Annotated in this window: 51 protein-coding genes, 3 tRNA genes and 1 riboswitch (2 of these 55 running past the window's edge); of the genes, 14 read left to right on the top strand and 40 right to left on the bottom strand. The window is 53.8% G+C overall.

Annotated elements, in window-relative coordinates:
• Positions 1-714 carry the 5' portion of an extracellular solute-binding protein gene (locus DY252_RS12130; protein WP_008891010.1) on the bottom strand. The gene continues 585 nt to the left of window position 1, outside the view, so the window shows 714 of its 1299 coding nt (coding positions 1-714); the start codon lies at positions 712-714; its stop codon lies beyond the left edge, outside the window.
• Positions 715-1288: 574 nt separating this feature from the next.
• Here DY252_RS12130 and nagA point away from each other — a divergent pair.
• The 3 genes from nagA to uvrA all read left to right on the top strand — a co-directional run bounded on the left by nagA (position 1289) and on the right by uvrA (position 6711).
• Positions 1289-2437: an N-acetylglucosamine-6-phosphate deacetylase gene (gene nagA / locus DY252_RS12125; protein WP_064789243.1), complete on the top strand. Its 1149-nt coding sequence runs from the start codon at positions 1289-1291 to the stop codon at positions 2435-2437.
• 156 nt (positions 2438-2593) lie between these two features.
• Positions 2594-3673 (top strand): class II fructose-bisphosphate aldolase, encoded by a 1080-nt coding sequence (gene fbaA / locus DY252_RS12120; protein WP_064789244.1) that lies wholly within the window; start codon positions 2594-2596, stop codon positions 3671-3673.
• A gap of 209 nt (positions 3674-3882) precedes the next feature.
• Positions 3883-6711, top strand: coding sequence for an excinuclease ABC subunit UvrA (gene uvrA, locus DY252_RS12115; RefSeq protein ID WP_064789245.1), 2829 nt, complete (start codon positions 3883-3885; stop codon positions 6709-6711).
• Between the two features lie 40 nt (positions 6712-6751).
• Here the strand turns inward: uvrA and DY252_RS12110 are convergent, their stop codons facing one another.
• Positions 6752-7732 (bottom strand): hypothetical protein, encoded by a 981-nt coding sequence (locus tag DY252_RS12110; protein ID WP_064789246.1) that lies wholly within the window; start codon positions 7730-7732, stop codon positions 6752-6754.
• Between the two features lie 205 nt (positions 7733-7937).
• On the opposite strand from DY252_RS12110, the gene trmFO reads away from it, so the two are divergent.
• Positions 7938-9284: a methylenetetrahydrofolate--tRNA-(uracil(54)-C(5))-methyltransferase (FADH(2)-oxidizing) TrmFO gene (gene trmFO / locus DY252_RS12105; protein ID WP_064789247.1), complete on the top strand. Its 1347-nt coding sequence runs from the start codon at positions 7938-7940 to the stop codon at positions 9282-9284.
• A 60-nt stretch (positions 9285-9344) separates the two neighbouring features.
• On the opposite strand, the gene DY252_RS12100 is transcribed toward trmFO, so the two are convergent.
• The 3 genes from DY252_RS12100 to DY252_RS12090 form a co-directional block, all read right to left on the bottom strand.
• Positions 9345-9914 (bottom strand): hypothetical protein, encoded by a 570-nt coding sequence (locus DY252_RS12100; protein WP_064789288.1) that lies wholly within the window; start codon positions 9912-9914, stop codon positions 9345-9347.
• A 158-nt stretch (positions 9915-10072) separates the two neighbouring features.
• Complete coding sequence (locus DY252_RS12095) at positions 10073-10918, bottom strand: phytoene/squalene synthase family protein (RefSeq protein ID WP_064789248.1); 846 nt, start codon at positions 10916-10918, stop codon at positions 10073-10075.
• Between the two features lie 5 nt (positions 10919-10923).
• The gene (locus tag DY252_RS12090) at positions 10924-12096 is read right to left on the bottom strand and encodes a mechanosensitive ion channel family protein (protein WP_064789249.1); all 1173 of its coding nucleotides are present in this window, start codon (positions 12094-12096) and stop codon (positions 10924-10926) included.
• A 108-nt stretch (positions 12097-12204) separates the two neighbouring features.
• On the opposite strand from DY252_RS12090, the gene DY252_RS12085 reads away from it, so the two are divergent.
• Positions 12205-13554, top strand: a complete 1350-nt coding sequence (locus tag DY252_RS12085) for an NAD(P)-binding protein (protein ID WP_064789250.1) — start codon at positions 12205-12207, stop codon at positions 13552-13554.
• Positions 13555-13557: 3 nt separating this feature from the next.
• Here DY252_RS12085 and DY252_RS12080 read toward each other — a convergent pair whose 3' ends face one another.
• The 5 genes from DY252_RS12080 to yajC form a co-directional block, all read right to left on the bottom strand.
• Positions 13558-13938: an Mth938-like domain-containing protein gene (locus tag DY252_RS12080; RefSeq protein WP_064789251.1), complete on the bottom strand. Its 381-nt coding sequence runs from the start codon at positions 13936-13938 to the stop codon at positions 13558-13560.
• Between the two features lie 53 nt (positions 13939-13991).
• Positions 13992-14903: a DMT family transporter gene (locus tag DY252_RS12075; protein WP_064789252.1), complete on the bottom strand. Its 912-nt coding sequence runs from the start codon at positions 14901-14903 to the stop codon at positions 13992-13994.
• A 152-nt stretch (positions 14904-15055) separates the two neighbouring features.
• Positions 15056-15985 carry a protein translocase subunit SecF gene (gene secF, locus DY252_RS22165; RefSeq protein WP_008890998.1) on the bottom strand — a complete coding sequence of 310 codons (930 nt, stop codon included), beginning with the start codon at positions 15983-15985 and terminating at the stop codon, positions 15056-15058.
• Between the two features lie 19 nt (positions 15986-16004).
• Positions 16005-17570 carry a protein translocase subunit SecD gene (gene secD, locus DY252_RS22160; RefSeq protein ID WP_064789253.1) on the bottom strand — a complete coding sequence of 522 codons (1566 nt, stop codon included), beginning with the start codon at positions 17568-17570 and terminating at the stop codon, positions 16005-16007.
• Between the two features lie 142 nt (positions 17571-17712).
• The gene (yajC, locus tag DY252_RS12065; RefSeq protein WP_064789254.1) at positions 17713-18090 is read right to left on the bottom strand and encodes a preprotein translocase subunit YajC; all 378 of its coding nucleotides are present in this window, start codon (positions 18088-18090) and stop codon (positions 17713-17715) included.
• A 235-nt stretch (positions 18091-18325) separates the two neighbouring features.
• Here yajC and DY252_RS12060 point away from each other — a divergent pair, with 235 nt between their 5' ends.
• Positions 18326-19189 carry an ATP-binding protein gene (locus DY252_RS12060; RefSeq protein WP_063089630.1) on the top strand — a complete coding sequence of 288 codons (864 nt, stop codon included), beginning with the start codon at positions 18326-18328 and terminating at the stop codon, positions 19187-19189.
• A gap of 59 nt (positions 19190-19248) precedes the next feature.
• On the opposite strand, the gene DY252_RS12055 is transcribed toward DY252_RS12060, so the two are convergent.
• The 14 genes from DY252_RS12055 to argS form a co-directional block, all read right to left on the bottom strand.
• Positions 19249-20304: a peptidoglycan DD-metalloendopeptidase family protein gene (locus tag DY252_RS12055; protein WP_231959731.1), complete on the bottom strand. Its 1056-nt coding sequence runs from the start codon at positions 20302-20304 to the stop codon at positions 19249-19251.
• Positions 20305-20385: 81 nt separating this feature from the next.
• A complete protein-coding gene (locus DY252_RS12050; protein ID WP_064789256.1) occupies positions 20386-21039 on the bottom strand; it encodes a protein-L-isoaspartate(D-aspartate) O-methyltransferase in 654 nt (217 codons plus the stop codon).
• Positions 21036-21803: a 5'/3'-nucleotidase SurE gene (gene surE / locus DY252_RS12045; RefSeq protein WP_063089633.1), complete on the bottom strand. Its 768-nt coding sequence runs from the start codon at positions 21801-21803 to the stop codon at positions 21036-21038. The genes DY252_RS12050 and surE overlap by 4 nt, the downstream gene beginning before the upstream one ends.
• Positions 21804-21815: 12 nt before the next feature.
• Entirely contained in the window at positions 21816-23090 is a 1275-nt protein-coding gene (gene serS / locus DY252_RS12040) for a serine--tRNA ligase (protein WP_064789257.1), read from the bottom strand.
• A gap of 100 nt (positions 23091-23190) precedes the next feature.
• A complete protein-coding gene (tatC, locus tag DY252_RS12035; RefSeq protein ID WP_318532869.1) occupies positions 23191-24186 on the bottom strand; it encodes a twin-arginine translocase subunit TatC in 996 nt (331 codons plus the stop codon).
• A 2-nt stretch (positions 24187-24188) separates the two neighbouring features.
• Positions 24189-24587 carry a Sec-independent protein translocase protein TatB gene (tatB, locus tag DY252_RS12030; protein WP_063089637.1) on the bottom strand — a complete coding sequence of 133 codons (399 nt, stop codon included), beginning with the start codon at positions 24585-24587 and terminating at the stop codon, positions 24189-24191.
• Between the two features lie 35 nt (positions 24588-24622).
• Positions 24623-24859, bottom strand: coding sequence for a twin-arginine translocase TatA/TatE family subunit (gene tatA / locus DY252_RS12025; protein WP_044829067.1), 237 nt, complete (start codon positions 24857-24859; stop codon positions 24623-24625).
• A 174-nt stretch (positions 24860-25033) separates the two neighbouring features.
• On the bottom strand, positions 25034-26077 hold the full coding sequence (locus DY252_RS12020; protein WP_064789259.1) for an ABC transporter ATP-binding protein: 1044 nt from the start codon (positions 26075-26077) through the stop codon (positions 25034-25036).
• A 104-nt stretch (positions 26078-26181) separates the two neighbouring features.
• Positions 26182-27018, bottom strand: a complete 837-nt coding sequence (gene scpB / locus DY252_RS12015) for an SMC-Scp complex subunit ScpB (RefSeq protein WP_064789260.1) — start codon at positions 27016-27018, stop codon at positions 26182-26184.
• 18 nt (positions 27019-27036) lie between these two features.
• Complete coding sequence (locus DY252_RS12010) at positions 27037-27906, bottom strand: segregation and condensation protein A (RefSeq protein WP_064789261.1); 870 nt, start codon at positions 27904-27906, stop codon at positions 27037-27039.
• A gap of 33 nt (positions 27907-27939) precedes the next feature.
• Positions 27940-28623, bottom strand: a complete 684-nt coding sequence (locus DY252_RS12005) for a site-2 protease family protein (protein WP_008890984.1) — start codon at positions 28621-28623, stop codon at positions 27940-27942.
• Positions 28620-29705 carry a beta-N-acetylhexosaminidase gene (gene nagZ / locus DY252_RS12000; protein WP_064789262.1) on the bottom strand — a complete coding sequence of 362 codons (1086 nt, stop codon included), beginning with the start codon at positions 29703-29705 and terminating at the stop codon, positions 28620-28622. The genes DY252_RS12005 and nagZ overlap by 4 nt, the downstream gene beginning before the upstream one ends.
• The gene (locus tag DY252_RS11995; protein ID WP_064789263.1) at positions 29677-30561 is read right to left on the bottom strand and encodes an SPOR domain-containing protein; all 885 of its coding nucleotides are present in this window, start codon (positions 30559-30561) and stop codon (positions 29677-29679) included. The genes nagZ and DY252_RS11995 overlap by 29 nt, the downstream gene beginning before the upstream one ends.
• A gap of 3 nt (positions 30562-30564) precedes the next feature.
• Positions 30565-32316: an arginine--tRNA ligase gene (gene argS / locus DY252_RS11990; RefSeq protein ID WP_064789264.1), complete on the bottom strand. Its 1752-nt coding sequence runs from the start codon at positions 32314-32316 to the stop codon at positions 30565-30567.
• Between the two features lie 233 nt (positions 32317-32549).
• Here argS and erpA point away from each other — a divergent pair, with 233 nt between their 5' ends.
• Complete coding sequence (gene erpA / locus DY252_RS11985) at positions 32550-32891, top strand: iron-sulfur cluster insertion protein ErpA (protein ID WP_008890980.1); 342 nt, start codon at positions 32550-32552, stop codon at positions 32889-32891.
• Positions 32892-32980: 89 nt separating this feature from the next.
• Positions 32981-33760 (top strand): exodeoxyribonuclease III, encoded by a 780-nt coding sequence (gene xth / locus DY252_RS11980; RefSeq protein ID WP_064789265.1) that lies wholly within the window; start codon positions 32981-32983, stop codon positions 33758-33760.
• An 83-nt stretch (positions 33761-33843) separates the two neighbouring features.
• Here the strand turns inward: xth and ribB are convergent, their stop codons facing one another.
• The 10 genes from ribB to DY252_RS11930 all read right to left on the bottom strand — a co-directional run bounded on the left by ribB (position 33844) and on the right by DY252_RS11930 (position 45268).
• Entirely contained in the window at positions 33844-34512 is a 669-nt protein-coding gene (gene ribB / locus DY252_RS11975) for a 3,4-dihydroxy-2-butanone-4-phosphate synthase (RefSeq protein ID WP_064789266.1), read from the bottom strand.
• 132 nt (positions 34513-34644) lie between these two features.
• A riboswitch (FMN riboswitch) is annotated at positions 34645-34795 on the bottom strand.
• 104 nt (positions 34796-34899) lie between these two features.
• Positions 34900-36177: an EAL domain-containing protein gene (locus DY252_RS11970; RefSeq protein ID WP_064789289.1), complete on the bottom strand. Its 1278-nt coding sequence runs from the start codon at positions 36175-36177 to the stop codon at positions 34900-34902.
• Between the two features lie 56 nt (positions 36178-36233).
• On the bottom strand, positions 36234-37091 hold the full coding sequence (locus tag DY252_RS11965; protein WP_064789267.1) for an aminotransferase class IV: 858 nt from the start codon (positions 37089-37091) through the stop codon (positions 36234-36236).
• A 13-nt stretch (positions 37092-37104) separates the two neighbouring features.
• A complete protein-coding gene (locus tag DY252_RS11960) occupies positions 37105-37692 on the bottom strand; it encodes an anthranilate synthase component II (protein ID WP_064789268.1) in 588 nt (195 codons plus the stop codon).
• Positions 37689-39086 carry an aminodeoxychorismate synthase component I gene (pabB, locus tag DY252_RS11955; RefSeq protein WP_064789269.1) on the bottom strand — a complete coding sequence of 466 codons (1398 nt, stop codon included), beginning with the start codon at positions 39084-39086 and terminating at the stop codon, positions 37689-37691. The genes DY252_RS11960 and pabB overlap by 4 nt, the downstream gene beginning before the upstream one ends.
• 206 nt (positions 39087-39292) lie before the next feature.
• Positions 39293-41959 carry a valine--tRNA ligase gene (locus tag DY252_RS11950; RefSeq protein WP_064789290.1) on the bottom strand — a complete coding sequence of 889 codons (2667 nt, stop codon included), beginning with the start codon at positions 41957-41959 and terminating at the stop codon, positions 39293-39295.
• Between the two features lie 90 nt (positions 41960-42049).
• Positions 42050-42664 (bottom strand): DUF2497 domain-containing protein, encoded by a 615-nt coding sequence (locus DY252_RS11945; RefSeq protein WP_064789270.1) that lies wholly within the window; start codon positions 42662-42664, stop codon positions 42050-42052.
• Between the two features lie 119 nt (positions 42665-42783).
• Entirely contained in the window at positions 42784-44136 is a 1353-nt protein-coding gene (locus tag DY252_RS11940) for a TolC family outer membrane protein (RefSeq protein WP_008890971.1), read from the bottom strand.
• Between the two features lie 144 nt (positions 44137-44280).
• Positions 44281-44601 carry a rhodanese-like domain-containing protein gene (locus tag DY252_RS11935; protein WP_231959732.1) on the bottom strand — a complete coding sequence of 107 codons (321 nt, stop codon included), beginning with the start codon at positions 44599-44601 and terminating at the stop codon, positions 44281-44283.
• A gap of 13 nt (positions 44602-44614) precedes the next feature.
• Entirely contained in the window at positions 44615-45268 is a 654-nt protein-coding gene (locus tag DY252_RS11930; protein WP_008890969.1) for a protein-L-isoaspartate O-methyltransferase family protein, read from the bottom strand.
• A gap of 397 nt (positions 45269-45665) precedes the next feature.
• Between DY252_RS11930 and DY252_RS11925 the strand changes: the two genes are divergently transcribed.
• The 6 genes from DY252_RS11925 to DY252_RS11900 all read left to right on the top strand — a co-directional run bounded on the left by DY252_RS11925 (position 45666) and on the right by DY252_RS11900 (position 52116).
• Positions 45666-48107, top strand: a complete 2442-nt coding sequence (locus DY252_RS11925) for a methyl-accepting chemotaxis protein (protein ID WP_064789271.1) — start codon at positions 45666-45668, stop codon at positions 48105-48107.
• Between the two features lie 176 nt (positions 48108-48283).
• A tRNA-Cys gene (locus DY252_RS11920) sits at positions 48284-48357 on the top strand.
• Positions 48358-48361: 4 nt separating this feature from the next.
• Positions 48362-48437 (top strand) — tRNA-Asn (locus DY252_RS11915).
• 292 nt (positions 48438-48729) lie between these two features.
• Positions 48730-48805, top strand: a tRNA-Asn gene (locus tag DY252_RS11910).
• A 70-nt stretch (positions 48806-48875) separates the two neighbouring features.
• Positions 48876-49190: a hypothetical protein gene (locus DY252_RS11905; RefSeq protein ID WP_064789681.1), complete on the top strand. Its 315-nt coding sequence runs from the start codon at positions 48876-48878 to the stop codon at positions 49188-49190.
• 235 nt (positions 49191-49425) lie between these two features.
• The gene (locus DY252_RS11900; protein WP_064789680.1) at positions 49426-52116 is read left to right on the top strand and encodes a bifunctional acetate--CoA ligase family protein/GNAT family N-acetyltransferase; all 2691 of its coding nucleotides are present in this window, start codon (positions 49426-49428) and stop codon (positions 52114-52116) included.
• Between the two features lie 78 nt (positions 52117-52194).
• Here the strand turns inward: DY252_RS11900 and DY252_RS11895 are convergent, their stop codons facing one another.
• The 6 genes from DY252_RS11895 to DY252_RS11870 form a co-directional block, all read right to left on the bottom strand.
• Positions 52195-52632 (bottom strand): MerR family transcriptional regulator, encoded by a 438-nt coding sequence (locus DY252_RS11895; protein WP_064789679.1) that lies wholly within the window; start codon positions 52630-52632, stop codon positions 52195-52197.
• 120 nt (positions 52633-52752) lie between these two features.
• Complete coding sequence (locus DY252_RS11890; RefSeq protein ID WP_064789678.1) at positions 52753-54246, bottom strand: right-handed parallel beta-helix repeat-containing protein; 1494 nt, start codon at positions 54244-54246, stop codon at positions 52753-52755.
• A gap of 184 nt (positions 54247-54430) precedes the next feature.
• Positions 54431-55846 (bottom strand): MFS transporter, encoded by a 1416-nt coding sequence (locus DY252_RS11885; RefSeq protein ID WP_064789677.1) that lies wholly within the window; start codon positions 55844-55846, stop codon positions 54431-54433.
• A gap of 36 nt (positions 55847-55882) precedes the next feature.
• Entirely contained in the window at positions 55883-56590 is a 708-nt protein-coding gene (locus DY252_RS11880) for an energy-coupling factor ABC transporter ATP-binding protein (protein WP_064789676.1), read from the bottom strand.
• Entirely contained in the window at positions 56574-57371 is a 798-nt protein-coding gene (cbiQ, locus tag DY252_RS11875) for a cobalt ECF transporter T component CbiQ (protein WP_064789675.1), read from the bottom strand. Before cbiQ ends, DY252_RS11880 begins: the two co-directional genes overlap by 17 nt.
• Positions 57368-57671, bottom strand: partial view of a hypothetical protein gene (locus DY252_RS11870; protein ID WP_064789674.1) — the 3' portion only. Its footprint extends 293 nt past the window's final position; 304 of the gene's 597 nt are visible here — the last part of the coding sequence; the start codon falls outside the window, past its right edge; the stop codon is at positions 57368-57370. Before DY252_RS11870 ends, cbiQ begins: the two co-directional genes overlap by 4 nt.

Genomic DNA, 57671 nt, shown 5'->3' with positions numbered 1-57671 from the left:
ACCTGCGTCTTTCCAATCCTTGACGTGCTGCCAGTGATCTTTCAGCGCGTCGTTGTTATAGAGGATTTCAACGTCGGTGCTGTCATAACCGTTATTGGCAGTTGCCATCTGCAGGTTATGACGCGACATGAAGTTTTCGAAGAAGATCCACGGGCTGTGCGATTGCGCAAGCGCGGTGTACCCAGCTTCTTTGAGCTTCGGCGCAGCAGCTTCGAATTCCTGCCAGGTTTTCGGAACGTCAACACCGGCTTTGTCCAATGCTTCTTTGTTGTAATACAGAAGCGGGGTCGAGCTGTTGAACGGCATGCCGATCATCTTGCCGTCTGAATCGGCATAGAAGTAACGAACACCCGGGATGTAGTCATTGATGTCGAAATTGACGTTGTTTGCTTCAAGCAAATCCTGAACCGGCTTAACAGCGCCTTTGGCGTTAATGATGGTTGCAGCACCTGCGTCGAAGATCTGGATGATGTTCGGCTGGTTCTTCGCGCGGAACGCTGCGATGCCGGCCGTCATGGTGTCTTCGTAGCCGCCCTTGTTGATGGATACGAGTTTGTATTCATCCTGGCTTGCGTTGAAGTCTTCGGTGATCTGGTTGACAACGTCGCCAAGTGCGCCGTCCATTGCATGCCACCAGGTGATCTCGGTTGCAGCCTGTGCGGTGTTGCCAATGGCAAACACGGCAGCAGCAGCCATCAGTGTTTTGCGGAACATGGTCAAGTAACTCCCTATTGAAAACTTGGCACGGAACGCCGCCCGTAATTCGGCGACCGGCTAGGCGTTCGTTTTGTTCTTGAGGGGCATTTCGCTCAAGTGACAGTTTTCAGAAAATTACTTTTGATGTGCGAATAGGCGACGAAATGACACAAAACTCGCCAATAAATGATCAAGTGAACATCCTATATGTTCACTATGAAGCTCCTCGCAGACGCAGTTTTGAAAGGATCAAAGATCCAGTGTTTGCCTCGTGTTCCGGCAATCAGGCAGCAGAAGGTCCGTGAAATGGAGAGATGCAGCTGACACCAATTGTTGCAAGCAAGTGAAAGTTTTGCGACCAAACCGTGAAGATCGTCCTGCGGCGTCCATGGTTAACCTTGTTGTATGGAATGTTCGTGTTCGAATATTTCAGCTGTGCGATGAATTGGTCGGCGCAGACGTCTTCTTTACAATTGTTCGTTAAGGTCGTTGCCGCCATCAAATCATCCAATTACGATGCCAAACCGTTCATAATCGCAGGTTTGATCCTGCGACCACCGTACTTGGATACGCAGCAATCGGAGACCCAGGCGTGAGTGACTTTGCCATATCAAATGCCCGACTCTTTGACGGGACACGCTTCCTGTCCGGGCATTCTGTTCTGGTCACGGATGGCAAGATCGACGCCATTGTTGCGGATAACGATCTACCAACTGGTATCAAAACAATAGATGGCAGCGGTCAAAGCCTCGCCCCCGGTCTGATTGATGTGCAGGTAAATGGTGGCGGCGGTGTCTTGCTGAATGATGAGCCTGATATTGAGACCATTAAAACCATGGTCGCTGCGCATCGCCGGTTTGGCACGACATCCATGCTGCCAACCCTGATTACCGATTCTCGTGACAAGATGGAGGCCGCGATTGCTGCCGTTCAGGACGCACTGGATAACGGCGTTGCCGGTGTCGTCGGCATTCACCTTGAGGGACCGTATCTCAATCTCAAGCGCCGTGGCGTACATTCGGCTGACCAGATCAGGCCGATGGAAACTGATGCAATAGAACTCGTCTCCCGGCTTCGCAACGGCTGCACTTTATTAACCCTTGCGCCGGAACTGCTTGATAAAGGCGTAATTGCAAAGCTCGTTGCCCGCGATGTTCGTGTTTGCGCCGGACATACAGCGGGCACCTACGACGATATCATGTCGGCAATCGATGAAGGCATGCAGGGCTTCACGCATCTGTTTAATGCCATGAGCCCCCTGACCCATCGGGAGCCGGGCGTTGTTGGTGCAGCCCTTTCTGATGATCGTACGTGGTGTGGCCTGATTGCGGATGGGTTTCACGTCCATCCTGCCGTGATAAAAACGGCCGTAAGTGCCAAAGCCAAGGGCAAGATGATGTTGGTCACCGACGCCATGCCAACGGTTGGTGCCGCCGATAAACGGTTCAAGCTGGGTGATGAGGAAATCATCGCAATTGATGGGCGGTGCGCGCTTGCGGATGGGACGTTGGCGGGTTCGGACCTTGATATGATTTCAGCTGTGCGCAATTGCATGGAAATGGCCGAAATCGGACTTGATGAAGCGCTTCGCATGGCGTCGCTTTATCCAGCGGAGTTCCTGGGACTTGGTCATGTTCTGGGGCGCTTGGCACCGGGATATCAGGCCGATATGATTTTGTTTGATGATCAGTTCAATGTGACGCGAAGCTGGATCAAGGGCGTGCAAGAGATTTACGCCTGAGCAAACGTAATATTTTCCGAAAGTCTATGACGGAAAGCCTTGACCTGAGACAGCATTTCGAAGATGCATTGGGCTCTGTAACAGTTTGTATGCAGGGTCTTCAGGTGATTTTGCTGCTGATCTGTTTTTACTCTGACCCCCAGGAGGAGTACCCACATGCCTTCCGTTAAACCCGGTGTTGTTACCGGTGCTGCCTATCGCGAACTCGTTTCTGCCTGCAAGCAGGACGGTTACGCCCTTCCCGCCGTCAACATTACGTCTTCAAGCACGATGAACGCTGCCCTTGAGGCTGCTGCAAATGCCGGTTCTGACATTATCATTCAGCTTTCGAATGGTGGTGCACAGTTCTTCGCCGGCAAGGGCATCAAGGACGCTGCTGCGGCCCGTGTTCTCGGCGCTGTATCTGCTGCGCGTCATGCACAGCTTTTGGCCGAACATTATGGTGTTGCTGTTGTCATGCATACCGACCACGCAAACCGCAAGTTTGTGCCATGGGTCGATGAAATGCTGAAATGGAGCGAAAAGGCCTATGCCGAAACCGGCAAGGCGCTTTACAGCTCTCATATGCTGGATCTGTCCGAAGAATCCGTTGAAGACAACCTCGCGACCTGCGAGACCTTCCTGAAACGGATGTCCGCCATCGAGATGAGCCTTGAGATCGAACTGGGCGTCACCGGTGGTGAAGAAGACGGTATCGGGCATGAGCTTGATACCTCGGTTGAGGAAATCGATCCGCGTCTTTACACCCGCCCGGAAGAAGTCGAAGAAGCTTATCGCCGTCTCTCGCCGCTTGGCCACTTCTCGGTCGCGGCCGCATTCGGCAACGTGCACGGCGTTTACAAGCCCGGCAACGTAAAGCTCCGTCCGGAGATCCTTCTGGAAAGTCAGAAATACGTGGCTGAGAAGCACGGTCTGGGTGATCGCCCGCTCGACTTCGTGTTCCACGGCGGTTCCGGTTCGGAAAAAGAGAAAATCGAAGAAGCTGTCAGCTATGGCTGCTTCAAGATGAATATCGATACCGATACCCAGTTCGCCTATGCCCGCCCGGTTGGCGAGTATGTCGAAGCCAACGCACGTGCGTTCAAGTATCAGGTCGACCCGGAAACCGATCAGCCATACAAAAAGCAGTATGACCCGCGCGTCTGGATCCGCGAAGCTGAACTTTCGATGGCCGCACGCCTTGAAGAAGCTTTCAAGGACCTTGGCGCAACCGGCCGTACGGTTACCAAAGCCTAAGCCTGATCAAAAATCTGACCGTTCCGGTCACAGGATTTATGAAGCCCGCCGGTCTTGTTCGGCGGGCTTTTTCGTGGCTCTGTCATGCATCGGGTTGTTAATTGCGGATCTCCTGACAAATACTGACAGGAACTGTCAGGGGTGCGCTTGCGTATAGCTTACGGCTCCTCTATACACTTTCCGAACAATTCAGGAACAAAAGGCCCGACATGCTGACGAAAATCTCGGTTCGCGGTGCGAAAGAACACAACCTTCAGAACATTGATGTTGAACTGCCGCGCGATTCCCTTGTGGTGATTACTGGTCTGTCGGGATCAGGCAAAAGTTCTCTGGCCTTTGATACGATCTATGCCGAAGGTCAGCGCCGCTATGTCGAAAGCCTGTCGGCCTACGCGCGTCAGTTCCTTGAACTGATGCAAAAGCCTGATGTCGAGTATATCGATGGCCTGTCGCCAGCCATTTCCATTGAACAGAAAACAACTTCGAAAAACCCGCGTTCGACAGTCGGCACCGTGACCGAGATTTATGACTATATGCGTCTTCTCTGGGCACGTGTTGGCATCCCCTATTCTCCTGCCACGGGTCTTCCGATTGTCAGCCAGACTGTGTCTCAGATGGTTGACCGCGTGATGGAGATGGAAGAAGGTACGCGTCTTTACCTTCTGGCGCCGATCGTGCGTGGGCGCAAAGGCGAATACAAAAAAGAATTGCGAGAACTTCGGGCCCGTGGTTTCCAGCGTGTGAAAATCGATGGCGAAATGTATGACATCGATGAGGCACCGGAACTGAACAAAAAGCTCAAACACGATATCTCGGTCGTGGTTGACCGTCTGATCGTCAAGGAAGGTATTTCCACCCGTCTGGCGGACAGTTTTGAAACGGCTCTCGAGCTTACCGATGGGATTGTCCTGACCGAAGATGCCAAAACCGGCGACACCACGGTATTTTCAGCAAAGTTCGCCTGCCCGGTTTCCGGGTTCACCATCGAAGAAATCGAACCGCGTCTGTTTTCATTCAACAACCCGTTTGGCGCCTGCCCGGCCTGTGATGGATTGGGCACCCAAATGGAATTCGACCCTATGCTGGTCGTGCCCGATGAAAGCAAGACACTCGAAGGTGGTGCCGTCGCCCCATGGGCCAGCACGACATCGAAATACTATCTCCAGACTCTGAAATCGGTTGCCAAGCATTTTGACTTCAAAACCAATGTGCCGTGGGAAAAACTGCCTAAGAAAGCGCAGGACATTATCCTGTATGGTTCGGGCGATGAAGAAGTCACTGTCACGTACGATGACGGGTCGCGCAGCTACAAGGTCTCACGACCGTTTGAAGGCGTCATTCCCAACATGTCGCGCCGCTGGCGTGAAACCGACAGTCAGTGGGCACGTGACGAGCTGTCGAAATACCAGATGGTGTCAAATTGCCCGACCTGCGCGGGTAAGCGCCTGAAGCCAGAAGCGCTGGCCGTTAAGGTTGATGGCTGCGACATTTCTCAGGTGACGGAACTTTCGATTGCCAAGGCTGGTGACTGGTTCCTTGCCCTTGAAGAAAAACTGAACGCAAAAGAAACCGAGATCGCGCGCCGTATCCTGCGTGAAATCAATGATCGCCTGCGCTTTCTGCGTGATGTCGGTCTTGATTATCTTTCAATGTCGCGGACATCAGGCACCCTTTCCGGGGGTGAAAGCCAGCGTATCCGACTGGCATCGCAAATTGGCTCCGGCCTGACAGGTGTCCTGTATGTGCTTGATGAGCCATCCATTGGCCTGCATCAACGCGACAATGATCGCCTGCTTGAGACACTCAAACGCCTGCGCGATCTTGGCAACACGGTTCTTGTCGTTGAACATGACGAGGATGCCATTCGTGCGGCCGACTATGTCGTCGACATGGGCCCAGGTGCTGGCATTCATGGTGGTCGGATTGTTGCCGAAGGGACCCCCGAACAGATTCAGCAAAACCCGGACAGCCTGACGGGCAAATACCTTGTCGGGGTTGAACAGATTGCAGTGCCAAAGGAACGCCGTAAGGGCAATGGCAAGGCGATCACGATAAAGGGTGCCACGGCCAATAACCTGCAGGGCATTGATGTTGATTTCCCGCTGGGCAAGTTCATCTGTGTGACCGGTGTCTCTGGCGGCGGCAAATCAAGCCTTGTCATCGAAACGCTGTATAAGGCGCTGGCGAAACGGATGCACAATGCCCGCCATCATCCAGGTGCCCATGACGAGATCAAGGGCGTCGAGCTGATAGACAAGATCATTGATATCGACCAGAGCCCGATTGGCAGAACCCCGCGTTCAAACCCGGTCACATATACCGGCGCTTTCACGCCAATCCGTGAATGGTTCGCCCAACTGCCAGAGGCAAAAACACGCGGCTACAAGCCTGGTCGCTTCTCGTTTAACGTTAAAGGCGGACGTTGCGAGGCATGCCAAGGCGATGGTGTAATCAAGATTGAAATGCACTTCCTGCCCGACGTCTATGTCGAATGTGACCAGTGCAAAGGTCATCGCTACAACCGTGAGACATTGGAAATATCGTTTAAAGGCAAATCGATATCCGATGTCCTTGACATGACAGTCGAAGAAGGTGCTGACTTCTTCAAGGCTGTTCCGTCGATCCGCGACAAGATGGAAACCCTGAAACAGGTGGGACTTTCCTATATCCACCTTGGTCAACAGGCGACGACCCTGTCTGGTGGTGAAGCCCAACGTGTGAAGCTTGCCAAGGAATTGTCCAAGCGGGCAACGGGTCGGACAATCTATATCCTTGATGAGCCGACCACGGGTCTGCATTTCCACGATATCCGCAAACTTCTGGAAGTGCTGCACACCCTGGTTGATCAGGGCAATACGGTTGTCGTGATTGAACATAACCTTGATGTCATCAAGACCTCCGACTGGATCATCGATATCGGCCCCGAAGGTGGTGATGGCGGCGGCCAGTTGGTTGGTGCAGGAACACCCGAAGACGTCATGGGCAATGAACGCAGTTACACGGGGCGCTATCTGAAACGCCACCTTGGACTGGAGTAGAGCTAAAGGGCAGCATTACGCTGCCCTTTTTCATTTTGGCTCAGCCCGAATTCGTGACCCTGTCCTCGACCCGCTTGACCAGTGCCGTGCTCAGCCGTTCACTAAACCCGGACAGGAAGGCGAAGACGAGCACGATGGAAATCTGTTGGCCAGCGGACGCTGATTGGCTGATCTGGTCGAGGTCATCAATCTTGTGAAGTTCATCCAGCGGGATCGGCAACATGCCAGCCCGTAGTGCCAAAAGCACAAGGATCGCAAAGCAGAACCCCATGCAGGGCCGAAACAGGAAATTGAAGAAGACCGAGGCCGGTTCCATTTCATCCCACGGCACATCCTTGCCAAGCCGCATCATCATACTGGTGAGCGCCCCGATGGCACCGAAACTGCCGACAACGAATAACAGGTCATAGCTGAAACCAAATAACTTGCCGTTACCGGTGCTGATAAGATTGTCGACCTGAACAAACAGCAGGACAGCAAAAACAAGGACAATAGGCGAAAGCGCCAGGGCAAGGGCTGCAATGCGCAGGCTTTTGTTAAAGGCCGCTTCAACGGGATTTTCCATCGGAACCAGTTTGGGCCGATCAAGCTGGTCATGTCTGAGATCATTTAGGTATCCCTGAACGAAACCGTCCCGACCCTGGTTAAGCGCCAGAAGCATGATGATGGCATCGGAGTGCTTGCGCTCCTGGGCTTGCCTGCTGTCAGCCTCCTCATTGTCGCGCCACCAACGCAGAAACGCCCGGATCACCATCGAAGACCGCCACCCCTGCCGGGTCGCGACCACATATTCGATCATGCCTTCGATATCGGCCGGGCCAAACGTCCCCTCGCCCATGCAGCCGAACGGAAAACCAAGACGCCGTTCCTTGGGTTCGGTCTGTGCCTCCTCCTCCGCATCATCTGGTTTATCCCCTAAATCAATACACTCCACGTCAATGACATGCCGCCGACGTGGCACAAGGCCAATGACCGGACAATGGGTGGGTTCGTAACCATAGGGATGATGCGGGTAGCTCATGGGATGCCATCTTCACGTTATCGGGACAGAACGGCTCTGGCCTTTAAGACGGGCTGGATGTGGTGTTGTGAAAATTTCCGTCCTGATTAGCGTGATGTGATTCCGATTGCTCATCTTCGCGTGCAATTGACTTGAAATTATCCCCATTGCACCGCTATGTGTGTGCCACGTTATCAAAACCCACTCTGGCAAGGAGTTCGCACGCGTGAATACGGTCAAGCCTGTTCATATTATTGGCGCCGGTCTGGCAGGCAGTGAAGCTGCCTGGCAGTTGGCAGAAGCCGGTGTGCCCGTCATCCTGCATGAAATGCGTCCAACGCGCCCGACCGACGCACACCATACCGACAAATGTGCTGAGCTGGTCTGTTCGAATTCATTCCGGTCCGATGACAAGGAATACAATGCTGTCGGCCTGATCCATGATGAAATGCGCCGTGCCGGTTCGATCATCATGCGGTGCGCTGATCAGCACAAGGTACCTGCCGGTGGCGCTTTGGCCGTTGACCGCGAAGGTTTTTCCGAGGCCGTCACAAACGCGCTTCAAAACCATCCTTTGATCACGATGGAGCGCGGTGAAATTGATGGACTGCCGCCGGAAGAATGGGAACATACCATCATCGCGACCGGACCACTGACATCCGGTGCTCTTGCCGATGCCATTCGCAAGGCAACTGGCGAGGAAAGCCTTGCCTTCTTCGATGCGATCGCACCGATTGTCTATAAGGACAGCATTGATTTCGACAAGGCATGGTTCCAGTCGCGTTACGACAAGGGCGATGGCAAGGATTACATCAACTGCCCGATGTATGAAGATGAATATAACCGCTTCATCGATGCCCTGATCGAAGGCGAAAAAACCGAATTCAAGGACTGGGAAAAAGACACCCCCTATTTCGACGGATGCCTTCCGATCGAAGTCATGGCGGAACGTGGGCGCGAAACACTGCGTCACGGCCCGATGAAACCGGTTGGCCTGACCAACCCGCATAATCCGAAAGAAAAGCCGCGCGCGATTGTTCAGCTGCGTCAGGACAACGCGCTTGGCACGCTTTACAATATGGTCGGTTTCCAGACCAAATTGAAATACGGCGCGCAGGTCGAAGTCTTCCGCACCATTCCGGGGCTCGAAAATGCCGAATTCGCCCGTCTTGGCGGCATTCACCGCAACACCTTCCTGAACTCACCACGACTTTTGGATGGGAATCTGCGCCTTAAGTCACGTCCTGATCTGCGCTTTGCCGGTCAGATTACAGGCTGTGAAGGATATGTTGAAAGTGCAGCCGTCGGTCTGATGGTTGGCCGGTTTACCGCAGCCGAAAAAGCAGGAAAAACCATTCCGACCCCGCCGCTTGCAACCGCCATGGGAGCCCTATTGAACCACATTACCGGCGGTGCCGATGAAAGCACTTTCCAGCCGATGAATGTGAATTTCGGTCTATTTCCGGATCTTGATCTCAAGAAACGGGTCAAGGGCCGTGATCGTAAAAAGCTTTATAGCGATCGTGCCATTCCGCTGTTTGATGAGTGGCTCAGCACCGTGAACGCAGCCTGAAAAATCAAAAGCCGCATCGAGAGTGATGCGGCTTTTTTTTCTTCGACCCGACAGGTGCGATCAATAGCGATCAGATTGGCGTGTCAGCTTGCCCGTAACATCGCGAATTTGCTCCCCGTCGCGGAACCGGCGAAAGATCAGATCAAGATTGCCGTCGTCGTCGAGCGTGCGCTTGTAGACCTGCATCTCGTACCCGCCTTCATCATTGATATAAAGCGCGTGAATAGTCAGGGTCTTGTCCACAATCCGTGCCCAGAAAAATGGTTCGCCTTTCAGCGGGTCATTGGGAATACGCTTCCCGAAAAGCCCAGAACGCATGGCGCTGCCATAGATGTCCGCACGCTCTGTTGCGTAAAATTCGACATCCAGAGAAACGGTTTTTTCACGTCCGTCTGGTTTGTGTATCACCGTTGACCAATCGACGATAAAGCCGCGTTCGGTCTCCTTGATGACCACATCAAGGTCACGTGCTTGCAGCTCGTTTTCGGCATGCTCGATGGTCGTGCCATGATAGGAACCGACGAACGGTTCAATGCTTGCGGCACGGGCCTGCGCAACAATCATGACAGACAGGCACAGCATCCCGACAAACATCAGGCCGCTAAACCACCGTTTCCGGGTCTTTTTCATCAAATGTGCCATCTTGGTCCTCATGTCGGGCATGCCCGCATCTTGCGCCAGATATCAAAGGGTTACCAACGCTACCACGTACAGTTCAGTGCTGTCCTGACCTTTGTTGTCACTCTAAGAGATATTTATACAATGGTCATGTGACAAGCGATATCGGATCAATATCTCTTGAACATCCCGTTAAGGGTCAACCGCAGACTGGCGGGGCGTGCCAAACCGAATTCGGCGGAAAACGGATCATATCCGGCCTTGGCAAGCTTGCGCAGATACCCGTCGGCTAGAACAACCGGCAATGCGGCGGAGTGGGCCTGTTTTGGCAACGCGCTGCGATGTTTGCGGGCCTCGGTAATGCGGGCGCGCGCCAATTCAGCCAGTTCGCGTATGAATTCGCGGATTTCCTGTTTTTTACGGAACTCGAAAACGTCGCCTTGCGCGACCTCGTGATGTTCCATCCTGTCCTTGGGGAGATAAAGGCGTTTTGATCGGCCATGGAACACTATGGCCCGCATGATGCCGACTAGGCCATACGCATTGCCGGCAAGCCGTGCGGCATGGTCTGCATCGTCGCCACCTGCCCCAAGCAGCCTTGACGCCAGAACACTGATCTGCCCGGACGTTTGATCAATATAGCGATCAAGTTCCTGCTGGGTGGCAGGTTGGCGGTCTTCAAGATCAAACTCGCGCGCGGCAACAATCGCCTCAAGGTCGGCAATCGCAAGATGCCCGTCCCTCACCAGATTAGCCAGTGGCTCAACAACTTCGTGCTTGCGCACCTGCCCCGCGCCCAGTTCGGTCAGGGTGTCACGCCACCATTGCAAGCGGATATGGCCCAGCATGACTTCACTGACCATCTCGCGCGTTTTGGAGACTTCCAGATTAAAAGCGTACAGGGTGAACAGAGATTCACGTTTTTCCGGTGCCGCAAACAGCGCACACAGGAAACGGTCCCGGTCATGGCGCCTGACATAGTCGGCACAGTGGGAAAGCTTTGGCGTATCGGGCATTTATCCTATCCGATCTTACGTTCTGAACGTTGATCGTCTTTTTGGCTGTTGATGATTTCCGGCATGCTTTCGACATATAGCGATTGCGACGGGAATGCGAAAGCAGCGTCCTCTTCCTCGACAATACGCTTGAAAGCGATGATGTGACGGTTGCGGATATCTCGCCACGTCACCCAGTCAGTGGTTTTGGTGAAGTAATAAAGATCAATATTGATCGAACTGGCACCAAAATCTGACAAATGTACCATTTGGGCGACATCGGTCTGGGCGACATCGTCATCGTTCTTCAAAAAATCGCGCAGCTTGTCGACGATCGCTTCCATTTGTTTGGCGGTCGTTCGGTATTCCAGACCAATCACCATCTTGATCCGACGATGTGTCATGCGCGACCAGTTGATCACAGGCGAATCAACGATCTGGGCATTTGGCATCGTAACCAGCGCCTTGGCAAAGGTCCGTACCTTGGTCGCCCGCAGGCCCACAACCTCGACCGTTCCTTCGAAGTGCGGTGTTTCGATCCAGTCGCCGCGCTTATACAGGTTGTCGGCGAAAATGGTCAGGCCACCAAAGATATTGGCAACAGAATCCTTTGCCGCCAACGCAACCGCCATCCCGGCAAGACCAAGACCACCCAGGAACGCTGAAACATCAATGCCCCAGTTTTCCAGAATGATAACGCCGCCAATAACGACGATCAGGGTCTTTACCCCGCGAATGAAGAATTGCCGCAGATCATCGCCAAGCCCGGCACCAAACCGGCCGACCAGCCGATTTAATGATACCCCCAACGGCTCCACGGCCCGAAACAGCGCCCAAAAGACACAAAAACCAGCCGCGATTGAAATAGCCTCAACGGCAAAGGCATCAATTTCTTCGGGGAGTGTTAGCACCTCGGTCGCGAAATAAACGCCAAGCAGCATGAACAAAGCCTGCAAAGGCAAGGCAAAGGCATCAAGCACATTACCCATCATGCTTTCTGAGCGCTGCTGTGCAATCCGACGCAAGATAGCAAGCGCACCACGCACCAGAACGCGCTTGAAGATGAAGAAAACAAGCAGCACCAAAGCAGCACTGACAAGCCTTCCGATCTCTCCGCCGCCAAGCATATCGACCCACGAATTCATGTGGCCGATCACCTCTTCGTTCAGGTTGTCCAGTTCGGTGGTGATTTCATCCATGGCTTGTAAGCTGTTCTGATGTTAAGGTTATTACGACTTCTGACTTGGTACGACTATGTAGCACATCGTTCTCTGGCCTCTGTATAACAACTAAATTGGCTCAGGCATATGGCATCATTTGCGTCCGGAAGCTTACACATTATCGGCGGTGGTCTGGCCGGTTCGGCACTTGCCACCTGCATGGCCGAGGACGGCTTTGACGTAACGCTGTATGACGAAGCCGAGCCATTTGAAAGCCGCTGGACGCGCGGCATGCACACAGCACCTGAAAGCCACAAAACAGCAGAGCCAGAGATATTTTATGATCCGTCGGGGCTGGTTGCCGACTTCTTTGCGGGCTACCCGGAAATCCCCGCGAAACTGATCAGACCGGCCCATTGTGTGATGGGATTGAAACGCGGGCGTCGCAAACCCGCTATTGTATCGATTGATCAGGGTATATCGCGGGCACTGATTTCTAGGCGGATAAGTATTGCTGCGCGTGCGTATACCGCACTGACACTTTGGCAACAACGATCTGCCAGTGAAGAAAACCGGCTCGACAGCACGTTCTCATCGGGAGCATTTGACTCTGACGACAAAGCCCATCAGCCCGGCACCTATCATCGTGATGCGCTTACCGTTCTGGCTGAAGTTCTGTTTTCCATGCCTGCCCATCGATGTTCAAAGTCCCTGTTGGCACGGGTTCTGGTGCCAAGGTTACGCGGGATGCTGGCGCGCCATCATGAACCGGTGTTTGCGGCGATTGATCCGATTATCCTCAACGATATTGCCCTGCCTGCCCTGCGTGAACGGTTCCTTGCTGCGGGTGGGACCATCAAAAGTCGAACAAAACTCGGCGATATCGACAGCACTTCGGACTACGCGACCGATTTGCTGTTCGAAGATGACAGTCAGATTGTTCTGAACCCTGATGATGCCGTTGTTCTGGCCCTGCACCCCAAGCCATTATGCGATGCGGTACCCGATATCGGGATTTCACCCGCACCCGCACATCGGCGCTGCATGACGTTTGAAATGCGCAAACCATTTGCGGAGCCGCAAGCCCTGCTGGTCAGTGATGATATCGTGCGTGCGATCTACTGTAATCGTCGTCATCTTCAGGTAAGCCTGAACAGCAGCTTGCACTTGCAAGATACCCAGAACGCCGATCAATTTGCACAGCTTGTCTGGCAACGTTGTGTTTGGCTCTGCGACCAGTACCTTAATCTTGATTTGCAAACGCGATCGGATAACGCGGACAATGCACTGCATCCCAACCACTTGTTCATCAACGCAGAAGCTCCGTTTCCTGAAATGACGCCGGGAATGGCTGCCAGCCGACAGCAACTGCACGCGCCGTGGAAAAACGTATTTCTGTGTGGGGATGTCTTCCCGATTGATCAGGCCCCGGGACCGGCGGCACTTTTTTCAAGCGTGCTTGATATCCGCCATGAACTGCAGAAGTTCTTTGCGTAAGCGTCAGACAGCAATCATGGCCGCTGCAACGCGGCGTGCTTCAGACACCAGAACATTGTAGGTCCGGCAAGCAGCGCCGGTATCCATTGGCTCGATGACAATGCCGTGCGGCTTAAGCGCCTGGCGCCACTCAATCGGGACAGGTGTTAGACGTGTCCCCATGCCAAGCAACAGGATCTCGATTTCATCGGCCTTTTCGATCACCCGGGAAAAAGAGTCCGGCGTGATGTCGTCTTTTGTCGTGACATTCCATGAATAGACGGCTTCAGGAAACAGCAGGATCGATCCCGTAACCGTTTCTTCGCCAAATCGAAAAATGCCGTCGCCATAGCTGGTGACCATTTTACTGCCTTCGGCGACCAAGGTACTTACTTCAAGAGACATGCTGGGCCCATTTGCGGTTGTTCGATTAATCTGAATTGGACTTAGTCTGGATTTCACAGAGTGTCGAGGTGCTCTTCGGTAATTTTTCTGCGCCAAAGAATGAACAACCCGGATAAAACGACGATACCGCAACCGATCATCATCAGCATGTCCGGTTCCTCGCCAAACAGGATCATGCCCAATGCAATACCAAACAACAAGCGGGTGTACCTAAATGGCGTAACTGCGGAAACATCGCCACTGCGCATCGCTTTCATTAAGGCGGCGTAGGCAAACGCGCCCATCAGGATTGCGCCAACGAAATACAAAGCACTTTGCGTATTCATCCATGTGAACGCTTTTCCATCCCACAATGAAAACACGATACCCGCCACGATAATGGCCACAAAGCCGTAGAAACCCAGGATCGACGTGCTTAGCGACACAGGCGCGGCGCGGCTGGCAAGATCACGCCCGGCAAAGCCAATCGTGCCAATCACGGCAAGCAGGGATAACGCAGAAAAGCTGTCAGCTGTCGGACGCAAAATAATCAAAACGCCAATCAATCCAACGATGATTGCCGTCCATCTTCTCCAACCCACCTTTTCGCCAAACAGGAGTGCTGCTCCAAGAACGACAATAATCGGCGTTGCCTGAAGAATTGCGGTCGTCGATGAAAGCGGAGTTAATGCCAATGCGAGGACATAAAACAACCGGCCAACAACTTCAAAAATGATCCGTATGCCCATCGCACGCGACAGTACATCAGGATTAAGCAAGCGCTGTTTGTTGGTCCGCGCGACAACTGCAAACAGCAGCGCTCCACCGACGCCAAACACAACCAGGACCTGACCTACGGCATGGGTTTCCGAGACAGCCTTAACAAACGCATCCTCAAAAGAAAACGCCACCATCGCAGCCATCATCCAGATGCTGCCGATCAGATTTGCGCGATGTTCGGGGTTCGATGCGATATGGGGTGTCATCGGTTGCAGCCAGTTTTTAATGGACTTTTTATCGGCTCTCTAGGCACGGAAACCAAAGACCGCAAACGATCAAATCCCGCAAAGAAATGGCCGGGTCTGTTTTCTCACAAACCCGGCCATAGTGTAAATGTCTATAAATCCAACCCGGTGGATCAGGCGCCAGCTTCCTGGCCTTCCTCTGCCTCGGGAATTTTACGTTTGAGGCGAAGGACAATCAGTAGCGGTGACGCGACACAGATCGATGAATAGGTCCCGATCACGATGCCAAATATCAACGCCATGGTGAAACCACGGATCGCTTCGCCGCCAAACACGAACAAGGCAATGAGTGCCAACAACGTCGTAAACGACGTCATGGTCGTGCGTGAAAGCGTCGAGTTGATCGACAGGTCCAGCAAATCCGGGATTTCCATCTTGCGGAACTTGCGCAGATATTCGCGGATACGGTCAAACACAACAACCGTATCGTTGATCGAATAACCGGCCACCGTCAGAACCGCTGCCAAGGTCGCCAGATCGAACTGAACTCCGGTAATCACAAAGAAACCGATGGTGATCAGGACGTCATGCAGCAAGGCTGCAACCGATGCGACAGCGAACTGCCATTCGAACCGAACCCAGATATAGACCATGATCAGGAACAAAGAGATCACGACGGAATAGAATCCGGCTTCCTTAAGCTCGCCACCGACCTTCGGACCGACAAGTTCGCTTCGGCGAATGGTGACGTCATCGCCAAGTGCGTTGGTGACAGCCGCAAGGGCCGCCATCTGGGCTTCTTCATCACCATCCTGGCGCTGCAACTGGATCAGGACATCATCCGGCTCGCCGAATTCCTGAATGGAAACATCGCCAAGGCCGAGGCTGCCAAGATTGTCACGCAGCGCATTGATATCAGCCGGACCATTGGTCTTGATTTCAACCAGAATGCCACCCCGGAAATCGATCCCGAAGTTAAGGCCCTTGGTGAAGAACAAACCGACCGAGGCCAGAACCATCAGCAAAGACGCGATATAGAATATCTTCCGGAATTTAAGGAACGGGATATTCACGTCATCCGGGATAAGATGTAAAGGTTTCATATCTTCCCTGTTCCCTTCCTTAAATGACCAACTCGGTCGGGCGGCTGCGTTTTACCCATGCTGCGATGAGCAGTCGGGTCAGCCAGATCGCCGAGAACATTGAGGTGATAATGCCGATGGCCAGTGTCACGGCAAAGCCCTTGATCGGACCAGACCCGAAGCTAAACAGCACAAGGGCTGCAATCAGGGTCGTGATGTTGGCATCAAGAATGGTCGACATGGCACTGCGATAACCGGCATCAATCGCATTGATGATTGTACGGCCGTTGCGGCGTTCCTCGCGGATGCGTTCAAAGATCAGCACGTTGGCATCAACCGCCATACCGACAGTCAGAACGATACCCGCAATCCCCGGCAGGGTCAGGGTCGCCTGAAGAACAGACATCACCGCCAGAACAAGGATCAGGTTCATCATAAGCGCGATGTCGGCATAGACGCCAAACCGGCCATAGCTGATCACCATGAAGGCAATGACAAACACCAGACCAAGCACGGCAGCAAATTCGCCGGCCTCGACCGAATCCTGACCAAGGCCCGGACCAACAGAACGTTCTTCAAGGATCTGCATCGGTGCAGGCAACGCACCGGCACGCAGAAGCAGGGAAAGGTCGTTGGCTTCCTGAACGCTGAACTGGCCGGTAATGATACCATTGCCGCCAAGGATCGGTTCGTTGATGCGCGGTGCGGAAATCACTTCACCATCAAGAACGATGGCAAGACCGCGACCGGCATTTTTGCTGGTGATATCGCCAAATCTTGCACCGCCTGCCGCATCAAAGCGGAAGGAAACAACCGGACGACCGTCACTGAAGGTCGGCTGAGAGTCGACAAGGTTGTCACCTGAGACAACGATACGACGATCAATCAGGTATTCACGGATACCATCGCCTTCATCTGCTGAGGGCAGAATCATGGTTCCCGGCGGGAGGCCGGTCGCACGTGCGTCGGCTGCCGTTTTTTCGTTATTCACAAGATGGAAGTTCATCTTTGCCGTACGGCCCAGGATGTCACGCAGACGCGACGGATCATCAAGACCTGGCACCTGAACAACGATGCGGTTTTCGCCCTGGCGCTGGATGGATGGTTCGGTGGTGCCCAGTTCGTCAACACGACGACGGACAACTTCCAGCGACTGTGCAATCGCACGGTCAATCAGTTCGCGATAAGCGACTTCGTTATAGGTAACAACGATGTTGTTCCCCTCGCCGCTTAGTTCGGTATTCGGTTCCGCGGTGCGCGCGATTTCTCGCGCCTTTTCAATGTCATCAGCCCGCAGAATGGTAATCTCGGCACCGTTGGCCGTGGCTTCACGCGGACGGTTACGGATTTGTTCTTGACGCAGTTCAGTGCGGATCGCATCGGCAAGCGCGTCATAACGTTCGCGCAGCACACTGTCGGTGTCGACTTCAAGCAGCATGTGCGAGCCGCCACGAAGATCGAGGCCGAGATTGATCTGTTTGCCCGGCAGGTAACTGGACTCAGTCGCCAGAGTGCCCGCCGGCAGGAAGTTTGGCGCAGCGTAGATTACGCCCAAAGCACACACCAGAAGGACCAGTGCTGCTTTCCATTTGGTAAAATAAAGCATGTGTTTGTGACCGGATCTGTCAGGGTCAACCTTGGTCTGGTTCCAAGGTTCTTGGAACAACGGGTATTTGGTACCGCTTCAGGCCACCGGCAAAATGCAAGAAGGCGGAGCCAACTGCCCCGCCTCACTTGATACGAAGAGATTAGTCTTTCTTGTTCTCTTCTGCTTTTTCTTCTTTTTCGTCTTTGGCATCGCCTTTGGCCGGTTCGGTTTTTGAAAGAACCGTTGAAACCATGCCACGTGCGACTTTGACTTTCACACCTTCGGCGATCTCGACCGACAGTTCATCGTCGCCAACAACCTTTGCAACGGTACCAATCAGGCCACCGGCGGTGACGATCTTGTCGCCACGACGGATCGCCTCAAGCATTGCCTTATGCTCTTTCTGCTTTTTCTGCTGAGGACGAATAAGCAGGAAATAGAAAACAACAAAAATCAGGATCAGCGGCGCAAACTGCATCAGTGCACCAGCACCATCTGCACCACCAGCGGCCTGAGCGTAAGCCGTCGAAATAAACATTAGGAACTCCTAATTCCTCAGAACAAAAAATATCAACTGCCGGAATATAACGGGGTGTTACGCCAAAGCAAGGGAGAACCGGTTTCAAAGCGGTAAAATCGGCACTTGTGTGCTTTTGTTCACCTTGTGTTGCACGAAGGCCCTTAGAACAAACACTTCCATTGGCATCCTAATGTGCTAGCTTTCCGGCCAACAAAAAACGTCACCGGAAAAAAGAAACACCCAAGAGGCCCCGATGAGTAGCGATTTCGATAAACTTTTGCCCACACTCGAACGAATTGCCACAGCGCTTGAACGCATGGCACCGCCTGCGCGCGCCAAAAACGATCTGAGCGCTGCCGACGCCTTTGTCTGGCAGGCGCGAACAAGCTACTTGCAACCGGTTCGGAACGTGAACCGGGTCGACATAGGGCTTCTTCAGGGTATCGGGCAGCAAAAGGAAATCCTGTATAACAACACCAAGCGCTTTGCCGATGGCCTGCCGGCTAACAACGCATTGCTTTGGGGTGCGCGTGGAACCGGTAAAAGCTCCATCGTCAAGGCGATGCATGCCAAGATCAATGCTGAAAGCCCGGCATCACTGGCACTGGTCGAAATTCATCGTGAAGATATTCCGACCCTGCCAGACCTTTTGCACATCTTACAAGAAGGCGGGCGCCGCACTATTTTGTTCTGCGATGATTTGTCCTTTGACATGCATGATGAAAGCTACAAGTCGCTGAAGGCGGTCCTTGACGGCGGCATTGAAGGCCGTCCAAAGAATGTCATTTTCTATGCGACGTCTAATCGCCGCCACCTGATGGCGCGTGACATGATTGAAAATGAACGCTCCACAGCGATCAACCCGTCCGAGGCGGTTGAGGAAAAAGTATCCCTATCGGACAGGTTCGGTCTTTGGCTTGGCTTCCACAATATCTCGCAAGACGTCTATTTCGAGATTATCGAAGGCTATGCCAAGGAATTCGGGATCGATATCCCGACCGAAGAGCTGCATGCTCGTGCCAAGGAGTGGACCGTTACACGCGGCAGCCGTTCGGGCCGTGTTGCCTGGCAATTTATTCAGGAAGTCGCGGGCGAACTTGGCAAATCGATCGATTAGCCAACACTGAAACAGCGCAAAAACGGAAAACACCCGGGCAAATTGTCCGGGTGTTTTTGTTAGCGAGATACCATCACGCTTGGCAGGAACTTGATCGGGTCGGATGATTTGCGACCCTGGCGGACTTCGAAGTGAAGCTGCGGGAAGGTCACGGCCCCTGTCGTGCCAACCGTCGAGATCTTTTGACCACGCGTCACAACATCACCGCGGGCCACCAGCGGGCTTTCGGTGTGTGCATAGGCGGTCACAAAGTTATCTGCATGCTTGATCAGGATCAGGTTGCCAAAACCGCGCAACTCGTTGCCGACATAGGTCACAACACCGTTGTCGGCGGCAAGAATGGGCGTGCCGCGATTGGCCTGAATATTGATACCATCATTAAACAGCCCACCGGTACCAGCACCGTATTTCAGGACAACTTTGCCTTGAACTGGCCAGATGAACCCTTTACGGGCAGACGGATCGGCCAAGGTGACATTCTGACGCACAGAGCTGCCCTGCCCGGCAATTGGCGTCGATTTGCTGTCAGTCTGCCAACTGCGGGCGGAGGCCATCTGACGTTCGGCGGCAGCGGCATAGTCCTGCGGTTTCAGTCCTGGTGTCGGAATGCTTCCGCCATTGCGTGGTGAAACGCGTGCTACGGTGGCCGTCGGGGGCGCGGTCTGGACTGGTGCACTGGTTGCTTTGGCCGGAACGCTTACGACCTGACGTTTGCCGCCAATCGTGACAGTCTTGGTCGGTGTGCTCGATCTGGACGCAACCGCTGTGTCTGGTGGTAGGCTGTCGTAATTGGGTGTCCACGGCGGCAAAACAAGGCGCTGCCCCGGATAGATCACATACGGTTCGCGAAGGTCATTGCGGCGGGTGAACTGCATAAAGTCCATGTGATAGCGCACGGCAAGCTGCGAAACTGTGTCGCCCGGCTCGACCGTGATCACCCGTTCCCCGTTCTTGAGCTTTGGCATGCTATAGGGGCTGTAGCTCGCCCCATCGCCATAAACCACCGGTACCGGCACGGAATTGAGCAAACAGCCGCCAAGCGCCGCACTTGCTGCACAGACAAGCAACAGGCGTTTTCCGTGATATACAGCGCTTTTGACACAATTTTCCATCATGTTTCTGATTGTCTCCGATCAGCGGTTAACAATCAGTAAGCATCAGGGCGCTCAGGATGGATTTAAATGGCCTGACAGGTGTCAGAATTCCTCGGTGCCCGGAAGCATGGGAACGAACCGGACAGGCATCAGTTCGGTAACATCGACACCACTGGGCGTCCGCAAGACGCGCAGTAAAAGCTGTTTGTGGGATACTTCCCCCACCGGCACGACCATGATGCCACCAACTGCAAGCTGATCGACAAGCACCGGCGGAACGTCCTGTGCTGCAGCCGTGACAATAATCCGATCAAACGGTGCCTGTGCTTTCCACCCAAGTCCACCATCGGCATGCAATGTCGAAATGGTGTGCAGGCCCAACTCGCGAAACTTGTCCTCTGCCTCGCGCAAGAGTGGCTTGTGACGCTCAAGGGTATAAACACGCCGGGCGAGCTTGGCCAGGATCGCTGCCTGATAACCAGAACCAGTGCCGACTTCCAGCACCTTCATACGGTCATTAAGCTCAAGCGCCTGTGTCATCAGGGCCACGATATAAGGCTGTGAAATCGTTTGGCCCTTGCTGATCGGCAATGCGACGTTTTCCCAGGCCCTGCTGACGAAAGGATCGGCGACAAAAATCTCACGCGGAATGTCAGACAGTGCAGACAACACGGCTTCATCGTGAATGCCATCATCACGAAGGATCTGCAACAGATTGGCTATGGCGGTTTCGCGCGTAATCACCGGCTCGTTCACGGAAAGGCCTTCGTCAGTTTTTCAAACGTATCGTAATGGGTGAAATCAAGGCTGATCGGAGTGACAGAAACATTGCCCTGCTCGATCACGCGCAGATCAGACTTTTTGTCTTCTGGCAGTTCAGACTGAATAGCCCCGATCCAGTAATAGGGCTCTCCGCGCGGATCAAGGCGTTCGGCAATGTGATCACCGATCTTGCGCTGCCCTTGCCTTGAGATCTTTATCTCTGCACCGCCATTGGCTTCGTGATCCGGGAAATTGACGTTGATCAGAACGCCTTTGGGCCAAGTTGTCGTGACCAAAGTTGCCAGAACATCCTTTAGGTATTTCTCGGCAATCGTCCAGTCGATCATGTCACCAGAAAAATACTGTGAAAACGCGACCGCGGGCACATTAAGCAATGTTGCCTCCATGGCGGCGGCAACCGTCCCCGAGTAAGTCACGTCTTCACCAAGGTTGCCACCCCGGTTGATCCCTGAAAGCACGATATCTGGCGGGTTGTCGCGCATGACCTGCTGCAAGCCAAGCAGAATGCAATCGGTTGGCGTGCCATCCACAGCAAAGTGCCGTTCATCACGTTTATGAATGCGCAATGGACGGCGCAGGGTCAGGGAATGCCCCGCCCCGCTTTGTTCCATCGACGGTGCAATCACCCACACATCATCGGAAAACTCACGTGCGAGCTGTTCCAATATCTTGATCCCGGGCGCGTCAATGCCATCATCATTACTGATCAGGATGCGTGCTTTTGTGAGATCCATCATGTCGGTATCGTCCTAGCCCGCCGAGATTACCTCTAACCCGCCCATATAAGGTTTGAGCGCATCAGGAACACGGATCGAGCCATCCGCCTGCTGATAGTTTTCCATCACGGAAATCAGGCAACGACCAACGGCAAGGCCAGACCCGTTCAGGGTATGAACAAACTGGGTCTTTTTGTCACCGGTAGTACGATACCGTGCATTCATGCGACGCGCCTGGAAATCACGCGTGTTCGAGCATGACGAGATTTCGCGATACTTGCCCTGCCCCGGCAACCAGACTTCGATGTCATAGGTTTTTGCCGCCGAGAACCCGATATCGCCTGTGCACAGAATAACCGTGCGATACGGCAGGCCAAGACGTTCCAGAACCGTCTCCGCACAGCGCGTCTTGCGGGTCAGTTCCTCGTCAGATTTCTCTGCTTCGACCACCGAAACCATTTCCACCTTTGAAAACTGGTGCTGGCGGATCATGCCGCGCGTATCGCGCCCTGCCGAACCGGCTTCAGAACGGAAGCACTGGGTCAGTGCCGTATAGCGCAGCGGCAGTTTTGCCTGATCAATGATATCACCGGCAACCTGGTTGGTCAGGGTCACTTCTGACGTCGGGATCAGCCAGTAATCATTGGTGGTTTTAAACGAATCCTCGGCAAATTTCGGCAACTGGCCGGTACCAAACATGGCATCATCGCGGACCAGCATCGGCGTGATGGTTTCCTGGTAACCATGTTCGCCTGTGTGCAGATCCAGCATGAACTGTGCAAGCGCACGTTCAAGCTTGGCCAAACCGCCACGCAGAATGACGAACCGCGAACCAGACAGTTTGGCTGCGGTTTCGAAATCCATCATGCCAAGTTTCTCGCCGATCTCGAAATGTTCGAGCGGCTGGAAATCAAACTCACCCGGCGTGCCCCAACGATTGACTTCGACATTGTCGTTTTCGTCTTCGCCAACCGGGACTTCGGGATCAAGAATGTTCGGGAAAGACGACAGCAAAAGATCAAGCTGGTCGTTCAGGGATGCCTGACCGTCTTCGGCTTCCTTGATCTTGTCCTTGAGCGTGCCCATTTCGGCCATCAGGTCGTCGGCATTCTCGCCATTCTTGCGCAATTTGCCGATTTCACCTGAGATCGTCTTGCGGCGGGCAAGCATTTCCTGATGTTCAGTCATCAGTTTGCGGCGTTCAACGTCGATATCGATCAGACGCTGTGCGGTAACGTCCTGTTTGCGCGCAGTCATTGCTGCGTCAAAAGCCTCGGGATTGTCCCGAATCCATTTAATGTCGTGCATCGAAGAGCACCCTGTCAGTCTATCTGTTTGTGGCTTTATACGACGGGGTGGACACAAGGTCCACCCCGTCAAATCGGACGGTTTAGACGGGGGATTTCAATCAACGGGCGTTGTTGAAATCATCCTCGCCGTCATCATTGTTAGACGGTCCGGACAGCTTGGGCGCATCCCCCTCATCGTCAGAGGATCGGGTCAAGGAAGTCTGACCGTCATCATAGGATGCAGCCGCCTCACCCTGTGCGTCGACATCGTCTTGTGTCGCTGCAACTGCTGTTCCGGTTGCGACCTCGCCGTCGTCATCATCTGAGTCTGCCTCATCATCCTCATCCGCGTCATCGTCCGCGGCGGCTTTCGCACGCTTGCGCTCGGAAATGCGCGCCATGATGATCGAGATTTCATAAAGAATGATAATCGGAATGCCCAATCCGATCTGGGAAATCAGATCCGGTGGGGTCAGAACGGCGGCAAAACCGAATGCAATGACGATTGCGTACTTACGGCGACGTGCAAGACCATCCGCGGTGACGATGCCGGCACGGGCCATCAACGTCAGAAGTACCGGCAACTGGAAGCACAGCCCGAACGCAAAGATCAGCTTCATCACCAGCGACAGGTATTCGCCCACCTTGGCTTCAAGCTGGATCGCAAGGTTTGACGCGCCACCCGCCTGTTCGAAACTAAGGAAGAACTTCCAGGCCAGCGGCATGATCAGGTAATAGACCAGCGCACCGCCCATCAGGAACAGGATCGGCGTCGCAAAGATGAACGGCATGAATGCCGAACGTTCGTTCTTATAAAGACCCGGCGCGACAAACGCCCAAAACTGTCCGAGGAATACTGGTGCAGAGACAAAACAGGCCGCAAAGAACGAAACCTTGACGTAAGTGAAGAACACTTCGGTCAGGGCAGTGTAAATCATGCGCCTGTCGGGCCCCATGATTTCTGCAAGTGGCTGGACGAGGAAACCGTAGATATCCTCGACAAAGTAATAGCAGACACCAAAGGTAATAAACAAAGCAAGAACCGCCCAAGTCAGGCGGTTTCTCAGCTCGATCAGATGCTCCATGATCGGCATCTGTTTGTCATGCGATTGCATGTTCACGCCTGGCTCTCCGGCTGATCTTTTTTCTTGCTGTCATCTGCGGGCGCGCCCGTTGTCGTTGCCGGTTTTGCAGCAGGGGTATCAGCCTTTTCGGCCGGTTTCTCTGCTTTCGGCTTGGACTCGGTCTTTTTGCCGTCGCTTTTTGGGCTAGAGATTTTGTTTTCCAGAAAATCGGTCGGATTGCTATGCGAACTGTTGACCTGCTTGCGTAGATCATCAAGTTCCGCTTCACGGATGATGTCATCAATTCCGCTCTGGAATTCACGCGCCATACCGCGCACTTTTTTCCAGTAGCCCGCCAATTTGTACAGCAGATGCGGTAACTCTTTGGGGCCGACGACAAACAGTGCGACGACGGCCACAAGAGCCATTTCGGTCCAGCCGATATCAAACATATGACACGCCTATCTGAAGGAAATCCGACAGACGATCAGGATTTCACAGAATCCTTTTCATTGTCCTTGCTCTCGGATGAAACCGAAGCAGAGGTCGTGTTTTCGATGGTCTTGGCCGAAGCGCCTGCATCTTCTTCTTTTTCGTTGATGCCCGCTTTGAAGCTCTTGATGCCTTTGCCCATGTCACCCATCACTTTCGGAAGCTTGCCTGCGCCGAAGATGATCAGGACAATCGCAAGAATCAGAACGATTTGCCAAACGCCAATACCCATAACTTAAATCTCCAAAGATCCATTCTGCCTGCCGGCGACTTGCCCGGATAATGGCAGAAAGCCCCCCACTGTGCAATGCGACGGTTGGTTAATAACCATGCAGTGCAAAATACCTGTTTAATGTGCGTCTTTCTGTCTGTCGAAACAGGCCGAAACCCGGTCCGCGACGACGCATCAGGTCATAGGAAACACGAAGGCCATGTCGGGATCAAGCGTAATAGCGACAGATGGCTGATTAATCGGTGAAAAGCGTCGCGGGACACGCGCGTGAATGTGCGCACCGGCCTCAAGTGTCAGGTGAACCAGATTGACTTCACCAAGGACACGCACCGCATCGACATGGGCCAGAACGTCATGCCCGTTCAGCGCTTCGCCGATATGCAGGCCTTCTGGCCTGATCAGGACTTCCACCTCAGTGCCGTTTTCGATGCTTTGGCTATCGACATCACCAAACGGAGTTGCAACCTTGCCATCCACAACTGTTCCCGGGAAACGGTTTACCTCGCCAAAGAACGAAGCAACGAAACGGTTTTCAGGCCGGAAATACAGTGTTTCCGGCGATCCGTCCTGCATGATCTGCCCTTCATTCATGATGATGATCCGGTCGGCCATATACATGGCTTCCTGAGGATCGTGGGTGACCATCACAGTGGCGATCCCGGCATCCTTAAGAACATGCAAGGTGGTATCGCGCAAATCCGCACGACGCGCGACATCAAGACCGGAAAACGGTTCATCAAGCAGCATGATCCGCGGCTTCGGCGCAAGCGCGCGCGCCAAGGCGATGCGCTGCTGCTGACCGCCAGAAAGCTCGTGCGGATATGCATTTAGGTAGTCGGACATGCCGACCTGTTCGAGTGCAGCCTTGATTGCATTCATGCGATCGGTTTCGCTGAAATGACGCAGGCCAAAGCCGATATTCTTCGCCACATTCAAATGCGGGAACAGGGCGTAGTCCTGAAAGACCATGCCGACACCGCGCTTTTCGGGCTCCACATAGCCACCCGGCTGGGCGACGATCTGATCATCGACGGAAATCGCACCAACCTGAAGCTTTTCAAGGCCTGCCGCCAAGCGAAGTGCTGTGGTCTTGCCACACCCCGACGGGCCGAGCAGACACACCAACTCGCCGGGGGCGACATCAAAGCTGATATCGCGCAAAACGCGGTTCTCGCCGAAAAGGTGAGAAACATGCGACATCTTCAGGCCGTCGGTCATCGAAAACTCTTCTTACAACAGGGATCGGGCACCCGCAGGTGCAAATGATTTGCGAAATCTTTCGTGGAACTTAAGGTCAGCGCCCGTGGGATGCAAGAAATGGATCAATTGGTTTCGGGATCGTGATCGCTCATTGGGGCCTCTTCATCGTCCCCAAGGTCCTCAAGGTCGCTTTGGCGCGCCCTGCCCGGTACCTGTTCATCATCGTCATAAAGGTTCGGATTGTCGGAATAGATGGTTTCATCCAGATCGTCGAGATTGCGGGTCGTCAGGGCCTCTTCAACGACAGAATCGGTGACCTCTCCATCGTCGATCAGATCAGGCAAGGCTTCATCATCCGAACTTGCACCATAACGACCCATACCCGGTCGACTATCAAGCAGCCCTGCCGCCTTGAGATCCGCCAGACCCGGCAGATCGTCACGGCTTTCAAGACCAAAATGATCAAGGAAGTTATCTGTTGTTGCCCAAAGAACCGGGCGGCCCGGCACCCGTTTGCGCCCGCGCGGACGGATCCATTTGGCTTCAAGCAGGATATCAAGTGTCCCCTTGGACAGCGCAACACCGCGGATTTCCTCGATCTCGGATCTTGTGACCGGCTCGTGATAGGCAATGATGGCAAGGGTTTCCAGTGTCGCACGCGTCAGTTTCTTGGCCTTTTCGACCTCGATATGAAGGTCCCCGGCCAAGTCCATGGCGGTGCGAAATGCCCACTTGTCTCCAATCTGCTTAAGGTTCACACCACGCGGCTCATAAGTCTCGGCAAGCGCGTGCATGATGGTGCTGACGTCGGTTCCTTCTGGTAAGCGTGCAGCGATCACCCGTTCACTGACCGGTTCGGCAGAGGCAAACAAAACGGCCTCAACAATGCGAATATGTTGAAAGTCAATCTCCGGACCGGATTCGACGCCTTCGATTTCAAGCTGCGTTTCTTCGCTCATTGAGTGCCCCTGCCCAACTTATTTCTTAAACGTGTCTGCGTCGTAGTCATAATTGCGCGGTAGATCCCCTTCCCGCACAGTCTGCGGTGATCGCAGCAGAATCGGCCCAAAGGTCTCTTCTTGTGAGATTTCCAGTTCACCATCGCGGCACATTTCAAGACTGGCAACAAAGTGTGCCGCCAGTGCCGAGCGCGCCTTAAGCGGCGTTCCAAGCCCGCGCGGCATGAATTCAAGCAGCCTTGTCCATGTCGGCACCACACGTCGGCCAAACAAATCGCGCAACCGTTGAATGGCATCATCCATCGCGTAAAGATCAAATGCCTCAATCTCAAGCGTTTTGCTTTCCGATGTCAGCATGATCCACGCATAAGCCTTCAGCAGGTCATAAAGCGATGCGTCATAGACAGACGCCGTTGTAACGCGGACTTCCTCAGGATCGCCGCGACCAAAGAAATCACGTCCCAAATTGGGGCGTTCCAGAAGTTTTTCACCGGCCGCTTTCATCGCCTCAAGCCGCTTAAGCTGGAAGGCAAGAAGTTCTGCCATTTCCTCGGCACTGAGCTCTTCCTCGTCACTTTCCTGTTTTGGAAGCAGCAGGCGCGATTTCAGGTAGGCAAGCCAAGCGGCCATCACCAGATAATCAGCCGCCAGTTCAAGGCGCAGACCTTGTGCGGTATTGATGAATTCAAGATATTGTTCGGCAAGATCGAGAATGGAAATCTTGATGATATCGACCTTTTGATCGCGTGCCAGTTCAAGCAAGACATCAAGTGGCCCCTCGAACCCGTCCAGATCAAGGATCAGGCGTTCGGCAAGGCTCGGTTCTTCATCGACCGGTTTCTTGTCAAACACATCATCTGGAATTTCGAATTCGAACTGGTCTGCCATCTATCCCCGACTATCCTCCGCGTCTGTCGGCGTTCAGGCAAAGATATCTGCCAGAAGCCTGACCAGTGCATTGGCCGGTTCAAGTACCAACCACTGGAACACCGGCAGGTCTATACCAAGTTGCGTCGTGACATAGGGCAACAGAAAGACCAATCCGATCAATATGATCATGCCGGTTTTTTCCATACGCGCCAAGACCCGTGCAATCGGCATCGGTGAAATTGCGGTCAGAACCCGGCCACCGTCAAGCGGCGGGATCGGCAACATGTTAAACACCGCCAGAATGCAATTCAGCCAAAGTGACTGATTGAGCATGGTCGCAAGCCAGTCGTTGACCGCCGGCGAGAAGCTTGGCAGCCATACCAGAAGCAGGATTGATACAATGGCGAGTGCCACGTTGGTCGCCGGACCAGCAATCGCAACACCAATCACGCCCAAACGCTGCGGATGCAGGCGATGAAACGCCACGGGCACCGGCTTGGCATAGCCAAACAGGAACGGTGCGGCTGTTATCAAAAGCAAACCCGGGATCAGGATGGTGCCAACCGGATCAATATGGCGGATCGGGTTAAGGCTTAGCCGCCCCATGCGTTGGGCCGTATCATCACCAAACAGCTTGGCAGCAAAACCGTGTGCTGCCTCGTGCAACGTAACGGCCAGCAAAACCGGAATGATCCAAGTCGTCGCCGAAACGATCAGGTCAATGGTATCATTCACTTCTGATCATCTCCTGCGGACCAAACCGGCGCCAGAAGATCGGCAAGCCGGGCCTGCCAATCGGTAATCTGGGTGCTGCTTGGCGCGTCGTTTTTGAAGGTGGCTATTTGATTGGTAAAGCTCTGCGCGCGCTGCAAGGACGTACCGGTCAAAAGCGGTGCCATTGAGACCACCTCTTCCATCTCGGTGCGTTTACCATTGCAGTGAAGGGCAATATCACACCCGGCACGCAGACATTCATGCGTCCGGCTGGCGATGGACCCACCCAGCGCCTCCATAGACAGATCGTCACTGATCAGCAGGTTCTCAAAGCCGATCTCGCCGCGAATAATGTCCTGAATAACAGTTGTGGAGACTGTGCCGGGGCGTTGATCATCAATGGCGGTAAACAGCAGGTGGGCGGACATTGCCGCCAGCACGTCCTTCATGTGCGCAAAGGGCGCAAAATCGAACTCGGACAGTGTCTCATGCGATACGGTGACAATCGGCAGGTCCTTGTGACTGTCTACCGTCGCTCGGCCATGTCCCGGGATATGCTTGATGATCGGTGCAACACCGCCATCCAGAAGGCCTGCGGCCGCGGCACTGGCCAGCATCACAACCTTGCCGACCTCTGCCCCGTATGACCGGTCACCGATCACGTCACTCATACCGGGCAGACGAAGATCAAGAACGGGGGCGCAGGTTGTATTAAACCCTGCTTCGCGCAGGTCCATCGCCATCAGCCGCGCACTGGTATAGGCCGCCTCGCGTGCATCATCCGGATTGCGATCAAACAGATCACCAAATACACCGGCCGGCGCAATTCTGCGCCAATGTGGCGGTTTCAATCGCATGACGCGGCCGCCTTCCTGATCGACAAGAATCGGTACGTTGGTATTGCCAACGATTTCGCGCAGTGCGTTGGTCAGGGCACGGACCTGATCACGATTTTCGATGTTGCGCGCAAACAGGATAAACCCGAACGGATCGGCTTCACGCAAGAAGCCCTTTTCCCAATTGCTGAGTTCCGTTCCCGAAACCCCAAGAATGCAGGCACGTGGCTTTTTGACTTCAAGGCCGGACAATGAGGCACCCCACATTGCGTTCTTTCAAATCCGTACAAAGCTTTTCGGCAGCCCCGGCGTCACCAAGGGGACCAGCCTGCAACCGATAGAAGACACCTTTGCCTTCGATCTCAATACGTTGCACAAACATCTCAAGATTGCCAAGCAAGTCTTTGTTTTTCGAAGACAACCGCTTCCATTCCGCAGTCGCGCCGCTTTCTTCGCGGACCGAAGCCAACTGCACACGGAACGCACCAGACGCAAGAGCCGCGGCCGTTGTCTGCGGTGCTGGTGCCGGTTCTGTTGATGCTTTCTCCTTGGCCGGGGCTTCAGCCGTGCGGTTTTCCGCGGCGGCAACTGCCTTCTCGGCGTCAGTCAATTCGGGGGCTGCAATTTCCGGTGCTTTAACCACAGGCTCTGCATTGCCGTCAGATTCGGCGTTTTGCCGTGCATCCGCTGCTTCTGTTGCGCCCGCACCTGCCGGTGCCTGGGCCGTTGGATTTGGCTGGGTTGCCTTGGGCGTTGCCGAGACTTCCGGTGCGCGCGGCATATCGGGGAGTTCCTGCAACACGACATTTGCATCCGGATCAACGTCGCTTAGCTGGTCGTAGACTGTCGTTTCACGGTGGGGAACTTCCATTCCCCCCGGATCTTCCGGGCGAATTTTGATCGGTGACGGATCAGGAAGCAGGATCGGCAAATTGCCATCGTCCTGAATGGGTTGGCCCTGATTGTAAAACCAGTAACCTGCCCCGCCCAGCGCGCCACCAACCACGACAACGCCAAGAAACACGGTTGCCAGCCCTTTGATCATGCTCTTGCTGGCGGGCTTTTCTGATCCGTAATGATCTGCACGCTCTGCATGAAGGTCGGCACCGTGTTCTTCGCTCATCTCTTACATCTCCTCGACAGGCTTAACGCCCACAACCTCAAGACCGGACGCAATGACCGTGGCAACGGCACGGATCATCGCAAGACGTGCCAGAGTCGCAGGCAAATCATCGGCAATGATGAAGCGCAGTGCTGTGTTGTCACGTCCCTTGTTCCACAATGCATGGAATTCTGCGGCAATTTCTGTCAGGAAAAAGGCAATGCGATGCGGTTCATGGGCAACGGCCGCCTGTTCGATAATCCGCGGCCATTCAGCCATGCGGCGCACCAGAAGCTTTTCATCTTCCGAACTCAGCAGTGACAGGTCCGCGGTCGCCAGCGTCTTCTCCGACAGGTCCTGTCCCGGGAAGGCTTCAGCCGCCTGACGGAAGACCGAATTCACACGTGCATGCGCATACTGAACATAGAAAACCGGGTTGTCCTTGGACTGTTCGGTCACCTTGGCGAAATCGAATTCAAGTGCCGCATCATTTTTACGAGTCAGCATGATGAAACGCACGACATCCTTGCCAACGCGCTCAACCACGTCACGCAGGGTCACGAACGTTCCGGCACGTTTCGACATCTTGACCGGTTCGCCATTGTCAAACAGGCTGACCAGTTGGCAAAGCTTGACATCAAGGTCGCCCTCGCCGTGCGTGATCGCCTTGGTGGCGGCCTTCATGCGTTTGACATAGCCGCCATGGTCGGCGCCAAAGATGTCGATCATCAGGTTAAAGCCGCGTTCGTACTTATCAAAGTGATAGGCGATGTCGGACGCAAAATAGGTCCAGCTGCCATCGGACTTCTTCAAAGGCCTGTCGACGTCATCGCCAAATTCTGTTGCACGGAACAAGGTTTGCGGGCGCGGTTCCCAGTCATCAGGCTTCTTGCCTTTTGGCGGCTCCAGAACGCCGACATAGATGTCGCCTTTTTTCTCAAGATGTTCAAATGCCGACTGGACCTTGCCCGCCTTCACCAAGCCGTCTTCGGATGTGAAGACATCGTGGGAAACACCAAGAAGACGAAGGTCTTCCTTGATCAGGGCCATCATCTCGACGATGGCGAAAGCACGAAACTCTTCAAGCCATTCATCTTCCGGGGCATTCTGCCACTTGTCGCCATCGCGTTCCGCCAGCTTTTTGCCCGGCGCGACAAGATAATCCCCCGGATACAGGCCTTGCGGAATTTCACTGATCTCTTCGCCAAGGGCTTCGCGATAGCGCAAATGAAGCGACCGTGCGAGGACATCTACCTGCGCACCGGCATCATTGGTGTAATATTCCTTGGTAACGGCGAAGCCCGCCTTTGCAAGCAAGTTGGCAAGCACGTCACCAACAACCGCACCACGGCAATGGCCAACATGCATCGGGCCGGTCGGGTTTGCCGAAACATATTCGACGTTGATCTTTTCGCCTTTACCAAGGTCGCTATTGCCGTAGGCAGTGCCGACTTCAAGGATCTGGCTGATCTGTGAGAGCCAGAACCGCTCAGCCATCCGCAGATTGATGAAACCCGGACCAGCAATTTCGACTTCTTCGATGTGATCAAGACCACGCAGTTTTTCAGCCAGCTTTTCCGCCAGATCACGCGGCTTCATGCCAGCAGCCTTTGAAAGCAACATCGCCGCATTTGTTGCGGCATCCCCATGAGATGCATCGCGCGGCGGCTCCACCGTGACACGCGAAGTGTCGGTTCCCGCAGGGAGAACACCGTCTTTTTCAAGAGCGAGAATCTGGTTCTCGATGTCGCTTTTCAACAGGCTGAAAACATTCATGACTTGGAACTTTGTAATTTCTGGTTCTGACCGGACCGGCCAATTGACTGGCGCTTGTTTTGAGCCATTTCACCTCAAAACGCAAGTCACCCTTGTTTGGAGTGATTACAGGTTTTGACATTTCAGCCATGCGCGCTAAATACTGACTCAAATACTGCGTTCGGATCATGCTATGATGTGATCAAGGATCGCAAACACACCTGCCCCGGCAGGACAAGACCAAGGAGTGTTGAATGACCGATTCTTCTCGGCAAGTTCAAATGACTGAAAGTGCTGCAAAACGCATTCAGGAACTGATTGCCAGCGAAGGTGCTGCGAACACCATGCTGCGTTTGCAGGTGTCTGGCGGCGGTTGCAGTGGGTTCCAGTATGAGTTCTCGCTCGATTCAGACACCACTGACGAAGATCGCATCTTTGAAAACCACGGTGCGAAAATGGTGATCGATGAAGTATCGCTGGATCTTCTCGGTGGTGCAGAGATTGATTTCGTGCGTGAGCTGGTTGGCTCTGCTTTTCGCGTAAACAATCCGAATGCCACCTCTTCATGTGGCTGCGGATCAAGTTTCTCGATTTGATCCGGATCGACAAACCGATTTATAAAACGGGGTTCGTTATTGGCGAACCCCGTTTTGTTTGACCAAACACCCAAAAAACCGAGGCCCGAATGAAAATCGCCACCTGGAATGTCAACTCGATCAAGGCACGCCTGCCAAACATTCTTGACTGGCTGCAGGACGGGAAACCCGATGTGGTCCTGTTACAGGAAACCAAGACGGTTGATGATGCGTTTCCAGCGATGGAGATCGAGGACCTTGGCTACAACATCGCCATTCATGGTCAAAAGACCTACAACGGCGTTGCGATCCTTTCCAAATTCCCGATCGAAGATGTCGAACGCGGCCTGCCCGGCAATGATGATGACGAACAGGCCCGCTATATCGAGGCAACCGTCGGATCCAATCGTCCGGTCCGGGTTGCATCGATCTATGTTCCAATGGGAACGGCCGTTGGCGACGAAAAGTTTGATTACAAACTGAACTTCCTGGATCGCCTGATCACCCGGTTTGAGAAAATTCGTGCCAGTGGTGACGCTGCGGTCATGGGCGGAGATTACAACATCGCGCCTGACGACATGGACGTTTATGACCCGATGAAACTGCGCGAAACGGTGCTGTGCACAACGGTTGAACGCAAACGTCTGCGCACCATGATGAATATGGGCTTCACCGACGCGTTCCGTACCTTCAACCCGAAAGGTCATCAATATAGCTGGTGGGACTATCGCGCCGGCGCATGGAACAAGGATAACGGTCTTCGCATTGACCACCTCCTTCTGACCCCGGCGGCGGCAGACCGTCTGAGCGCATCGGATATCGACCGGGAACCACGCGGCAAGGAAAAGGCATCTGATCACACACCGGTCTGGTGCATGATTGACGATTGATCGCGTTCGATCACCAAAACAGCAAAAGGGCCGCATTTATCAGGATGCGGCCCTTTTCTTTTATCAATGGCAACAGATTGGCTTTATTCAGCCGCCTGCTTCATCGCCATGCGATACGCGACGATATCTTCGATGCTGATCACGACCATATCATGGATCTTGGCGTATTCGATCAGTTCCGGCAGCCGCGCCATTGTGCCATCCGGATTGGTTACTTCACACAGCACACCAGCCGGTTTGAACCCTGCCAGACGCATCAGATCAACCGTACCTTCGGTATGTCCGCGACGTTCCAGAACACCGCCCGGACGGGCACGCAGCGGGAAGACATGGCCCGGACGTGCTAGATCACTCGGTTTGGTGTCATCGGCGATCGCGGTTTTTACCGTGGTGACGCGGTCCGCGGCAGATACACCGGTTGTGACGCCGACTTTGGCTTCGATGGTGACGGTAAAGCCGGTCCCCATGCTGGATGTGTTGTCAGCAACCATGGGCGGCAATTCAAGTTCAGTTGCCTTCTCGTCGGTCAGGCACAGGCAGACGATACCGCTGCAATCGCGGATGAGCATCGCCATTTGTTCATTGGTCAGATTTTCTGCTGAAAAGATCAGATCGCCTTCATTTTCGCGATCTTCATCGTCAACAACCAGAACACCTTTTCCCTGGCGCAGATCATCAAGCGCACGTTCCATGCGCGCATGCGGATCGCCAAAGATCGAAAGATCGGATTGTTTTTCAATACTCTGATTCATAACCGTCCTCTACGGATGGGGCTTACGAACCAGGGCAACAAAGAAAGGCCCGCTTTGCAACAAATGTCACAATGCGGTCGCAGGCAGACGGCATACCAGTCACGCCAAGGCGTTCCTGTCACGACCGTCACGCTTTATCCTCTCCCATCCGGACTGTTACCGTCGGCTCCGGAATCTCACCGGATCTGCTGACCCCACAAGTCTTGCGACCTGTGGGCGCTCGCGGGCTTACCAGAACTGGTTTACCGCCGGTCGGGATTTTCACCCTGCCCTGAGAATAAGCGCCGTGTTTCAACGACAAACGTTGACCATAATTGATCAACACGCGCACTTTATGAAAGCGCGCCAGTGTTGTCAAACGCCATAAAACCCTTAAAGCCTTGTGGTTTAAATGTCTGAAAGCAGTTTGCCTGCACGGAAATGGAAATCGCATCCGTTATTGCGGGCTTCGCGCGGCGCCCATTGGCAAACGGCACATTTTTTGTCCGATGATCTGCTTTTGGATTTGCATTCCCGATGAAGATAGCCGCCAAGCATCGCGTCAATATAGCTGCCTTCAAAGACATCCACCCCCAGACTGCGACCCATGCGAAGCGCCGTTCTGCTGTCGCAACGCGTCAGGATCAGGCTGCAGTCGGCAAACAAAACAGCAAACTCCCGCAGTCGTTCGGCGACTTCTGCGCGACGCGATCCGACAATGTTCTGGTCCCATATGACCTTGATGAAATCGACATTCATCTTGCGCGGCGACAGAAATTCGAGTGCTGGCAACGTGATGCGATCAAGACCAACCTGTATCCCCAAGGAATGCAGGAATTCGCACGCATCTTCAAATTCCCACCAGTTTGCGATCGCGTTCTCCATGGAAAATTCGATGGCCATGTTTTCGATCAGTTTACCGTCATGTTCGGCGATGAAATCGGTAAACTTGTCGCTGTGAACCGTCTGGATTTGCATGTTCAAATGCAGTCGGTCTGGCAAAATGGACGGTGCCAGTGCTGCCGTAACATCCATGACTTTTTCATCGAGAACACGCGACAGGATTTCGATCTCGCCCGGCCCTTCCAACAGGAAACTGGCAAGATGGTTTTGGCGCAGGTAATCCAGCGAACAATAGATCTCGTGGCCTAACACCTCGCGTCGGGTCTCATCAAAACAGACGATGGCCTGGCGTCGGCAAGAGTCAAAGACAGCTTCTGTGGTGATCGCGCCACGCAGCATATCAGCCATATCAAAGCGCACGGAAACGTCACTGCTTGGTCTTTCTGCAAGTGTGATGCCGAGTAAATCTGCCAACTTCTCCTGATCTTTGGGCCATTCAAAGCGGTTCCAGAGATTGGTTGGAATATGGCCAAGGCCCTGACGGTTCAGGACATCGGTCAGAATTTCCCGGATATGCTCGACAAAGGTGTTGTCGTCGTTTGTCCACGATCCTGCATGCACAAAAGCCACCATGCCGTTTTCCAGGCGATGGACCTTGGTGTTCTCGGGGAGATTGTGGAAAGCATCCCTGGTAATGGCCTGATAGTCATCGGTGCCAAGACGCAAGTCGGCCGGAATATTCAGGATCCCAAACGAAATCGCTTTGCCTTTGGCCGCGTTTTTACGCAGGCTTTCGACAAAGCGATTGATCGTGACAGGTGGTTTGGTGGTGTGCGCGTTCATATGCATTCCAGTTTGAATTGCAGCTGAACATACGTCACTAAAGTGGTGAATTCAATCTAAATTACTATACCATCGCATAGTTCCGCCTCCACCCTTAGGGCAAGGTCGGTAAAGAAGGTTTTCGCTGGCACACCGACAACATAGCCATCAATTCGGTCAACAACACGCAATCCCTGCAGTGCATTGGCGGTGAACACGGCATCAAACTCTTTGAGCTCTTCTGGTGCCTTCGGCTCGAAACTCACTTCAATCTCGGATTCTTCGGCAACTTGCAGAACGTAATCGCGGGCAAGCCCGCAAAGGATCCCGGTATCCTCATCCGGCGTCCAAAGGGTTTCCCCGGTGATCCCGAACAGATTGGCAACCGTCGTTTCTGCCACATGGCCGTCAGCCGACAGAATAAGCGCGTCTTGTGCACCGTATTTCTGTACTTCCTGTTTAGCCGCGATGTTGTCCATATAGTTGGTACTTTTGATGCTGCCCGCGACCGAATGCGGGTTTCGGCGCACTTTCTGCGACGTCGCCAGGGTCAGCCCGATATTCGGGTCCAACGGATCAAAGGGCTCGGCGGTAATCAGGATGGTCGGATCCGGCGAACCCGGTGGCAGCAATCCACGTTCGCCCGGGCCGCGTGACACGGTCATGCGAACGACTGCATCCTTGCGGTGAATTTGCTCAAACAGCTTCGCAACGATTTCTGCGACTTCTTCTGTCTCGGGCAACAGGTCAAGCGGGAACTCGATCAACTCGGCATGATGGTCAAGCCGTCCCATATGGGCTTCCAGCCAGGCAATTTTCCCTTCGTGCGCACGCATGGTTTCAAAGAAACCATCGCCCAGCAGGAAGCCACGATCCGTTACCGGAATGGACGCTTCATCAAGATCACGAAAACTGCCATTCATCCAAACCTGCATAGCCTGGTCCCTTTTAATCGTTATCGGCTCCCTGCCCGGAAGCACGTTTCAGAAAATTCGCTAACAGCGCGTGGCCCTGTTCCGTAAGTACGGCCTCGGGATGGAACTGAACACCGTAAATCGGCAAGGTCGCATGGGCAAATGCCATGACTTCTCCGTCGGGGCCTGTTGCTGTCTCGATCAAAGTGCCATCATTTGGCAAATCAACGATTAACGAGTGATATCGCGTGACTTGCAAAGGATTGTTTAATCCAGCAAACAAATCGTCCCCGCTATGCCGGATCGATGATGTCATCCCGTGAACCGGCCGTTTCGCGCGCTTGACCGTTCCACCGAATGCCTGGGCGATAGACTGATGCCCAAGGCAGACGCCAAGCATCGGAAACTCGGTTTTTAGTGCGTTGATCAATTCCAGACTGTTTCCCGCCTCATCCGGTCCGCAGGGTCCCGGCGAAAACACAATCGCCAAGGGATTTAGGGCACGCACACCCGCAACCGTGATCTCATCGTTTCGAACAACCGTGACCGCATGTCCGAGTTCCTCAAGATAGCGGGCAAGATTGAAGACAAAAGAATCATAATTATCGATCAGCAGGATCATAGCAGATCCCCGGCACTTAATCCGAACAACTCAAACATCTTGGCGGCCTTAACAAGCGTTTCCTCGTATTCCCCTGCCGGGTCGCTGTCCGCAACGATCCCGCCGCCCACATTAAAGGCCATCTTGCCGCCATTTACGCTAAGCGTTCGGATGGCGATGTTTGTGTCCATCGCACCGTCAAATCCGATATAGCCAATGGCACCGCAATACGCACCGCGCGTTGTTTTCTCGAGCTCGGTGATAATCTCCATCGCGCGAATTTTCGGTGCACCAGTGATCGACCCACCGGGGAAACATGCACGCAATGCATCAACAGCCGTTTTGCCTTCTCGCAGTTCGCCTGTCACGGTGGACACCAGATGATGTACATTGGCATAGCTTTCCAACGCGCAGATCACCGGTGTTCTCACGCTGTGAGGATTACTCACCTTTGACAGGTCATTGCGCAAAAGATCAACGATCATAACGTTTTCCGCGCGATCCTTTGGTGACAGCATTAATTCCTGTGCCAGTTCGGCATCGCTTAACGGTGTTTCGCCGCGCGGTCTTGTGCCCTTGATCGGCTTGGTTTCGATCTGGCGGTTTCTGACCCTGAGGAACCGTTCCGGCGAATTTGATAGCACCGCCGCATCCCCGAAATTCAGGAATGCGCCGAAGGGCGCGGAACTGATGTCCCGCAATCGGCGATAAAGGTCGAACCGCTTTGGGATGGCATCGCTTGCGTACTCTGCGCGGAAGCTTTGTGACAGGTTGGCCTGAAAGATGTCGCCGGCAAAGATGTAATCAATCACGCGCTGTACGGCGGCCTCGTAGCTGGCGCGATCAAAGTTTGACTGCCAGGTCGAGTTTGGTACATGCGGCACAGCGGGCGTATCGATCAGCGGCCGTGCAAGTCTTAGATACTTGCGGATCAACGCCATACGGTCGTTTGCACGCTGACCGCGCTTTGAACCTTCTGTCTCTGGAATGCCGGTTGAAATAAGCCACATCCGCCGGTCAATCTGATCAAATGCGATCACAAGATCATAAATCCCGACGGCCATGTCCGGCATTGAAAGCCAGTCGTCGGGTGCTGTGGGCAACAATTCTGTCTGATGCGCCAACTCATAGCCAAAATAGCCGACAGCACCGCCTTGAAACGGCGGCAGGCCTAGCTTCGCTTCGATCTGATAGCGCGCCAACAGATCGCCAAGGACGTCAAACGGGTTTCCCGGAATTTCAAAGCCATCCAGCACCGCCTGCCCGTTCTTCGCCGTCAATTTGTGCAGCGGCGACACGACAATGTAGGAGAACCGGTCACGGTCACCAGAATCCAAAAAATGGCTATCTGCAAATGGCGCAAACGCTCCATAGGCATCAACGGGCTCGATATAGGGGCATTCTTCAATCAGCATTGGGCCGGCGCATTCTTATCGACTGGACGCGACGAAAATCGTCATTCCATGGGGGTTTTGTCGCTCACAGGAACGGGCGACGCCAATCTAAGCGATTCTGCATGATCGGGTGAAGATTTTTGCGACATTACGACAGTTCAATTGAACCCAGAACAAAAAAGGCCAACCAATGATGGCTGGCCTTTCTCGCAGACTGGTTCGAAACCTTACATCGCTGCAATACGCGCGAAAGCTTCGTTAAGCTTGGCAAGGGTATCACGTGCTTCTTCAAGCTTGGCTTTTTCGGCCGTGACGATGTGCTCAGGTGCGCGGCTGACGAACTTCTCGTTCGAAAGCTTGCCTTCCTGGGCCTTGATGTATTTCGTCTTGTCTTGAATTTCCTTTTCTAGACGTGCCTTTTCAGCGGCAACATCAATGAAATCGGCGACCGAAACGAAGACCGTCACACCATCAACCACAGTCTGGATCGCACCTTTGGCAATCGCCTCGACGTCGCCCTGCCCCTTAAAGGCAACATCCGCAACGCGTGCCAGACGCTTGACCTGTGCTTCCTGTGCCATGACAGCCGCTTTCATCGCGTCGGTGGCATCAACCAGATAGATCGGAACTTCGGCCGCCGGCGGCACATTCATTTCAGAACGGACACCACGGATGTTACCAATCAGGCGGATGGCCAGATCGACTTCGGCTTCTGCTTCACGATCAATCAGGGTTTCGTCAAACTGCGGATAGCCTTCGGCAATCAGCATTTTTGCACGACTATCGGCGGTCTTTTCCCAAAGTTCTTCGGTGATGAACGGCATGACCGGGTGCAAGATCAACAGGATCTGATCAAGAACCCACGCGGTAACTGCGCGAATTTCCGCCTTGGCTTCTTCGTCACTGCCCATCAGAACCGGTTTCGCCAGTTCCAGATACCAGTCACAGAACGAACCCCAAACAAACTGATAGGCACTGCTGGCGGCATCGTTGAACCGATAGGTCTCAATGCCGGTGCCAACGGCCTTTGCCGCTTCAACCGTTTTGCCAACGATCCAGCGACCAAGGGTCGATTTCACGTTCGCCGGATCAAAGCCATCAACCGGCTTGCATTCATTCATTTCGGCAAAGCGGGCCGCATTCCAAAGCTTGGTCGCGAAGTTGCGATAGCCTTCAACACGGGATGCGGCAAGCTTGATGTCGCGCCCCTGGGCGGCCAATGCCGTTAGGGTAAAGCGCAACGCATCACAGCCATATTCGTCAATGATCTCAAGCGGATCGATGACGTTTCCTTTGGATTTCGACATCTTCTGGCCGTGCTCATCACGCACCAGCGCATGAATATACACGTCACGGAACGGGACTTTGCCGTCCATGAAATACATGCTCATCATGATCATCCGGGCAACCCAGAAGAAGATGATGTCAAACCCGGTAACCAGAACATCGCCCGGATAATATTTGGCAAGTTCCGGTGTCTTTTCCGGCCAGCCCAGCGTCGAATACGGCCAAAGACCTGATGAGAACCAGGTATCCAGAACGTCGGTTTCCTGGGTCAGTTCGACATCCTTGCCATAATGCGCCTTGGCGGCGGCCATGGCTTCTTCTTCGGTTTCTTCAACGAAGAATTCGCCGTCGGGGCCAAACCATGCCGGAATACGATGCCCCCACCAAAGCTGACGGGAAATACACCATGGCTGGATGTTGCGCATCCATTCAAAATAGGTATTTTCCCAGTTCTTTGGCACAAAGCGAATGCGGCCATCTTCAACCGCCTCGGTGGCGGGCTTTGCAAGAACCTCGGCGTTTACAAACCACTGATCGGTCAGATACGGCTCAATCACGACATTCGAACGGTCGCCGTATGGTACCATGTGAACGGTATCCTCGATCTTTTCAAGCAGACCGAGCTCGTCCATCTTTGCGACGATCAATTTGCGGGCTTCAAAACGATCAAGGCCGCGGTATTCCTCGGGCCCTTCATCATTGATGCGCGCATGATCATCAAGGATGTTGATCTTTTCCAGACCAGCACGTTTGCCGACTTCAAAGTCATTGAAATCATGCGCCGGTGTGATTTTAACAGCACCCGAACCTTTTTCCGGATCGGCATATTCGTCCGCGACGATCTTGATGCGGCGTCCAACAATCGGAAGAATGCAGTATTTCCCGATCAGGTCTTGATAGCGTTCGTCATCCGGATGGACTGCAACGCCTGTATCGCCCAGCATCGTTTCGGGACGAGTGGTGGCAACCGTGATGAACTCACCTTCACGGCCCTCAATCGGATATTTGAAGTGCCAGTAATGGCCTTTGACTTCTTTCTGAATAACTTCAAGGTCGGAAATCGCGGTCAGAAGTTTCGGATCCCAGTTCACCAGACGCTTGTCACGGTAAATCAGACCATCCTTGTGCAGTTTGACAAACACCTTGCGGACCGCAGCCGACAGGCCATCATCCATGGTGAAACGTTCACGCGGCCAGTCGGGCGAAGCACCCAGACGGCGCAGCTGATTGGTGATGGTCCCGCCAGATTTTTCTTTCCACTCCCAGACCTTCTCGACGAACTTTTCACGGCCAAGGTCATGGCGCGTGACATTCTGTTCGCCAAGCTGGCGTTCAACAACCATCTGGGTTGCAATGCCGGCATGGTCGGTGCCGGGCTGCCAAAGGGTATCCTTGCCCTTCATCCGGTTATAGCGGACCAGGATATCCTGAAGCGTAAAGGTCAGTGCATGCCCCATGTGGAGGCTACCGGTCACGTTGGGTGGCGGCATCATGATGACATAGGGATCGGCACTGGATGCCGGATCAGCGGCAAATGCCCCGGCTTTTTCCCATTTATCGTAAAGTCTGCCTTCAACATCGGCCGGGTTGTAGGTCTTCTCCAACATGGTCTTTTGATCCGCTGCGGGTTTCATTGTTTATCCAAAGAAAAAGCGGCGCACCGTTGGCGCGCCGCTCGAATGTCAAAATCGGCTCGCCTACAGGTCTTCGGCGCGGTTCACAATCCGCTCGATTTCCTTTTTCACAAGGCGTTCGATCATATAGGGAAGGTTTTCGTCAAGCCATTCCTTAAGCAACGGACGCAGCATATCGCGCACCAGATCCTCAAGGGTTGCATGTCCCGCGTTGATGCCAAGGGCAACTGCGCGTTTCTTTGCAACAGCTTGCGCCAGCTCCGAGATGGTTCCGGTCGCCGTTGATTCCGTCATATTCGAAATCAACGGTTCGTCGTCTTCATCATCGTAAAGGGCTGGCATTGCCGGTTCGGGCTCTGGTTCCGGTTCCGGCTCGTCGAATTCTTCTTCCAGAGGTGTTTCATCGAAATCGAGCATATCGTCGAGTTCGAGCTCTTCCGCTTCTTCCGGCTCGTCAAGCTCCAGTTCCTCGGGTTCTTCCTCGAACTCAAGTTCCTCAGGCTCTTCGTCAAGCACAAGTTCGTCGATTTCTTCTTCAGGCTCGGGTTCTGGTTCCGGCTCGGGCTCTGGTTCTGGCTCCGGTTCCGGCGTCGGTTCGGGTTCAGGAGCAGCTTCCTGTTTTTCTTCATCCCCCTCATCGGCAAGAATCTTGCGGATGGACTGGAGGATATCCTCCATGGAAGGTTCTTGTTGCCCGTCACTCATAATTAAACTTCCGCACTAGTGTCATTTAACCAGACCGATCCGCCCCAAGTTCGAAGGCAGGATGTCGCCACCCTGCCCCGACCATCAACCAATCAATCCGTTCCCCACCACTGGTCCTTGACCTTGTTATAGTTGGACTCAGTGTCATAAATTTCGACCGGCAGACCAAGGACCTGCGCATTAAGCGCCCCCATGGCAGCCTTAACCTGAAACTCGGCAACCGCAGCGTCACGGCGCGAACCGACAAGATCCACACGTGCCTGCAACAGTTCCTGTTCCTGATCAAGAACATCAAGAACGGTACGCGAACCAACCGATGCTTCACGCTGAACGCCATCAAGGGCAACTTCAGCCGATGATACCTGTGCCTGCTGCGATTCGATGCTTGCACGTGCTGTAACAAGCGTCTCCCAGGCACTGGTTGCGTTTTCGATTACTGAACGGCGCGCTTCATCAATCTGGATCCGGGCCTGACCGGCGGTCTGCTTTGCCGAACGCACGTTCGAGAACACAGCACCCTGCTGGTACAGCGGTATCGAGACTGACGCGATAATGTCCGCCGTATCAGACGTGAAATCATCGTTCGACGCTTCATGCTGACGCTCAACACCGGCAGCAAGGCTTACTTCCGGATAAAGCGAACCTTCGCTCAGACGAATGTCGGACTGAGCAGCTTCTTCGCTGTAAATTGCCTGCAAGACGTCAGGGTGCTGACCCTGCGCAATCGTCAGAACATCGGAAATGCTTGTCGGAAGTCCCGAGAGCGCATTGGGAATTTCAAGATCGCTTGGCGGATTCCCGACAAGCCGCTCGTATTGCGCCCGGGTATTGGCCAAGGCACCCTGTGCTGAGATCAAATTGGCCTTTGCACCTGCAAGGCGTGCTTCGGCCTGGGACACGTCCGTACGGGTCACCTCGCCAACATCAAAACGATCACGGGTTGCTTCAAGCTGACGCTCCAGAACACGCACGTTGTTCTGATTAAGCTCAACAACCGCAGTATCACGCAGAACGTTGAAATACGCTGTTGCGACCTGAAGCATAACATCCTGCTCGGTCGACCGCAGCGACGCACGGGCAGCCTTGATGCGGGCCTCTGCACGTTCGGTTTCTGCCGTGGTACGGCCGCCACGATAAAGCGGCTGCGTAACGTTGAGGCCAACCGTATACGGCGTCAGGCTGTTATCTGTTTTCGTACCGTTGGTTTCTGTTTCGGTATCACGAACGCCTGCGCTACCAGAAAGGCTTACACTCGGCCGCCAGTTTGACAATGCCGAGGAGATTTCTTCATCGGTCGAACGAAGTGCCGCACGACCGGCTTCGAGTGTCGGGTTGCTCTGGTACGCCTTGATAAGTGCGTCTTCCAGGCTTTCTGCAGAAGCGCCGCTGGCAACAATGCCGCCGGTCGCCAGAATACTGCAGGTCAGCAAGAACCGTTTGATCATTTATCTACCCTTGTAAAATCCTACACCAAGTCCCGACCCCGGCGCAGTTTCACGTATGGTAACGACGGAAGGAAAATTTTCCAAGAAAAGAGGCATTTGCATCAAAAAAAAGTAATTTGCCCCGTTTCTCCGTCATCGCCGTTTTCAATCGTAGCGGCTCATATCGCGCTCAACTTCAAGCGCCCATGCATCTATACCGCCGCGAACATTAAAAAGCTCTTTAAATCCATGATCCTCAAGCAACAGGCCCGCATGGCGACTGCGAACGCCATGATGACAAATGATCGCCAAAGGCATATCAGGCGCCAGTTCATCCAACCTTCCCGATAGTTGGGAAAGAGGAATATGGAGCGCCTGATCTATCGCGCAGATTTCAAGTTCCCAATCTTCGCGGACATCAAGCAAGGCAATCGGTGCATTCGCATCAAGCCGTGACGCAAGTTCAGCACAACTGATGTCGAGCACCGTCAAACCTCAATCAGAATACAAAGCTTTCTGCCGGCTCAAATCCCGGAAGATACGGAATGTTCGCATCAAACAGATCGCGATGCCCGATGACACCGTTTTCGCGCTCGTAAAGGCGTGCAACACCTACCTTGCCCGGTTCACGCACCACGGCGAGCAATCGACCACCTTCGGAAACCTGTTCAAGGATACCGGCCGGAACTTCTGCAACAGCACCATCGAAGACGATGACGTTATAAGGAGCCTGTTTGGCATACCCTGATGCCAGATCACCTTCGACAACAATGACATTGTCGTAGTTGAGCTTCTGGAAGGTGGCCTCGGCAGCGGCAGCCATATCCTTGTCGCTTTCGACAGACACCACGGTTTCTGCCACGCGCGAGATCAGCGCGCTGGAATAGCCGTACCCGGCACCAATCACCAGGGCAACATCCGTTTCAGCGATCTCGGCATTTTGCATAAGGCGCGCAATCACCATCGGCTCCATGGCAAAACGCCCGGCACCCACGGCGATATCCTCGTCGATATAGGCAACGCCGCGCTTGCCTTCCGGCAGGAACAGTTCGCGCGGAACCCCTTCCATCGCTGCAATGACCAGCGGATCGGTAACCTTGTTGGTCCGAACCTGATTTTCCACCATGTTATGGCGCGCGATTTGGTAATCCATGATTATCTGACCTGAAAATTCTCGCGAGAAACAGACCACAGTCCTCTTGTTGTCCCCAAAGACGGCTGCGGCAATTGCCCTGTTTATAGTCAGCACTTAAGCACCTGACAACCACGGATCAAGCGCAAACCCCTCTTTGGTCGTGGATTTTCTGTTCTTTTGGCCTGCACGCGATGACGTCGCAAAGCAATTTCACCCGGTTTGCAGCAGATCAATGACAATATTCCGCAAACGAAGCATTGAAAAATGTCTTTGAGCACAATAATGCATCTCTAAACAAGAATACTATACCTATGTATATTTTCATATTCTAACTGTAAGCATTGCTTGCAAAAATACCTTTCGATAGCAGCGCGCAGCGTGACGTGACACGCTCCAATCTAGGGGAACTTCTAACATGCGTGATAATGGTCCTGTTACCAATCGCGAAATTCAAATGAAAGACGAGGATATCCTCGTCTCGAAGACAGATACCGGGGGACGTATCCAGTTTTCGAACCAGGCCTTCGTTGATATCAGTGGTTTTAGTGAAGAAGAGCTTTCTGGCTCCGCCCATAACATTGTCCGTCACTCGGACATGCCAAAGGAAGCCTTCGCAAACTTGTGGGAGACCATCAAGGCGGGGTTGCCATGGCAGGGACTTGTTAAAAACCGCACAAAGAATGGTGATCACTATTGGGTGCGTGCCAATGTCACCCCGACCATCGAAAACGGCGAAGTGAACGGATTTATTTCTATCCGCACAAAACCGACCGAGGCCGAAAAGAACACCGCAGAACGAGTCTATTATGACATTCGCAGCGGTGCGGCAAAAAACGTCGGGCTGGAATATGGTGACATCATCGATACCAGCCCGATGGCGAAATTTAAAAACTTCCTTGCCAGCATCAAGGGTAGCCTCACCCTAGCCTTTGGGACGATGTTTGTTTTGATGCTGGTGATTGGTGGTTATGCTCTTTATGGCGAGCTCCAGATAGAGCGACGACTTGAGAGCGTTTATGAAAACCGTGTCAAACCGCTAAACCTTCTGAAACAGGTTTCCGATGACTATGCTGTCTTTGTCGTGGATGCATCGCACAAGGTCCGCAATGGCAATTTTACATGGCAGGAAGGCATTGAAAGCGTCGATCTTGCGGAAAAGCGCATCAAGGACAACCTTGATATCTATTTCGGGCGCCGCATTGACCCGGAAGAAGCCGATATCGTCCGACAGGTCCAGAATCTTATCCCGCCGGCAGACGAACTGATCAGTCGCCTGCGCGGCATTTTTGTCGCCAAAGATACCGCGGCCCTCGATGCCTTGGTCAAGGATGAGTTGTATCAGACGATTGATCCCCTGACCGAACAGATCGGCAACCTTTCCATTGCTCAGAACAATATCGTTGGCACACTGGTCGAAGACGCACGTACTAACTTCTTTGTCACTGTCGCAATTGTTAGCGCCCTACTCCTGTTGGCTGGCATTCTGACAGTTATTTATGGCGCATGGTTGATCCGTAAATTCCGCAAGCCGCTTGCGGTCATGGAAGGCCATTTCGAAGCCATTTCCAGAAACGACTCCTCCTACCTGATCCCGCTTCCTGAAATGCCGGACTTCAAGTCCCTGACTCAGCAGATTCGCGCCCTCCATGCGAAACTGGCCTATAACCGTCTGGAGCGTGACGAAAACGAAGCTAAAGCCAACACCCAGCGTATCGGCGCCTTGCGCGGATTGGCCGAAACGGTCGAGAAAGAACTGCAAAAGGTTGTTCAGTCGATCATTGACCAAACGCAGCGCCTGAATGAAGCGGCTGGTGACATGGCCGGTTCGTCCGAACGCGTGTCGGAAAACTCTGAAAGTGTTGCGGCTGCCGCCCACGAAGCCTTGGCAAACGCCGAAACCGTTTCTGGTGCGTCCGAAGAACTGGCCGCATCGATCCGCGAAATCAGCCGCCAGATCGAGGAAGCCACGTCCCTTACCGCTGAAGCCAATCAGGCCGGACAGAGTGCCGAACAAACTGTGACGTCGCTTAAAGACAGCGTTGATCGCATTGGTGAAGTCGCAGAACTTATTGGCGACATCGCTGCCCAGACCAACCTTCTGGCCCTGAACGCCACCATCGAGGCGGCCCGTGCCGGTGATGCGGGCAAAGGTTTTGCCGTGGTTGCGCAGGAAGTCAAAAATCTGGCCAACCAGACAGCAAAATCGACCGAGGAAATCACCCGTCAACTTGGTGAAATCCAGAATGTTACAGGATCGGTGGTGTCCGCTGTTCAGCAAATGACAGCAAGCATCCGCAAGGTTGACGAGGTTGCATCAAACGTCGCGGTCAATGTCCGTCAACAGGATGACGCGACACAGGAAATTGCCCGTAACGTTGTCCAGACGGCGGAAGCATCGAACGAAGTGACCGAAAAGATCGGTCATGTTGCCTCCGAAGCGCAAGACAACCTCACCCGCGCGGCCGACATGAACAAGATCGCCGAAGAAGTCGATGCAAGCATTGCTGAACTCCGCACCAGTCTTGTTCGAATCGTTCGCACGGCCACTCCGGAGGTGAACCGCCGCAAAGACCCACGTTTTGATGCACAGTTTGCAGTGACGGTAAAAGTTGGCGGAAAATCGATCCGTGGTCAAACCATCGACATTTCAGCCGGTGGCACCAAAGTGTCGCTCAGCGAGCCAGTGACCAAGGGTGCCAAGGGCGAAGTCACCATTGAAGGGCCAAACACCACCATTCCGTTTGAGGTTGAAAACAGTCTCGGTACCATCGCAAACCTCGATTTTGCACCGAGCAAGGTCCGCGAGGAACGATTGAAACCGTGGCTTGAAAACCGCTTTGGCAAAGCTAAAGGTTAGTCCACAGACCAACTGCGGGATGACATTCCCATAAGCTTTTACGACCACCCGGGAAGTTTTCCCGGGCGGTTTGTTCTTTTTCGTAGCACTAATCCCCAAGCCTTCGGAAAAATGTAAAATTGGGTGCTTGACGGGGTGCGTTTGTTGCGGCTATACACCGCTCCAGCCAACGCGAAGGCGCGATGGCGGAGTGGTTACGCAGAGGACTGCAAATCCTTGCACGCCGGTTCGATTCCGGCTCGCGCCTCCACTGATCCGGCATAGCTCAGTTGGTAGAGCAAATGACTGTTAATCATTGGGTCGCAGGTTCGAGTCCTGCTGCCGGAGCCATAAACCCCTGGAACTCTGTTCCGGGGGTTTATGCTTTTCGGGCCAATATCATTTCGCAGTTATTCCAAGTGTGATTTGCCCCTTCCCGACCACAGAACACGATGCGCTTTACGTGATCCAATTCAACCAGTTGGGAAATGGTTTCCATCATTATCGCGCTTGCCGATAACCTGTCGCAGCCATGCTGGAAAAAGACGCGATTTTGGCTGGATTTTCTCAAAAAAGGTCTTGCGGGCCACGGGCTGTTTGATTATACACCTGCCACGCGCATCGAAAGACGCGCGGCACCTGATCCGGCATAGCTCAGTTGGTAGAGCAAATGACTGTTAATCATTGGGTCGCAGGTTCGAGTCCTGCTGCCGGAGCCAATTAAAAAGGGACCGAACGTAATGTTCGGTCCCTTTTGCTTTTGAACGTCAAAACACGGATGTTTACCCCATGAGAACAATCAAAATCGACCTTCGCGAAGTTGAACTCGCCACCCTGTCCGGACCGACCCGCGGATGGTTGATTACGGGCGAAGGCGGGGTCATTCATGGCTTGGTACACCCGATTGACGGGGATCTGTTCACGATCTCGTCGACGACCGATGCCCGGATACAGGCGTTTGGCTGGTGCCCGATGTTCGACAGCCTGGCCCATGTCCAAGCCGACCTTGAAATCGCGCTCGCCATGAGTTCACAGGATGAAGTGGAAGCCTGGCTTGAAGAGTCCGCGCGATTTGACGACGGGCATCATGGTCACGTTCATTAATCGTGACGCAAGATCTCCGTACTTCACGCTCCCCATAGCCTGCTGCACCGCACTGCCATAAAAACTTCGTGTTGGCAGCGCTTTATTGATGCACAGCAAATCAATATAATTGGCATCGCTCTAAAATATCGCACTGCATCATGATGGTGCGCTGAAAAAACAGCGCATGCATCACCATATAGGGCGAGTTGGCCGAAATCAGGCCAGCCCACACAGGACAAGGCGCAAACTGGCGATGAGTACAATCAACCTCGATCATCTGTTTAAACCGAAATCGGTCGCCGTGATTGGCGCTTCCAATCGGCCGCACTCCGTTGGCAGCGTGATTATGAAGAACCTGCTTGCGGGTGGATTTGACGGGCCGATCATGCCGGTGAACCCACGCAGTCAGTCAATCGGCGGCGTTCTGGCCTACCCCGACGTCAATAGCCTGCCGGTGGTGCCAGAGCTTGCTGTCATCTGTGTTCCGCCCAAAGGTGTTGTTCCGGTTATGGAATGCCTGGCCGAAAAAGGCTGCCTTGCGGCGATTGTCCTGACTGCTGGCCTGAGTGCAGAACAATATGATGACAACCGCACAGTCAAACAGGCGATGCTTGATATCGCTGCCTCCAAAAAGATGCGTCTTCTCGGTCCGAATTGTCTTGGCCTGATGGTGCCGGGCATCGGCCTGAATGCCAGCTTTAGCCATCAAAGCATTGGTAATGGCAAGATTGCCTTTGTTTCGCAATCGGGTGCCCTGTGTACCGCCGTTCTCGACTGGGCTGCTGCGCGTGGAATCGGTTTTTCCCACTTTATTTCACTGGGTGAATGCGATGACGTCGATTTTGGCGACGTCATCGACTATCTGGGCTCTGATCCCGATACCCGGGCGATCATGCTTTATATTGAATCCATTCACGAGCGCCGAAGCTTTATCTCTGCCGCCCGTGCCGCATCACGTAACAAACCGATCCTTTGCATCAAATCCGGTCGCTTTGCCGAGGGTGCAGCTGCGGCCGCGTCTCACACCGGTGCGCTTGCCGGTGCCGATGATGTCTTTGACGCCGCCATCAAACGTGCCGGTGTTTTGCGCGTGTACACGGTAAGCGAAATGTTCTCGGCAGCTGAAACGCTGTCGCGCATGCGCCCGTTCCGCGGTGACAAACTTGGCATCGTGACAAACGGTGGCGGGATCGGGGTGCTTGCGGTTGACGCCCTGATCGAAAGACATGGCCAGTTAGCCCACCTTGACGACGAAACCATTGCAGCCCTTGATGAAGTCCTCCCGCCGACCTGGTCGCACGCCAACCCGGTCGATATCATCGGCGATGCGCCGGGTGAACGTTACGCCAAGACCATTGACGTTGTCCTGAAGGACAAGAATATCGACAGCTTGCTGGTCATGCATGCCCCGACGGCCATCACCGATCCGGTCGAAGTCGCACAGGGTGTGATTGACACCATCAAGAACAGCAAGAAAAACATCCTGACCAACTGGGTTGGCGAGGCTACCGTGGCCGAGGCGCGTAACATGTTCTATGCGGCTGGGATTCCGACCTACCGCACGCCGGAAAATGCTGTTGCTGCCTTCCAGCACATGGTCAATTTCCGCAAGCTGCAAGAACTTTTGATGGAAACGCCGCCTTCGGCACCGCACGATTACACACCGGATGTCGACAAGGCGCGCAGCATCATTCACGCCGCCATTCACGCCGGACGTCACATGCTGACCGAACCCGAAGCAAAATCGGTTCTGGAATGCTTTGGCATCAATACGGTCAAAACCTATGCCGCCCTTGATGTTGACGATGCCGTCAGCAAGGCAGAAAAGATCGGTCGCCCGGTCGCACTCAAGATCCTGTCGGACGACATCAGCCACAAGTCCGATGTCGGCGGCGTGATCCTGAACCTTGAAAACGGCGAGGAAGTCCGTGCAGCAGCCGAAAAAATGCAGCGCGTTATTGGCAAGAAATTCCCTGAGGCCCGCCTGCGCGGTTTCACCGTTCAGGAGATGGTCAAACGTGACGGCGCACGTGAATTGATTGTCGGCATGACCACCGACCCGATCTTTGGCCCGGTGATCCTGTTCGGGCATGGCGGTGTCGAAGTCGAAGTCGTTCGTGACCGTGCGATGGCCTTGCCGCCGCTCAACATGAAACTTGCCCGTGAACTGGTTGAAGGCACACGCATTCATAAGCTTCTACAAGGTTACCGTGATGTCCCAGCGGTCAACCTGGAAGAACTTTACATGACCTTAGTGCGGCTTTCGCAGCTGGTTGTGCAGTTGGGCGAAGTTGTCGAACTTGATATGAACCCGCTTCTGGCCGACCGTGAAGGTGTGATTGCGCTTGATGCCCGTATCAAGGTAACGCCAAAGGTTGTAAGCGACGAACAGCGCCTGGCCATTCACCCCTACCCGCGCCATTTGAAGGAAAAGGTGGTGATGGATGATGGGACGACCTATTTGCTGCGTCCGATCAAGCCCGAAGATGAACCTGCCCACTATGAATTCATGTCGCGGCTAACCCCGGAAGATATTCACTTCCGCTTCTTCGGATCGGTCCGTGAATTGCCGCATTCGGAAATGGCCCGTCAGACGCAGCTTGATTACGATCGCGATATGGCCTTCCTCGCCATACTGCCAAACGGTGATCAGGAAGGCGAAATTCACGGTATCGTTCAGGTCGTGATTGATCCGAACAACGAGAAAGCCGAATACGCCATTATGGTGCGATCCGATATCAAGGGGCGCGGCCTTGGCCGCATTCTGATGGAAAAGATGATTGAATTCTGCCGCCGCAAGGGCACAGAAACCTTCATCGGCCAGGTTTTGCCGAATAACCGTCGGATGCTGACCCTTTGCGAAAGCCTTGGCTTCAGCCGCAAATTCATCCCGGATGAAGAAGTGTTTGAAGTCACCCTGCCCTTGCAGCGTGACCCGGAATAAGCCGCGTCATCATGATCAAACAACAAAAGCCCGGTGAAATACCGGGCTTTTTCGTTTCAGGCAGAATCTTCAATAATTTCAGGCGGTTTCTGCGACAAGCTTGGCCTTGATATCGGCAACGGCCTTTTCCGGATCGATGCCCTTTTCACGAAGCGAATCAATTGCTTCATTCTCGATCGTGCGCAGTTCCTGCAAGGTCGTTTGCACATCTTCAAGCTGCTGTTCGAGCTCTTGGATCCGGCGACGTCCAACCAGCATCAGATGCGCAAGCTGTTCCGTCCGACTGCGGTCTGCGTCATAGAGATCGATATATTCCTTGATATCCTCAAGCGAGAAACCAAGACGCTTGCCACGCAGCACCAGCATCAGCCGAGCCCGGTCACGATAATTATAGACGCGTGTCGCACCGGCACGCTGCGGTGCAAGCAGGTTCTTGGTTTCGTAAAACCGGATCGCGCGTGGCGTAATGTCGAATTCTTCGGCCAGCTCGGTAATGCTATAAAGCTTATCGTTCATGTTTTTTCTTGTTTGTTGAATGCGGTGCGTCACAATCGCAACATTCCGACAGCCCAGTCAACTGATTTACGCATACGTAAGGCCATAACACCGGGTGCCGGGCGTTACGAAGACGTCCTTTCATTCACCGTAAACAGGCAAACTTCGAACGTAATCCAGATCGACGGGAACATAGTCCGGTCCCTCAAAGACTTCCCCATCTGTCAACGCACCGGGCCAGAATGCACGGTGAGACAACCAAGTGCCGCCATCGGGCATCGGGATGCTCAGTGTGTCGCAATACCCTTCTCGATGTTGCGCACGAAGATCAAAACGCCCGGACAGCCCATCTTCGAACAACGGGCCATCAAAAACGCGCGGATCACGCAAAACACCATCATAGGGCGCAAACACCGCCGGATATGTCGGATGATTGGCAAGATCGCCTTCAAACGAAACAGGCAATGGACCATCCGCCGACAGCGAAAGTTTGTCCGCCGGACCAAAGAATGTCTGATCCAGTGGCATCAGGTCTTCGGGGAGTTTTGCTGGATCGGCATGTTCAATCGCATTGCGGGCATTGATCAGACCGCGCGTCGTGCCCTTCTTGATATATTTCTGGCGCAGGAAAAAGCTGTTGTGCAGGCAGGCGGAAATATAATCGGGCTGGGCTACTGATCCGCCCTTGCCCAGTTTGAAAACAGCACCGCCGTTATTCTCGTCCCCTTCAGGGCCCGGGCGGCCGTCAAACCAGCAGATATTGCCGAAATAATACCAGAACCCGCCACGAACACCGTCCTGCGAAAACAGTTTATGGCAGTTATAAAACCGGTTGCGGCCAATCCACCAGCCGAGGGCGGTTGCTTCGGGCTCTATCGGGTTGTCGCGGATGTGTCTGAACCGGTTGTCAATGATTCTGACGTCCCGGTTAAAGCTGCCGACCGGTGCAGAGAGATTATGCTGGGACACATCCATCCGAACGCCGTTATAGCAATCACAGATATCGTTTCGGATGATTTCGACATCCCCGATAATATCATCAGCCCCAAAGAATGCCCCGTTAAGGTAGCGATATTCGACCTCGATCACATTACCGTCTTCGTCCTTTCCGTCGTGAATTTCATCCCAGCGAATCTGACGCCAGATATCGGGATTCTGGACCCAACGGCAATCAGTGATCGAGATGCCGCGGGTTTGCTCGCCGTTGGCGTAAAAGGCATAGGTGCCCTCACTGATATCAAGGTCGCGAAACGCCAGATGCTGACTGTTTTCGATATAAACAGCACTTGGCCAAGCCCGCTTGATGGTAAAAAGCTCAAGCCGGATATGGGCGACATCAATCAACTGGAAAACGGCATAACCATCCCGTCCCGGATTGCTTGCCGAAACCGAAGGATCAGGAAGCTTTGCCGCGTCGATTATCGCATCGGGTTCGCCGCGCACAATGATCGGTTGATCAGCCGTCCCACTGCGCGGGAAACGCAAGGGTTCATCAAAGCAATAATCCCCCGCAATCATCCGGATCATTTGTCCGGGCCGGCTTTGCGCAATCGCCTGATCAAGGGTTAATGTCGGGCGGATTTTGGCATCAATCCAGTGTTCTTGCCCGTCTGCTGATACATACACAACTTCCATAACCCGCCCTCCCTGTTTGAATAGCAAAACCATAACGCAAAACAACCAGAGGCCAAGTATGTTGTTTCAGGCGCGCCGTGAGGGCACCGGAATTCATATCCTCATACTTTTTGAAATGTCACAACGCACCCCACAGAACTCAAAAGTGAGTTTTCCTCACATTCGTTGTTTTTGCCCCCACTCCCTAGACCCGATCACCACTTTCCATCGGCCATTTTGTATGGTGGCTGTCGATCACAAAGCGATGTTTATGGGTTACAGGCGGGTGGAAGTGCCGATGGCGATGCTTGTCTGTTTCGGCCGCATGCTCGTGAACATGGACGTGATGCGGGTCGTTATGATCGTGCGGATGTTCGTGCCAAAACCCCGGATGACTGTGTTTGATTTCAAGCCTGTCTTCCTTCGGCCAGAGCATCACAGCAACAAGCACAGAACCGATTGCCATGCCGCCTGATGCCAGAAAAGCAACTGACAGATCCGCCAAACTTCCCAGCCAGCCAACGATGCCATACGCAAACAACCACCCGCCATGCGATAGCGCGAAGTTGGCCGCAAAAAACGCGGAACGATCCCCTTCCCCGGCAGACCGTTGCACAAGCCGTCCGCCGGGGGTTTGGGCAAATGTTGTCCCGGCGCCAGCAATCAACCACAGAATTGCAAACGCGAAAGCCGACGCCAAATCTGAAATCATCAAGACACCGCCAAGCAACATCGCCAACGCTGCGGCGACAATACCCGACAACATCAGGCGGCGTTCACCGACACGTTCGATCAGCCGTGGGATCAAGAATGCGGCACACATTGATCCGGCGCCGGCACAGGCCAAAAAGCTTGTCGTCAGCAATTCTGTCCCGCCAAGAATGCCGCGGGTCAGAACCACGGTATTGACGATGATCATTGCCCCAACCGATGACACGGCGAAATATACAGCCAGAAGCCCGCGCAAACGCGGCGTCTTGAGATAAGCCACAATGCCAAACACCGTATTGGCATAAATGCCGCCAGTCCGGTCCGTTGGTGCGGCCTGCGGGATCTGTGCTGTCATGATCAGCAAAGCCGAGATTGCAAAGGCCAGGCTATTGGCCAAAAACAGACTGTCAAACGACCACACAATCAAAAGGGTCGCGGCCAAGGCCGGGCTGGCAAGGTTTTCAAGGTCATAGGCCAGCCGCGCGTAAGAAAGCCCCTTGGTATATGCCTTTTCATCCGGGAGAATTTCCGGGATGATCGCCTGAAACACGGGGGTAAAGGCGGCCGAAGCTGCGTTTACGACAAACACCAGAACAAAAATCTGCCAGACCTGATCAACAAAGGGCAGACACAACACAATCGCCGCACGCAACACATCCAAACCGACCAGCCACATCCGGCGCGGCAACAGATGAGCCATGCCCCCTGCCACCGGCGCGATCACCAGGTAGGCCACCATTTTCAAAACAAGGATGGAGCCAAGCACCCGACCGGCATCATCCCCGGCAAGATCATAAGCCAACAGCGATAGCGCCACCGTCGTCAGCCCGGTCCCGATCAGGGACGTAATCTGGGCGGAAAACAGATGGCGAAAGGCAGGTTGGGAAAACGGGGATAGGTTTGATGTCATCACCGCCCTTTCATACTCGTCCGAGGGACATGGTCCTCAGGATGCGGTCTCGGCCTGGTTGGCGCGTTCGCTGGCCGTGCATTTCTTGTCTGGCAACTGAAGCACTTTTCCCGTGCGCAATTCAATAATCCGCGTTGCAAGTTTCCGTCTGAAATGCGGATCGTGCGACACAAGGATCATGGCTTGTGGCAGCCCTATCAGGATTTCTTCAAGCCGGCGCAGGTTTTCTTCATCAAGTGCGTTTGTCGGCTCATCAAGCAGCAAAACATCAGGCTTCATGGCAAGGACAGCTGCCACCGAAACAAGCCGTTTTTCGCCGCCAGAAAGCTCATGGGTAATCCGTTCACGCAGGTGTTTGAGATGCAGTTGATCGAGGACCTCATCCACGATCGCAAGGGCTTCTTCACGACTGGCACCGAGGTTTAGCGGGCCAAAGGCAATATCCTCGATCACCGTTGGGCAAAACAGCTGGTCATCAGGATCCTGCACGATAAAACCAACCCGGCAGCGCAAATCGTGAAATTCTGCGTCGGTCACCCGCGGGGTGCCAAAGGCACGGATTTCGCCCGCATGCGGTTTAATCAGGCCGACAAGAATACGCAAAAGCGTGCTTTTACCAGCCCCATTCGGCCCGGCAAGGAACAGACGTTCACCCGGATCAAGTGTCAGACTGACACGATCGAGCACATTCTGCCCTGCCCGATAGCCATAGGAAATATCATTCAGTTCAATAAGCGACGACATACATGCGATCCATCAGGACAAGGGCAATAATCAGGGCAAGAAAGAAAACGGCAAATGCACCGTCCCGACGCTTGAATGCCAGATCATCAATCATCGGGAAATGACCACTAAATCCGCGACATTTCATGGCTTCCAGCACACGTTCGGCCCGTTCAAGCGATCGCACCACCAACATGCCAAACAAATAGCCAAAAGAACGGTAGGTATGGGCATTGTTGCGTGCCTTAAACCCGCGAAGTTTCATCGCCATGCGAAGACGATGATACTCGTCATGCAGCACCGAAATATAGCGCACCGTAAACATCATCAGATGCACCAGAACCGGCGGACATTTCAAACGATATAGCGTGTGACCAAGTGTCACCGGCGTCATACCCGACAAAAGGCTGAGCATCATAAGCACAACCGCATTGGCCCGTATGCCTACAAGGATGGCATGCATCAGGCCTTCCTTGCTGGCCTCTGCCCCAAGCACCGAGAACATTGGTGTTCCGGGGGTCGTAAATGGCAACATTACCAGCATGACGATAATGAAGCCGTCCATCGCTGCCATGCGTTTCAGGGTTACGCGCAGCGGCAAGTCCGTCAGGCTCATGGTAATGGCGGCAAATATCAGGGCACCCAGTGCAAACTCGATCTGATGCAGGGCCACCACGACAATTGCAAAAACACAGGCCGCGACCACTCTTACCCTTGGATCGAACGTCCCGACGAATGACGGTGATTGTCCGCCATGTGCCTGAATGCTCAGGGGTTGGTCATGTCCGAAAAGGTGGCTCATGCGTTGGGTGCTTTTGCTCTTAGCCGTCGCGCAGCGATGTAATAAATGATCCCGAAGGCACCGAATATATAGCCAATGCCGCCCAGAATCGATTGAAGATCATTCTTTTCCTTATAGGCGGTAAGCTCGCGCCTGAGCGGACGCAATTCGTCACGCACGATGGTCGCAATGATTTCTTCCTGTTCACGGGTAATTGCAGGCCCAGCGTTTGATCCTACGCCTGATGCAGTCCGCGCCTTTGACGGTGCTGTTTGTACAGTCCCATCAACACCCGTCAGGTCCGCAATGGCAAAGGTTGCC

Origin of the sequence: Thalassospira indica (assembly GCF_003403095.1) — a bacterium.
Lineage (GTDB): Bacteria > Pseudomonadota > Alphaproteobacteria > Rhodospirillales > Thalassospiraceae > Thalassospira > Thalassospira indica.
The sequence above is the reverse complement of the archived record's forward strand: the minus strand, read 5'-3'. Positions and strand labels throughout refer to the sequence as shown.

Excerpts from the sequence above, each read along its gene's own strand:
- fbaA (WP_064789244.1), top strand. The coding sequence starts at position 2,594 with ATGCCTTCCGTTAAACCCGGTGTTGTTACCGGTGCTGCCTATCGCGAA.
- uvrA (WP_064789245.1), top strand. The coding sequence starts at position 3,883 with ATGCTGACGAAAATCTCGGTTCGCGGTGCGAAAGAACACAACCTTCAG.
- DY252_RS12110 (WP_064789246.1), bottom strand. The coding sequence starts at position 7,732 with ATGAGCTACCCGCATCATCCCTATGGTTACGAACCCACCCATTGTCCG.
- DY252_RS12100 (WP_064789288.1), bottom strand. The coding sequence starts at position 9,914 with ATGAAAAAGACCCGGAAACGGTGGTTTAGCGGCCTGATGTTTGTCGGG.
- DY252_RS12095 (WP_064789248.1), bottom strand. The coding sequence starts at position 10,918 with ATGCCCGATACGCCAAAGCTTTCCCACTGTGCCGACTATGTCAGGCGC.
- DY252_RS12090 (WP_064789249.1), bottom strand. The coding sequence starts at position 12,096 with ATGGATGAAATCACCACCGAACTGGACAACCTGAACGAAGAGGTGATC.
- DY252_RS12085 (WP_064789250.1), top strand. The coding sequence starts at position 12,205 with ATGGCATCATTTGCGTCCGGAAGCTTACACATTATCGGCGGTGGTCTG.
- DY252_RS12080 (WP_064789251.1), bottom strand. The coding sequence starts at position 13,938 with ATGTCTCTTGAAGTAAGTACCTTGGTCGCCGAAGGCAGTAAAATGGTC.
- DY252_RS12075 (WP_064789252.1), bottom strand. The coding sequence starts at position 14,903 with ATGACACCCCATATCGCATCGAACCCCGAACATCGCGCAAATCTGATC.
- secF (WP_008890998.1), bottom strand. The coding sequence starts at position 15,985 with ATGAAACCTTTACATCTTATCCCGGATGACGTGAATATCCCGTTCCTT.
- secD (WP_064789253.1), bottom strand. The coding sequence starts at position 17,570 with ATGCTTTATTTTACCAAATGGAAAGCAGCACTGGTCCTTCTGGTGTGT.
- yajC (WP_064789254.1), bottom strand. The coding sequence starts at position 18,090 with ATGTTTATTTCGACGGCTTACGCTCAGGCCGCTGGTGGTGCAGATGGT.
- DY252_RS12060 (WP_063089630.1), top strand. The coding sequence starts at position 18,326 with ATGAGTAGCGATTTCGATAAACTTTTGCCCACACTCGAACGAATTGCC.
- DY252_RS12055 (WP_231959731.1), bottom strand. The coding sequence starts at position 20,304 with ATGATGGAAAATTGTGTCAAAAGCGCTGTATATCACGGAAAACGCCTG.
- surE (WP_063089633.1), bottom strand. The coding sequence starts at position 21,803 with ATGATGGATCTCACAAAAGCACGCATCCTGATCAGTAATGATGATGGC.
- serS (WP_064789257.1), bottom strand. The coding sequence starts at position 23,090 with ATGCACGACATTAAATGGATTCGGGACAATCCCGAGGCTTTTGACGCA.
- tatC (WP_318532869.1), bottom strand. The coding sequence starts at position 24,186 with ATGCAATCGCATGACAAACAGATGCCGATCATGGAGCATCTGATCGAG.
- tatB (WP_063089637.1), bottom strand. The coding sequence starts at position 24,587 with ATGTTTGATATCGGCTGGACCGAAATGGCTCTTGTGGCCGTCGTCGCA.
- tatA (WP_044829067.1), bottom strand. The coding sequence starts at position 24,859 with ATGGGTATTGGCGTTTGGCAAATCGTTCTGATTCTTGCGATTGTCCTG.
- DY252_RS12020 (WP_064789259.1), bottom strand. The coding sequence starts at position 26,077 with ATGACCGACGGCCTGAAGATGTCGCATGTTTCTCACCTTTTCGGCGAG.
- scpB (WP_064789260.1), bottom strand. The coding sequence starts at position 27,018 with ATGAGCGAAGAAACGCAGCTTGAAATCGAAGGCGTCGAATCCGGTCCG.
- DY252_RS12010 (WP_064789261.1), bottom strand. The coding sequence starts at position 27,906 with ATGGCAGACCAGTTCGAATTCGAAATTCCAGATGATGTGTTTGACAAG.
- nagZ (WP_064789262.1), bottom strand. The coding sequence starts at position 29,705 with ATGTGGGGTGCCTCATTGTCCGGCCTTGAAGTCAAAAAGCCACGTGCC.
- DY252_RS11995 (WP_064789263.1), bottom strand. The coding sequence starts at position 30,561 with ATGAGCGAAGAACACGGTGCCGACCTTCATGCAGAGCGTGCAGATCAT.
- argS (WP_064789264.1), bottom strand. The coding sequence starts at position 32,316 with ATGAATGTTTTCAGCCTGTTGAAAAGCGACATCGAGAACCAGATTCTC.
- erpA (WP_008890980.1), top strand. The coding sequence starts at position 32,550 with ATGACCGATTCTTCTCGGCAAGTTCAAATGACTGAAAGTGCTGCAAAA.
- xth (WP_064789265.1), top strand. The coding sequence starts at position 32,981 with ATGAAAATCGCCACCTGGAATGTCAACTCGATCAAGGCACGCCTGCCA.
- ribB (WP_064789266.1), bottom strand. The coding sequence starts at position 34,512 with ATGAATCAGAGTATTGAAAAACAATCCGATCTTTCGATCTTTGGCGAT.
- DY252_RS11970 (WP_064789289.1), bottom strand. The coding sequence starts at position 36,177 with ATGAACGCGCACACCACCAAACCACCTGTCACGATCAATCGCTTTGTC.
- DY252_RS11965 (WP_064789267.1), bottom strand. The coding sequence starts at position 37,091 with ATGCAGGTTTGGATGAATGGCAGTTTTCGTGATCTTGATGAAGCGTCC.
- DY252_RS11960 (WP_064789268.1), bottom strand. The coding sequence starts at position 37,692 with ATGATCCTGCTGATCGATAATTATGATTCTTTTGTCTTCAATCTTGCC.
- pabB (WP_064789269.1), bottom strand. The coding sequence starts at position 39,086 with ATGCTGATTGAAGAATGCCCCTATATCGAGCCCGTTGATGCCTATGGA.
- DY252_RS11950 (WP_064789290.1), bottom strand. The coding sequence starts at position 41,959 with ATGTTGGAGAAGACCTACAACCCGGCCGATGTTGAAGGCAGACTTTAC.
- DY252_RS11945 (WP_064789270.1), bottom strand. The coding sequence starts at position 42,664 with ATGGAGGATATCCTCCAGTCCATCCGCAAGATTCTTGCCGATGAGGGG.
- DY252_RS11940 (WP_008890971.1), bottom strand. The coding sequence starts at position 44,136 with ATGATCAAACGGTTCTTGCTGACCTGCAGTATTCTGGCGACCGGCGGC.
- DY252_RS11930 (WP_008890969.1), bottom strand. The coding sequence starts at position 45,268 with ATGGATTACCAAATCGCGCGCCATAACATGGTGGAAAATCAGGTTCGG.
- DY252_RS11925 (WP_064789271.1), top strand. The coding sequence starts at position 45,666 with ATGCGTGATAATGGTCCTGTTACCAATCGCGAAATTCAAATGAAAGAC.
- DY252_RS11905 (WP_064789681.1), top strand. The coding sequence starts at position 48,876 with ATGAGAACAATCAAAATCGACCTTCGCGAAGTTGAACTCGCCACCCTG.
- DY252_RS11900 (WP_064789680.1), top strand. The coding sequence starts at position 49,426 with ATGAGTACAATCAACCTCGATCATCTGTTTAAACCGAAATCGGTCGCC.
- DY252_RS11895 (WP_064789679.1), bottom strand. The coding sequence starts at position 52,632 with ATGAACGATAAGCTTTATAGCATTACCGAGCTGGCCGAAGAATTCGAC.
- DY252_RS11890 (WP_064789678.1), bottom strand. The coding sequence starts at position 54,246 with ATGGAAGTTGTGTATGTATCAGCAGACGGGCAAGAACACTGGATTGAT.
- DY252_RS11885 (WP_064789677.1), bottom strand. The coding sequence starts at position 55,846 with ATGACATCAAACCTATCCCCGTTTTCCCAACCTGCCTTTCGCCATCTG.
- DY252_RS11880 (WP_064789676.1), bottom strand. The coding sequence starts at position 56,590 with ATGTCGTCGCTTATTGAACTGAATGATATTTCCTATGGCTATCGGGCA.
- cbiQ (WP_064789675.1), bottom strand. The coding sequence starts at position 57,371 with ATGAGCCACCTTTTCGGACATGACCAACCCCTGAGCATTCAGGCACAT.